Here is a 57,671-nt window from a genome sequence, read left to right on the forward strand (position 1 = left end):
CGGTACCGACCCGCGGGTTCCACCAGGTGAAGGCGGAGTCGAACTGGCGGACCTCACCCAGCCCGCCGGCTGCGACGACCTCGCGGAGCGTGAGGAAATCGCCGTCCCAGCGCCGGTTCTGGAAGACGGTCAGCACCCGTCCGGCCGCCTTCGCCGCGGCCGCGACGGCGCGTGCCTCGGCGGACGTGACGGCGACGGGTTTGTCGACCACGACATGCGCCCCGGCCTCGATCGCGGCACGGGCGAGCGGCGCGTGGCTCTCGTTCGGGCTGCCGATGACCACGAGGTCGAACTGGTCCGCCCTGGCGAAGAGGGTGTCCGTGTAGGCGAGTACGTCGGTCTCCGGGTACGTGTCACGGGCGGCCCGCGCCCGCTCGGGTGATCCGGTGACGATCGCGTCCAGGGAGTAGCGCGGGTCCGCGGCGATCAGCGGCGCGTGGAAAACGCGCCCCGCGGTGCCGAAGCCGATGACGGCGGTGCGAATGACGCTCATGGAGTGGTCCTTCCTTCGTGTCCGTGGGTGGTCATCGGGGTCCGACCCCGGCCGGAATCCCGGCGGTGATCTCGTCCACCGCGTCGAAAAGCCCTGCGGGGATGTCGAGTTCGACCGCCGCGACGCTCTCCGCGATCCGTGACGGGCGCGAGACCCCCACGACGGTCGACGCGATCCGCGGGTCACGGGCCGAGAACTGGACGGCCGCGGCGGAGAGCGGCACGCCGGCCCCCCGGCAGAGATCCTCGATCCGGCGGATCGCGTCGAGCAGTTCCCCGGGCGCCTCCCGGTATCCGTACCGGCTCGACGCCCCGGTGCCGGACGCCAGGATTCCGCCGCCGAACACCGCGGCGTTGACCACCCCCATGCCGCGCTCGACCGCGGAGTCGATGAGCCGGTCGGCCGTACGGTTCACGAGGGTCCACCGGTTGTGCGTCAGCAGTACGTCGAAGTGGCCGGTCTCCACATAGGCGCCGATCGTCGCCGTATCACCGCCGGCCACCCCGATCGCCCGTGCCACCCCCCGGTCCTTCAGTTCCCGCAGGACCTCGACGGGGCCGCCGGGCGCGGTCGCGGCGGCGAACGTCGTGTTCTCGGGGTCGTGCAGATACAGCAGGGGCACCGAGTCGACGCCGAGACGGCGCAGACTGCCCGCGATGGCCCTGCGCATCTGCTCGCCGGAGAAGTCACCGGTGTCCAGATCACGGGTGATCTTCGTGGCGAGCAGATAGCCGTCGGGCAGACCGCCGACCTCGGCGATGGCCGTTCCGATACGCCGCTCCGATTCCCCGCCGCTGTAGGCGCAGGAGGTGTCGATTCCGCGGATCGGTCCGGTCAGCGCGGCGACGGCGGTCGCCACTCCGTCCTCGGCGCTCACGTCGTAGCCGAAGTTCGAGGGCATCGAGCCCAGCGGCGCGCCGCCGACCATGAGAGGGGTCACGGGGAGCCCGGTGGCCCCCAGCGTCCGGGGGGTCCAGTGCATGTCAGTCCTCCGTGACGGTCCAGTCGAAGAACCCGGCGTCCGCCGGGTCCAGGTGGGCACGGGCGGCCGTACAGTCGAACTCGAAGCCCAGCCCCGGGCGGTCGCCGACGGTGACATAGCCGTCCCGCACGATCGGCTCGGTGAATCCGTCGACGATGTCGTACCACCACGGGTCCGTGGCCAGGGGGTACTCGAAGGCGATCAGGTTGTCGGGCAGGGTCGCCGACACCTGGATCAGGGCCGCCAGTCCGAGCAGGCCGCTGCTGACGCCGTGCGGTGCGATGCCGATCCCGTACAGATCCGCGAACTCGGCGATCCATTTCAGCTCGGCGAGGCCGCCGACATCGCCCGGGTCGGGGCCGATGACCCGTACGGCGCGTGTCTCGATCAACTCACGGAAATTCTGCCGCAGATAGAGCTGCTCGCCGGTGTGGGTGGGGACCGTCGTCGCCGTGGTGATCTCGCGGTAGCCCGCGACGTCGTTCCAGGGCACGAAATCGCCCGTCAGGATGTCCTCGGCCCACGCGATGTCGAACCGCTCCAGTTCCCGCAGGACCCGCAGGGCGTCGGGCACCGTCCACCCCGGACCCATGTCGAGCGCCAGCCGCCGTTCGGGTCCCAGCACGTCCTTCATCGCGGCGACCGCGTCGACGATACGGCTGACACCGCTCGGCGTCAGAAACCCGCGATTGGGGTGCAGGGGACCCTCGCGCAGATCGTTGTAGAGGAAGTCCGGCGTATGGGGCGCCATGAACCCGTGCAGGCCCACGCCTTCCTTGATGATGGAGAACTTCTCGGGAGCCGCGGCCATGTGCGCCATCGACGCCGCGTAGTCCTCGGGCGTGTGCGCGCCGAGCGAGGTGCGTACGCCTCCGTTGTAGACCCGGATACGATCGCGCACCTTGCCGCCAAGAAGCCGGTGTACGGGTACGCCGAGAGCCTTGCCCGCCACGTCCCACAGGGCGATCTCGATGGCCGAGACGACGGCGCCCCACGGCTTGGACGCGCCCATGCGCCGGATGCGGAGCATGCAGCGTTCGACTTCCGTCGGATCGGCCCCGAGCAGCAGCGGGCGGTACACCCCGAGCGTCGCGGCCACATAGGGCTTGGAGAACTCGATCTCGGCGAAGCCGTCGATGCCCTCGTCCGTCAGGATCCGGAGCACGGGGGACCGGCCGATACGGGCACAGCGGATGTCGGTGATCCTCATCCTTTGACCGCCCCTCCGGTCAGACCGGCCGTGAAATACCGCTGCATGACGACGAAGAGGACGACGATGGGAACGGTGAGGACGACGGACGCGGCCATGGTCGCGCCCCAGTCGACATCGAACTCGCCGGCGAACTGCGTCAGCGCCACCGGGGCGGTACGCGAGGCCGTGGACGTGGCCATCACCGAGGCGAACAGGAACTCGTGCCACGACTGGAGGAAGGCGAACATCCCGGCCGCCGCCAAGCCCGGAGCACAGACGGGCAGCGTGACGTAGCTGACCGCGTCGAACCGTGAACCACCGTCGATCTGGACGGCTTCCTCCAACTCGTACGGGATCGCCGCGATCTGGTTGCGCACCATCCAGGTCACGAGCGGAACGGTGATCGCGAGATGGGCGAACGCCACCCCGCTCGCCGTGTCGAGCAACTTCAGCGACGAGACGATCTGGTAGACCGGCAGCAGCACCACGGTGAGCGGGACCATCTGCCCGAGCAGGATGAACAGGGCCAGCGGCCGGGCCGACCTGAACCGGAACCGCGCCAGCGCGTATCCGGCACTGAAACAGAACAGCAGGGTCGCGAGGGCGACGAGGCCGCCGATGACGACGGAATTCAGCAGCGCACGGGGCATCGACGACGAGGTGAACACCGCGCCGTAGTTCTCGAACGTCCATGAGGCGGGCAGCAGACGGGCCGGTACGGCGAAGATGTCACCCCGCTTCTTGAACGACGTGAGCACCATGACCGCGATCGGGGCGAGGCTCCACACCAGCAGGACCACCAGGGTTCCCCAGACCGCGGCGCGGGCGGACGCGCGGCCGATCAGAAGTCTCATGTCTGCTCCTGGAGGTCGGTGCGCAGGGTCCGCGCGAAGAAGACGGCGAGGACGGCCCCGATGAGCACCTGCACCAGTGCGACCGCGGACACGAGAGCCTGATCCCCGTTCTGGAACGCCTGGTAGAGAAGGATGGGCAGGATCGTCGACGCGCCGGCCGGCCCGCCGCTCGTGGCGACCCAGATGATCGTGAAGGAGTTCAGGGCCCAGATCGCGAGTGTCAGCACGCAGATGCCCGTCGTCGGGCGGATGGCGGGCAGGATGATGTGCCGCAGGATCGCGGGACCGCCGGCCCCGTCGAGACGGGCCGCCTCGTAACGCTCGGCGGGGATGGTGGCCAGCGCCGCCGAGACCATCAGCATCACGAACGGCGCGGTGACCCAGATCTGGATGAGCGCGACCGCCCACAGCACGATGCCGGGATCGGAGAGCCAGCGGACGGGCTCACCGATGAGCCCGAGATCCAGCAGCGTCCGGTTGAGGATCCCGTAGTCCGTGGAGAGCGTCCACCGCCATACGGTGGCCCCGACCACCCCGGGAATGATCCAGGGAATCATCAGCAGCGAGCGCCACACCCCGGCGAGCCGGAGCCTTCTCGACTGGAGCACGAGGGCCCCGGCGTAACCGATGACGATCGCCCCGGCCACCGAACCGACCGTCCAGTACAGCGTGTTGAGAAAGACCTGGCCGACATTCGGGAGACCGAGGAAGCGGCTGAGCCCGGTACCGCCGTCGGAGACGACCCGCGCGATCGTCGTGACGACGGGTATCACCATGAGGACGGCGGTGACGAGCGCGGCCGGGAGTATCAGGGCGACCGGGCGGGTCCGGTGCCGCCCGCGCACCGGCTCCGTCGCCGTGGTGCCGGTCATCGCGTCACCAGCCGCTGGATCCGGGCGGCGCCCTCGGCCGGCGTGGTACGTCCCAGCGCGACCTCCTGGATCGTGTCGTGCGCCGTTCGGACGGCCGCGGTCCAGCGGGGGTCGTTGGGGGCCGGAACGGAGTGGCGGGCGAGCTGCTCCGCGTACGGCCGCCGCTCGGGAGTGGTGAACTTCGCGTCCGCGGACGCGCTGGTCCGCGCGGGGAAGGTCACGGTCAGCTCCGCCATGTTCTCCGGTCGCGCGAGAAAACCGACGAGTTGCCGCGCCGCGTCCTGGTGCCGCGCGGCCTTGGGGATGAGATATCCCCAGCCGACCCCTTGCGCCGTCCCCGGCCCGTCCGGTCCGGGCAGCAGCGCCGTCGCGACGGGCGCGCCCTGGTCGACCGCGGTGTCCACGTCGAACACACCGGCGGGATACATCGCGACGCGCCCCTGGAGGAACAGCTCGCGGATACCCGTGTTGTCGAGCTCGAACGAACTCTTGCCGGCCCATCCCTCGCGGATCGAACCGCCGACCAGCTCCAGTGCCGCCTCGGCCGACGCTTCGGTGAAGCGGGGAGCGCCGTCGGTGATCTCCGTACCGCCGGAGACGGCGAAGTCGAGGAAGCGCAGCGTCAGGTCGTTGGGATCGCCCTGCATCGGCCACGCGGTTCCCACCACGTCGCCCCGGGTGAGCCGCTTGGCGTCCCGCTCGAACTCCGCCCAGGTGCGCGGCGGGGAGTCGATACCGGCCGCCGCGAACAGGCGGGGGTTGTAGATCAGGGCGTTGGTCGCCCACCGGTACGGCACGGCGTACGTACCGCCGTCGAAGGTGAGCGAGTCGACGAGCCCCGGTGCGAAGTCGTCGGCCGGCATGCCCGCGCCGTACAGATCGCCGACATCGGCGAGCTGCCCCTTGCCGGCGTAGCCGCGCACGCGGGACAGCGACTCGGTGATGACATCGGGCGCGTTGCCCGAGTCGAGCGCGACGGCGGTACGGTTCGCCACCGTGTCGCCGGTGGTCTGCACCAGCTCGACCGTGAGGCCGGGATGCTGCTGTTCGAACTCCTTGACGAGCCCTGTCGCCTTCTCGTAGTCCCAGTCGGGCACCCACCAGGCAACGGTGTTGTCGCGCGCCCCGCTCTCCGCGACGTTGTAGGCGGTCGTGCCCGCGAGGGTGAGAACCGCTGCGGCGACCACGCCCATGAAGATCCGGGTCCGAGGCATCATTGCCATCTTCGCTCCGTTGATCGAGTACTCCCTGCTCGGGGCACATCGTGTATCCTGTCATTACAGGATGTCAAGCACTTGTCCCGGAGGAGATCGGCTCCCGAGCCGGGCTAGGATCTGGTCCCAGCGGGCAGCGGGTGCTCTCAACAGGCAAGGGGATGCGGAGAGATGAGCGGGGAGATCGAGACTGCCCGAAGCCTTCGCCTGGCCCGGCTCACCACAACCAGGGAACCCATGACCATTTCATCGTCGATCGACCGGCGCTCGGACGTACCGTTCTACTCGCAGCTGAAGCGACTGCTGCGGGAGGACATCGCGGCACGAGGCCTGGAACCCGGTGACCGCCTGCCCGGGGACCACGAACTCTGCGACAGGTATCAGGTGTCCCGCACCGTGGTGCGCCAGGCGCTCCTGGAGCTCGAACATGAGGGCGTGGTCCGCAGGGAGAAGGGCCGCGGCACATTCGTCGGCGACCCGCGGACGTCGCACGGGTTCGGCGGCGCGCTGATCGGCACGTTCGAGGACATCCAGAGCAACGCGGGTGAGCAGCACTCCCGTACGCTGTTCCGCGGCATCGTCGCCGCCACACCGCAGGTCGCGCGTGATCTCGCCGTGGCCGAAGGGGCGGATGTCGTCGAGATACAGCGCGTCCGTGAGGTGGACGGCGTTCCGTGGGCCTTCACCCGCACCTTCCTCCCCGTCGACGTCGGGCAGCCGCTGCTCGACATCGAGCTGGAGGACGTCTCGCTCTTCGGTGTCCTGGAACGGCGGTTCGGAATCCGGTTCGAGCGCGCCCGGCGGTCGGTGGAGGCGGACGTGGCGAACGAGACGGTCGCGTCGGCCCTCGACTGCGCGCCGGGAGCGGCGGTCCTGGTGATGCGGAGCGTCTCCTTCGACCAGGCCGGCCGGCCGATAGAACGGTTCACCGGTTTCCATCGCGGCGACCGCAGCCGCCTGAACGTCGAGGTGTTCCACTCGGCGGATCGCTGACCCGGAGGCCGGGCGGACCGTGCCGTCGTCCGCCGCCCGGTCGTCGTCCGCCGCTCGCGACGGGAACAGAGGCGACGGGCCTCGTTCCCGTGGGGCGAGGCCAAGGGGGCGCGTTGACATTCCGAACGATCGCGCGGAGACTCCCTCACATGTATGAGGTCCCGCTGCTCACCCGCGAGCGCTGTGTCGACCTCGTCCGCGTGTCCAGCGCGCGGTGTTGACCCTCCGGTCCACCTCGCGCCACGCCACCTCACCCTCCGACGTCCGGGGCCGGCACGGCCGTGGAGCGGTGACCGGTTCGCGTTGCTGAGCGCCGCGCGCCGCGTACACCCCGGCCGACGAGGCCGCCACCGCCCCGCCCCTCCTCCGGCGTCCCGAGTCCCTCACCGGGCCGTGCCCGCAGCTCCGCGGTGCCGGCCGAGCAGAGATCGGAGTCATCATGAGCCCGGAATTCCTCTGGTACATCCCCAACACCGTCGAACCGGGCCACCGCGGCGACGACAGGGCGACCGGCTGGGGTTCCGTCGAGTACTCCTCCGACCTGGCCAGGACGGCGGAGGCGCACGGATGGGGCGGCGCGCTCCTGGGCACCGGGTGGGGGCGGCCGGACACCTTCACCCTGGCCACCGCGCTCGCCGCCAGGACCGAGACCTTCAAACCCCTGATCGCGGTCCGCCCCGGATACTGGCAGCCGGCCCACTTCGCCGCCGCGGCGGCCACACTCGACCAGCTCAGCCGCGGCCGGGTGCTGGTCAACATCGTCAGCGGGGTCGACCAGCCCGCCGCCTACGGTGACCCGCACAGTGACCCCGCGGGGCGGTACGCCCGCACCCGGGAGTTCCTCCATCTCGTACGGCGCCTGTGGACCGAGGAGGACGTGACGTTCGACGGTGCGTACTTCCGGGTCGGCCGGTCCACGGTCGCGCCCCGTCCGTACGCCACCGGCACCCGGGCCCATCCCACGCTCTACTTCGGCGGCGCCTCCGAGGCCGCCGAACGGGTGTCGGCGGCGGAGGCGGACGTGCAGCTCTTCTGGGGCGAACCACTCGACGGCGTCGCCGAACGCATCGCGAGGCTGAAGGCGTTGAGCGAGGAGGTGGGCCGCAGGCACCGGCCTCTCCAGTTCGGCCTGCGGATCACCACGGTGGTGCGCGACACCACGGAGGAGGCCTGGCGGGCCGCCGAGGAGAAGGTCGCGCGGACGGCCCGGAGCGCGGGGGAGACCGCCTGGACGGAGAACGGCAGGACCGCCGCGGGACAGCAGAGGCTTCTCGACCTCGCGGCACGGGGCGAGGTCCTCGACACCTGCCTGTACACCGCCCCCGGCACCGTCGGCGGCAAAGGAGCGGCGACCACCTGGCTGGTCGGCTCCGCCGCAGACGTGGCCACGGCGCTGGACAACTACCGCGCCCTGGGCGTCACCCACTTCGTCCTCTCCGACACCCCGTACCAGCAGGAGACCGCCCGGGTCGGCGACCAACTGCTGCCCAGGCTGCGCTGACCGCCGTGGACGGCACGACGGCCGGCGCGGCGCCGCGCCCGCCCTCACGCCGCGTCGGACACCGCCCCGGTCCTGTCCCGGAAGGCGGGATGAGCGCCGAGGCGGCGTACGTACGCCCCGAGCCGGGGGTACGAGCAGAGGGTGCCGGCCGGGCCGAGGTGGACGAGCGCCACCCACAGGTCCACGTCCGCGGCCGTGAGCGTGTCGCCCAACGCGTGGGTGCCCGAGGCGAGCCGACGGTCCAGCAGGCCGAGTGCCGCCGACCGTTCCGAGGGCGGTCCGGCCGGGGTGACGTCCCGGTCCAGCAGGTCGCGCAGCGCGTCGATCTCCGGGACGAGGGCCGGCGGGTTGAGAGCGCGGTGACGGGCTCCGTCGTCGCCGGGGAGCAGGCCCCCGAGGTCGCGGAGAATGGCCGGGGTCTCGTTGCTGACGATGCGTCCGCTCCAGCGGTCGCGCAGCGCGGGCACGGTCAGCGGCCCGTCGTAGTGGTGCACCGTGGCCTCGTACGCGCCGCGCAACGAGGCGAAGGCCTCGGGCGTCCCGGCGGGACGGGTCAGGAGCGTGGTGGCGACCGACCCGCCGAGGCCGAGCAGGTCGAGGGTGATCGAGACACGCAGCGAGCGGGGACACCCCGCGGAGAGGTAGAGATCGTAGCGGTGCGGTGCCGGGTAGAAGCCCCCGGCCAGGCCGACGCCGATCCGGCTGTGGAAACGGTACGGCCGGGGGGAGGCCGCGGCCACCCCGGGGCGAAGGGCCGGCGCGGGAAGTGCCGACGCGGAAGGAGCCGGGGGACGACCGCCGGACACGGCCGTGCCGGGGCTGCGCAAAGTTGTCTCGGGCATGACTCTCCCTTTGGGGAACGAGGAGGCCACCGCCGCCTGGTGGGCACCGGCGGCCGGATGCGGAGCGACTGCGCTTCTCGCACCGGTCCGGATCGCACGGACCGGCGGCGGATCAGTAAGCGCTGGAGACACGCAACAGGTCGATGTGCAGGCGCCTCGTCAAGCCGTTCCTCGGCATTGCCACCCGTCTCACCTCCGGGGCCCGCGAGACGCGGGACCGCGCTTGCCCCGCCGCGTCGGCGGAACCCGGTCGTCACCCGGAGCACCCCGTCGCGGTGGAAGGGTTGCCTGTCGGCGGGCCGGGGCCGATGACCACACGAGCGGGCGGAACCCGCGCCGTGGGCGCTGACAATCGTGACCGTCCACATCAGTCTCGGTGCCCTCGGTGACGGCGTCAAGGAAGCCGGGTGCGCGGTCTCACCTGATGGTCACCCGCGTTGACATTCTTTTCGGGAGGTGCCTACCGTGCGGCGCACAACGGGAGCCCCCAGGGCCGGAGAAGCGGTGGTGACAGCGATGTACGGAGCTGACAGGACGGCCGCACACCGGCACCCGCGCCGTGTCCCGCTCCGCGCGGACCGCTCCGTCGGCCTGTCGGGCGTCAACAGCGCGCTGTGTCCGGCCCGTTGTCCCGCCCTCCGCCACTGTCCCGCCCTCTGCCACGACTGACGGTTCTCCCCGTCCCCGACGACCACCGCTGCCGCGGACCGGGACGGAGAAGAAGCCGGACAGCGGAATGAAAGCCACAGCCGCGTTGTTGCGCCTGCTGACCGGTGAGCGGCGCACCGAGGAGTGAGCGGCGCGCCCCAGGACAGCCGCGAGCGTGAGGCCGGCCGGGCCTCCGGGGCCGCCGGGCCGGAAAGGTGGAGGTGAGGCACATGCGTCCCGTGTCCCGTCACCGCGCCGTGGACCCGGCCCCGCCCCGCCGTCTGCACCTGTACTCCCGGACGCACATCGACCTGCTCCGCGTGGCCGGCGCGCTCTGTCGCCCCTGACCTGTTGCCCTCGCAGCCGCACCCCTCGTACGGGGACCGGCTCCCCGTACGGCTGATCAGGAAGGCGTCTCCCGATGTCCTCGTCACCCTCGCCGCTGCACCTCGCCGTCGCCCTCGACGGCGCCGGCTGGCACCCGGCCGCCTGGCGCGAGCCGGTCTCCCGCCCCCGCGAACTGCTGGACCCCGCCTACTGGACCGACCTCGTCACCGAGGCCGAGCACGGCCTGCTCGACTTCGTGACCATCGAGGACGCCCTCGGCCTCCAGTCCTCGTCCCTCACCGAACCCGACGGCCGCACCGACCAGGTACGCGGCCGTCTGGACGCTGTCCTCATCGCCGCGCGGGTCGCCCCGCTGACCCGCCACATCGGTGTGGTGCCGACGGTCGTGGCCACCCACACCGAGCCGTTCCACATCTCCAAGGCGATCGCCACCCTCGACTACGTGAGCACCGGCCGCGCCGGCCTGCGCGTACAGATCTCGGCACGCCGGAACGAGGCCGCGCACTTCGGACGCCGTACGGTCCCGCCGCTCCACGGCGAGGAGTACGCCACGCCTGCCGGGCACGAAGCCCTGTCCGACGCCTTCGACGAGGCCGCCGACCACGTCGAGGTCGTGCGCCGGCTCTGGGACAGCTGGGAGGACGACGCGGAGATCCGGGACGCCGCCACCGGCCGCTTCATCGACCGCGACAAACTCCACTACATCGACTTCGAGGGCAGGCACTTCGCCGTCAAGGGCCCCTCGATCACCCCCCGCCCGCCCCAGGGTCAGCCGATCGTCAGCGCCCTCGCCCACGCCACCATCCCCTACCGGCTGGTGGCCCGGGCCACCGACATCGGCTACGTCACCCCGTACGACGCCGCTCAGGCCCGCGCCGTCGTCGAGGAGATCCGCGCCGAGCAGTCGGCGGCGGGCCGCGCCGGCGAACCCCTGCACGTCTTCGGCGACCTGCTGGTCTTCCTCGACGACGATCCCGCCGAGGCCGTGGCCCGCCGGGAGCGCCTGGACGCCCTCGCGGGACAGCCGTACACCGGCGACGCCCCGGTCTTCACCGGAACCCCCGCCGGGCTCGCCGATCTGCTCCAGGAACTGCAGTCGTCGGGGCTGTCCGGCTTCCGGCTGCGTCCCGCCGTCGCCGGGCACGACCTCCCGGCGATCACCCGGGGCCTGGTCCCCGAACTCCAGCGCCGGGGCGCCTTCCGCCGCGCGTACGAGGCCGGCACCCTGCGCGGGCTGCTCGGCCTCTCCCGCCCCGCCAACCGCTACGCCGCCGCCCCGGCCGTCTGAGCCCGAAGGAGCCTCCTACCGTGAGCCAACCGCTCAAGCAGATCCACCTCGCGGCCCACTTCCCCGGCGTCAACAACACCACCGTGTGGAGCGCCCCCGAGGCCGACAGCCATATCGAGTTCAGCTCCTTCGCGCACTTCGCGCGGACCGCCGAACGCGCCAAGTTCGACTTCCTGTTCCTCGCCGAGGGGCTTCGGCTGCGTGAACAGGGCGGAAAAATATACGACTTGGACGTCGTCGGCCGACCCGACACCTTCACCGTCCTCGCCGCGCTGGCCGCCGTCACCGAACACCTCGGCCTGACCGGCACCATCAACTCCACCTTCAACGAGCCCTACGAGGTGGCCCGCCAGTTCGCCAGCCTCGACCACCTCTCGGGCGGCCGGGCCGCCTGGAACGTGGTCACCTCCTGGGACGCGTTCACCGGAGAGAACTTCCGGCGCGGCGGCTTCCTCCCGCAGGAGGAGCGCTACGCGCGCGCCAAGGAGTTCCTGGCCACCGCGAACGAACTCTTCGACTCCTGGCACGGGGACGAGATCGTCGCCGACCGGGAGACCGGCACGTTCCTGCGGGACGCACGCGCCGGAGCCTTCGTGCACCGGGGCCGGCACTTCGACATCCAGGGGCAGTTCAACGTCCCGCGCAGCCCGCAGGGCCGCCCGGTCATCTTCCAGGCCGGGGACTCCGACGAGGGACGCGAGTTCGCCGCGTCGAGCGCCGACGCCATCTTCAGCCGGTACGCCGCCCTCGCGGAAGGCCAGGCGTTCTACTCCGACGTCAAGGGCCGCCTGCCCCGGTACGGCCGGGGCGCCGACCAGCTGCTGATCCTGCCCGCCGCGAGCTTCGTACTCGGCGACACCGACGCGGAGGCGGAGGAACAGGCCCGTGAGGTACGCCGTTTGCAGGTGAGCGGGGCCACGGCCATCAAGCACCTGGAGTTCGTCTGGAACCGGGACCTGTCCGCGTACGACCCGGACGGCCCGCTCCCCGACATCGACCCCGACCTCGGCGAGCACACCGTCGCCCGCGGCCGCGCCCAGGTACGGATGTACCGCGACCCGCTGGCCACGGCCCGCGACTGGCGCGAGCGCGCCGCCGCCAACAAGTGGTCGATCCGGGATCTCGTCATCGAGACCGGCAACCGGCAGAACTTCGTCGGCTCCCCGGCCACCGTCGCCCGGACCATCAACGACTTCGTGCAGGCCGACGCCGCCGACGGCTTCATCCTCGTCCCGCACATCACCCCGGGCGGCCTCGATTCCTTCGCCGACCGGGTCGTCCCGCTGCTCCAGGAACGCGGCGTGTACCGCACGGAGTACGAGGGCACCACGCTCCGCGACCACCTGGGCCTGGCGCACCCCGACGGCTCCGGGCGACCGGTTGCCGCCGCCGGATCTCCGCCCCGGGTCACCGGGGGCGTGTCCGGGTGAGGACGGCGCGCAGCTCGGGCACCGGGACCTTCGGCCGCCGGTCCGCCGTGAACAGGCCGTTCACCTCCTGTTCCGTGTCGGTGAACTGGGTGTAGCAGTACCCGGCGAGGCCCGAGTCGACGGCGGCGCCCACCAGGGCGGCCAGCCGGTCGGTGAATTCCCGCTCCGTGGCCACGGTGTCGTAGCCGAACCACTGGGCGCCCTCGGCCGGCTCGAAGGTCGCCCCGCCGAACTCGCTCAGCACGACCGGCTGGCCCTGGTGGTGCACGCCGTCGAGGAGGAGACGCCTGGCGCCCGGCCACGGCTCGGGGAACTCGCCGCGCCGCAGCGAGGCGTGGCCGTACCGCTCGCGCAGCACCCGCGCCTGCTGGGTGTAGTCGTGCACGCCCCAGATGTCGGCGGCGGAGATCTCCCAGCCGTCGTTGGAGACGGCGGGGCGCGCCGGGTCGAGGGCCTTGGTCAGGTGGTACAGGCCGTCCATGAAGTGGCGCTGCTCCGGGACGAGCGCCGGGTTCGGGACCGACCAGGACTCGTTGACCGGCACCCAGGCGACGATCGAGGGATGGCTGAGGTCGCGGGAGATCGCCTCGGTCCATTCGCCGACGACCCGCTCGACGGTCCGCGTTCCGAAGGCGTACGCGGACGGCATCTCCTCCCACAGCATCAGCCCGAGCCGGTCGGCCCAGTACAGGAAGCGGGGATCCTCGATCTTCTGGTGGACGCGCAGTCCGTTCAGCCCGATCTCCTTGGCCAGTTCGGCGTCGCGGCGCAGCTCATCGGCCGAGGCGGCGAGGTGCGACGCCGGCCAGTAGCCCTGCTGGAGCGCGAAACGCAGGAAGTACGGCTTGTGGTTGAGGAGGAAGGCCCCCTCGCCCCAGCCGATGTCACGCAGGCCGAGGTAGGAGGAGACGCGGTCGACGGGGGTGTCGTCCGCCGTCTCGCTCAGCACGACCGTGGCGTCGACCAGGTTCGGGTGCTCGGGGCTCCAGAGCAGACCGTCGAGGTCCTGCGCGTGGCGCAGCGCGGGTACCGAGACGTCGAACGCCGCCTCCTCGCCGTCGACCAGGACGCTCTGTTCGGCGAGCAGGCGCCCGCCCAGCGCCAGGCGCACCGTCGCCCGCAGAGGGCGCAGCGGCCACCGGGCCAGACGCATGCGGCACCGTACGCGGGCGTGCGCGACGTCGGGGGTCCAGTGCAGGACCGTCAGACGGTCCTCCGGGACCTCCTCCAGCCAGACCGGCTGCCAGATCCCGGAAGTGCGGTGGTACCAGATGACATGCGGGTCGCGCCGCCAGTCCTGCTTGCCCCGGGGCTGCGCGGCGTCCAGCGGCTGGTCCTCGGCCCGGACCACGACCACCTGCTCTCCGTCGCCGTCGACGGCCTCGGTGAGATCGCAGGTGAAGCCGGTGTGTCCGCCCTCGTGGCGGCCCACCTGACGGCCGTTCAGCCAGACCTCGGCCCGGTGGTCGACCGCCCCGAAGTGCAGCAGGAGCCGCCGGCCCGCGGCGGGCCGGGGCACGTCGATGGTGCGCCGGTACCAGAGCACCGGGTGGAAGCCGGTGTCCTGGACGCCCGACGCCTTGGACTCGGGCGGGTAGGGCACGGTGATGGTGCGGGTGAAGGGCTCGGTGACGGCCGGGTCCATCCAGCGCTCCGACCGGCCGGTGCCCGCGTCGTCGTGGGCGAACTGCCAGGGACCGCTCAGGTCACGCCAGTCCGGGTCGCGGACGAGCTGCGGCCTCGGGTGTCCGGCCGCGTCCAGGTGGGTGTGGGGCATGGGAACTCCGGTGGTGTGGCGGGGGAGAGGGGAGGCTCAGCCGTGCGGGGAGCGCAGCTCCACGGCGGTCGCGGCGAACGCGAGCGGTCCGGGCAGCAGCGGGACCAGCAGCGGAATGGACCACGCGAGGAGCGCCGTCAGCAGTACGGCCCCGGCCAGCAGCAGGCTGCCCCGCGGATCGGCGACCGAGCGGACCAGCCCCTCGCGGACGGAGAGCCGGTGCGGGGCGTCCAGCGCCGTGGCGCGCAGTCCCACGACCGCGGCCCCCAGCGCGAGCAGGGCCAGCGCGGGCGCCACGACCCCCGCCCCGGGCAGCGCGCTGCGCGCCACGGCGGCATCGGCCAGCAGGACCACGACCAGCAGCGGCAGCGCCAGCCCGGCGGAGAGACTGCCGACCGACAGGCGGGCCCGCAACGCGCGGGCGTACGTACCCGATGTGACCGTGGCTCCGCCGCCCGCGGCCTGCCGGAGGCACGCCGACGCCGCGGCGAACGCCGCCGGAGCGGTGACGACCGGCAGACAGGCGATGCCGGTGAGCAGGCCCACCAGCAGCATGTCGGCGAAGAGGGAGAAGCCGGAACCGAAAATCTCGCCGGGCTCCTTGCGCTCGCGGTGGACCGCGACGGGTGTGTGGGGCATGGCGGCTCAGCCCTTCAGTCCGGAGGTGGCCATGCCCTGCACCAGATAGCGCTGGAAGACGAAGAAGAACAGCACGATCGGCAGCACGGAGATCACCGACATGGCGAACATGGGCCCGTACGCGGAGGTGCTGGACTGGTCGACGAAGCTGCGCAGCGCCAGGGTGATGGTGAAGTTCTCCGGGGCGAAGAGATAGATCATCTGCGTGAAGAAGTCGTTCCACGTCCAGATGAAGGTGAAGATGGCCGTGGTGATCAGGGCGGGCCGGCTCAGCGGCAGCGTGATCGACCAGTAGGTGCGGAAGGGCCCGCACCCGTCGATGCGGGCGGACTCCTCCAGCTCACGCGGCAGCCCGCGCATGAACTGCACGATGAGGAAGACGAAGAACGCCTCCGTGGCCAGGAACTTCGGCAGGACCAGCGGCCAGTACGTGTCCACCAGACCGAGCTGGTTGAACATGATGTACTGCGGGATCAGCACGACATGGTGCGGCAGCATCAGCGTCGCCACCATGAAGGCGAACATCCCGGTGCGCATGCGGAACCGCAGCCGGGCGAAGGCGTAGGCGGCCAGCGAGCAGGACAGCACATTGCCGAGGACGGCGCCCCCGGCGATCAGCAGGGTGTTGCCGAGCAGCCGGCCGACGGAGATGCCGGAGACGCCTTCGAAGGCGGTGGTGTAGTTCGACCACTCCAGACGGCCGGGCCACAGGTCGAGGCTGGTCACCACCTCGTCGGCCGGCTTCAGCGAGGTGGCCAGCAGCCAGGCCAGCGGGTACAGCAGCAGAAGCAGGCAGGCGGCGGCGACCGCGTGCGGCAGCCACCGCTTCGTGGCGATGCCCGCCGTGCGAGCCGGGTCGACCGTGTTCACCGAAGTCACCGAAGTCACCGAAGTCACCGTCCCTCCTCGTCCGCGTAGAAGACCCAGGACCGGGAGGTCCGGAACAGGATCAGGGTGATCGCGCCGATGGCGATCAGCAGCAGCCAGGCCATCGCCGCCGCGTACCCCATGTGCGAGGCGGTGAAGCCGCGTTCGTACAGGTAGAGCGTGTAGAACATCGTGGAGTCGGCGGGGCCGCCGTTGCCGCCGCTGATGGCGAAGGCCGGGGTGAAGACCTGGAAGGAGTTGATGATCTCCAGCACCAGGTTGAAGAAGACCACGGGGGAGAGCATCGGCACCGTCACCGAGACGAACTGCCGCCAGCGGCCCGCGCCGTCGAGCGCCGCAGCCTCGTACAGGTCGGACGGGATCTGCTGGAGCCCCGCCAGGAAGATCACCATCGGCGCCCCGAACTGCCAGACCGTCAGCAGCACCACCGCGTACACCGCGAGATAGGGGTCGCCGACCCAGCCGCCGGTGTCGATGCCGACCCAGCCCAGGACCTCGGCGACCGTGCCGCCGTCGTTGAAGAGCGCCTTCCACACCAGGGCGATCGACATGCTCGCGCCGAGCAGGGAGGGCGCGTAGAAGGCGGAGCGGTAGAAACCGCGGCCCGAGCCGAGACTCCTCAGCAGCATCGCCACACCCAGCGCGAGCCCCAGCTTCAGCGGGACGGCCACCACGACGAACAGCATGGTGGTGCCGACCGACCGCCAGTAGCGGGGATCCTCGGTGAGCATCTCCGTGTAGTTGCGCAGACCCACCCACTGCGGCGGATCGAAGAGGTTGTAGTCCGTGAACGACAGGTACAGGGACGCGACCATCGGCACCAGCGTCAGTACGCCCGCGCCGAGCAGCCACGGTGACAGGAACACGTACGCCGGCCACTGCTTCTCGCGGACCCCGGCCCGCCGCCGGGCCGGCCGTGGCCCGTCCGCCTTCCGCTCGGCGGGCGCGGGCGCCCTGGTCGACACCGTGCTCATGGCCTCAGCTCCCGGTCGGCCTCGTCGAGGAGTTCGCGCGCCGCCTGCCGGGGGGTGGCCAGGTCGTAGAGCACGCGCTGGTAGGTGCGGGTGAAGGCGGTCTGGATCGGGACGTCGCCGCGCGGGGGCGCCGTCGGCGGGGCGGCCAGGCCGTACTTCTCCATCATCCGCGCGTACTGGTAGATCTCCTTCTCCGGTCCCGTCAGGGTCTTGGCGACCCGGGCGGCGATCACCCGGTTGGGCGGGGTGGAGCGGCTGAAGCCGAGGATGTCGCCCGCCCGCACGTCGTTGAGGAGGAAGTCGACCAGCCTGGCCGCCTCCTCGGGGTGCTCGGTGCCCGCTCCGATGCCCAGGAGCATCGTGGCCTTGAAGTACGAGCCCGCGCGGCCGCCGGTCGTGGGGACGGGTGCGAAGCGGATGTCCCCGCCGAGGAGGCCGACGTACCCGGGGAACGGCGCGTCCCAGGTGAAGTCCGCCGCGGCCAGACCCCGGCCCATGGGGCTGGTCTCGATGCTGTGGGCCTGGACGGTGTCCTTGGACCCGGCGACCGTGCCCGCCCTGCGGAGGTCGTCGCAGAACGTCCAGAACTCGGTGAGGTCGTCCTCGGTGAAGCCGAGTTCGGTCTGGCTCGCGTAGAGCCGTCCGCCGCGGCTGCGCAGCCATGTCTCGAAGATGTCCTCGTTGGGGCCGTTGTCGTTGGCGCCGGTGAAGGGGCGCCCGTCGGGACTCTTGAGTTTCAGTGCGGTGATCCGCCGGTTGGCGTCCGCCCACTCCTGCCAGGTCCAGCTCGGCCGGGGGGTGCGGATCCCGGCCTTGCGGTAGAGGGCGGCGTCGTAGGCGTAACCGGTGATGCCGCGGCCCATGGGCAGCGCGAACTGGCGCTCCTCGTAGGTTCCCGTGCGCAGGAACTCCCGGTCCATCTCCGCGGTGCGGATCGCGCCGCCGCTCAGGATCTCGTCCAGGCGCAGCAGCGCGCCGCCGCCCGCGTACTGGGAGATCTGCCGGTAGTCGAGCTGGGCCACGTCGGGGATGCCGCCGCCGGCCGCCTGGGTCGCCAGCTTCTGCATGTACGCGCCGAAGTCCCCGTTCGAGGTGCGGACGGTGATGCCGGGGTTCTCCTTCTCGAAGAGCCGTACGGCCTTCTCGGTGCGGGCGGCGCGGTCGTCGTTGCCCCACCAGGAGAACGTGAGGGTGACCCCGCGCGACGAGCCGCCGGCGGCGGAACACGCGGAGAGCGTGGAGGCCAGGGCGGCACTGGCACCGGCGGCCGCCACGGTCAGTACCGCGCGGCGGCTCGGCGACCGGGGGCGGCCGTGCGGGGGGCCGGGCACGGGCGGGTCGGGCAACGGGGCTTCGCGCACCGGTGGTTCGGGCATGAGGGGGCGACCTTCCGGGAGAGCGGGGCGGTGGAGGAGAAGGGCGGGGACCGAGGGGATGCCGGGGTGGGGTGGCGGCACCCCCGCGGACCGGGGGCGGGCTCAGATGCCGGGGTAGACGTCCAGGCGGCCGCACATGCCGAAGCGGCCGCGGGCGGCGGGCCCGGTCGCGGCGACGCGGGCCTCGGCCAGATGCCGGCCGTCCCGCTCGCGCAGGGCGCCCAACTGGCGCTGTGTGGCTGCCGCGGCGGCGCCCGCGCCGTCGCGCCAGCGCTCCTCCCACCCGTCCAGCCGGGGCCGTACCAGCGCGGCGGCCGCCCGCTGGAAGGCCGCCAGCGGCTCCGGATCACCGGCCGCGGTGGCCTCGCGCAGTTCGAGGAAGCGCCGGGTGGCCAGGTCGCGCCGGGCGCGGGCCGCCTCCGCCTGCTCGGCCTCGGGTACGTCCGAAGGGATACGGACCGCCTCGGCGTACACCGCGGGGTCGGTGAGACGGTCCTGCGGCAGGGTGAGGACCGCGTCGCCCGCCTCCGGCAGACCGCTGTTCTGCATCACGACGGTGATCTCCAGGCCGGCCTCAGTGTCCTCTGCGTTCTCGGCGACCAGTCGGTGGATCGTGCCGGGGGTGAACCAGGCAACGACCCCCGGCTCCAGGGGCGTCTCCCGGTAGCCCGAGGTGGTCAGCGTCTGCACGGCGCCGCGGCCCGCCGTGACCACGTACCCCTCGCTGCAGGTGAGGTGCAGATGCGGAGTGCCGCCGCCCGGCCGGCCGTCGACGGTGGGCCAGTCGTACACGCGCAGCCGGGACACGCCGACCGCCGCCGGGAACCCGTCGTACGTCGCGCTCACCACCCGAGCCCCGCCACGTGTGCGGCGACCCGCTCCCGGTCCCAGGCGCCGTCGGCGACGTGCACGCGGTAGCCGCGGGTGAGGGTGTCGCCGGGGTCGAGGACCAACTCCTCGTGGAACGCCCAGGACGGCGCGACCGCGGCGAACGGGTCGCTGCGTACGAACCAGTGCGCCGGGTGCGTGCCCTTCTCGCCCGCGTGGTCGTTGCCCGGGGCGTGCTCGAAGACCACCGTGGCGTGGCCGTCGCGCCCGTCGTGCTCGCCCACGTACGCCAGCCAGGGGGCCTGGGCACCCATCAGGTCGCCGCCGTCCGCCCCGGCGGTGAAGACACGGCCGTCACGGAAGGCGCGCGGGCCGCGCCAGAACAGCCCGGTGTATCCGGCGGCGGGGCGGCCATGGGTGGTGGGGCTGCCGAAGCGCAGCGGCTCGGTGCGCCGGTTGGTCACGGCGGAGGTCCAGGTCAGGGACCAGCTTCCGGCCTCCGGGTCCACGCCGCCGACCTCGATGCGGCGTTCCTCCTCGGCCCACAGTTCGCCGTCGTGGGGGTGCCAGCTCAGCCGCTCGGCGAGGACGGCGCGGTCGCCGGTGGCGGAGACCTCCTCGAAGGCGGTGTGCGCCATGGAGCCGATCCGCTCGGGCAGCGCGACATACCCCTCGCCGTGCACATAGGTGTTGCCGCCCCACAGGTTCTGCCCGGAGAGGTGGGAGGCCGTGAGCTGGAGCCCCTTGTGCCACCGGTGGTCGTTGGGGCGGTAGTCGGTGACCACGGCGCCGGCGAGGGTGCGGACGGGGTGCAGATAGGGCTTGGGAGCCTCCCACGCCGCTTCGGGACGGTAGACGTACGCGAACAGCTCGGTGCCGGTGGCCTCGTGGGCGACGGTGACACGGTCGCCGTGGGCGTGGGTCAGGGTGAGGGTCATGCGCGGTCCTCCTCCTCGCGGGGGCCGGCCGGTGCCCAGCCCGGGGCGCCGCCGTGCAGTGCGGTGTAGTAGGGGTCGCCGGGGCCGATCTCGCCCGCGCGGACGGGGGCGTCGGTGAACGCGGACTTGTAGAGGGCGGTGATGAACTCCAGCGTCCGCCGGCCGCCCGGGCCGCTGGTGGAGTGGCGCCGCCCGGCCCGGATGTCGGCGATCAGCACCCGGAGCTGGGCCAGGTGTGAACTCGGCACGTCGGCGCCGAAGTCGCGCCAGGCGGCCGCGGTCTCCTCGGGGACGCCGGGCGCGGGGGTGATGCGCCAGTCCGCGTTGCGGTAGCCGTACAGATGGGTCAGCTCGATCGTGGCGCGCTCGCAGTCGATCCGGATCCGGCTCGTCTCGTCGGGGCTGAGGACGCTGTTGACGACGGTGGCGAGGGCGCCGCCGCCGAAGCGGACCTGCGCGGTGGAGACATCCTCGGTCTCCACGTCGTGCACCAGCCGGGCCGCCATGCCGCGCACCTCGGTCCACGGCCCCATGAGGTCCAGCAGCAGGTCCGTCTGGTGGATGCCGTGGCCCATGGCGGGCCCGCCGCCCTCGGTGGCCCAACGGCCGCGCCACGGTACGGAGTAGTAGGCGCTGTCCCGGTACCAGGTGGTCTGGCAGTGGGCCACCAGCGGCCGGCCGAACGCGCCCTCGCGCAGCAGCCGGCGGATGTGGCGGGCCCCCGAGCCGAAGCGGTGCTGGAAGACGATCGAGGCGTACGGGTCCGCGTCACCGCCCGGCTCCGCCGCCCCGACGGCGTCGTGGTCGGCCAGCGACGGGCACGGCGGCTTCTCGCACCACACCCACGCGCCCGCCCGCAGCGCGGCCACCGACTGCTCCCGGTGCACGGCGGGCGGCGTGCAGAGTACGACCAGGTCCGGGCGCACCTCGGCGAGCATCGCGTCGAGATCCGCGGAGGCGTACGGGATGCCGGACGCGGCGGCGAACGCCCGCACCGCGGCCGTGTCGACGTCGACCGCGGCGACGAGCTCCACCTCGCCCTCGGCGGCGAGCTTCTCCAGCGCGGGCAGATGACTGCCGCGGGCGATACCCCCGGTGCCGACCACGGCCGTGCGCAGCGGGGTGGTGGAGCGAGACATGCGGACCCTTTCGTGGGGCGGCCGACCGTGGCTCATGGACCCTCGTGAGCGGCTCGTACACGGGGTCGGACGGCGTCGGCGAAAGCTCCGTAAGCGCTTTCTGTTCCAACGTTGTACCTGCCGTGCAAGTTCTGGGTCAACCCCTCGTCAGCAGGCGATCCGGCCCGTCGGATACGCTGAGATCCGCCGTGAAGACACCGGCGATCTGCGAGAACAACGGCGAAGGGGGCCGGTCGGTGGCAGCAGCGACGCTCAAGGACGTGGCGGCTCGCGCGGGGGTGTCGATCAAAACGGTGTCCAACGTTGTACGCGGCGCCCCACGGGTCTCCGAGGCCACCCGGGAGCGGGTGCTGCGCGCCGTGGGCGAGCTCGGCTACCGGCCGAACCCGTCGGCGCGGCGGCTGCGCACCGGCCGCAGCGGACTGATCGGCCTCTCCGTGCCCGACCTGGCGATCCCGTACTTCGCGGAGCTGGCCCAGCATGTCCGGGCGGAGGCCGCGGGGCTGGGGCTGACCGTCCTCATCGAGGAGACGCTGGGCGACGCGGCGGAGGAACTGCGCCTGACGACCGGCGTCGGCGCGGCGCTGCTGGACGGTGTGATCCTCTCGCCCCTGCACGTCCCGCTCGACGACCTCGCCTCCGTCGCCGACGCGTTCCCCCTGGTCCTGCTCGGTGAACGGAGCTACGAACGCGACCAGGTCACCGCAGACCACGTCCTGATCGACAACGTCGCCGCGGCCCGCGAGGTCACCGCGCACCTGGCCGGGTTGGGCCGCACCCGGATCGCCGCCGTCGGGGTGAAGACCCAGTCGGCCGCGACCAGCAGACAGCGTCTGGAGGGCTTCCAGCGCGCGCTCCACGAGGCCGGGCTGACCTTCGACCCGCGGCTGGCGCCGCCGGTGAAGGAGTTCGACCGCCGGAGCGGCCTGCTGGCCATGCGCGCGCTGCTCGCGCTCCCGGCGGACGCCCGCCCGGACGCGGTCTTCTGCTTCAGCGATCTGCTGGCGGTGGGGGCCGTGCGGGCGTTGCACGAGGCGGGGGTGGGCATTCCCTCGGAGGTCGCCGTGGCGAGCATCGACGGCTCCGAGGAGGCGCTCTACAGCACGCCGTCCCTCACCTCCGTCATACCGGACAAGGCGGCGATCGCCGCGCTGGCGGTGAAGTCGCTGGCCGCGCGGATCGGCTCGGCGCAGCCGCTGCCCTTCGAGGTCCACCTGGCCCCGCACCGGCTCGTGGTGCGGGAGTCCACCGACGGGGTACGGCGGCCGCTGGAGGTATGACACCGCCTGGTCCGGGAGGCCGTACCGGCTCCCGGACCAGGCGGTGTCGTCGTCGGCCGGCTCCGGCGGCGGCCCCCGGAACGGTCAGCCCTTCAGCGGACCGCCGTTGATCGCGACCCGGCGGCCGTAACGGGTGCGCGGGTAGTAGTCGTACGTCGCGTGGTGCTGCACGCAGCGGTTGTCCCAGAACACCAGGGTGCCCGGCGTCCAGCGGACCCGGCAGGTGAGCATCGGGCGCTGGGGCACGAGGGCGAAGAGCATGCCGAGCAGCGCCTGGCTCTCGTCGGCGGAGAGCTGCGGGATGCGCGAGGTGTAGGCCTGGTTGACGTAGAGGATGGGACGGTCGGTCTCGGGGTGCCGCACCACCACCGGGTGCTCGTTCACCGGGATCTCGTAGTCGGGGGGCACGGTGTAGCCGCGGAAGCTCTGCGCACCGTCGTGGACGGCGGTCAGGCCGTCCAGCAGGCCGCGCATGGTGGGGGAGAGCATCTCGTAGGCCAGGTGCATGTTGGCGAACAGCGTGTCGCCTCCGCTGCCGCCCTCCGGGGTCTCGGTGATGTACAGCATCGAGCCCAGGGACGGTTCGAGGTCGGCCGTTCCGTCGGCGTGCCAGGCGTTGCCCGCGACGTTCGCGGCGGCCGGGCTGGTCCTGATCTCCAGCACGTGGGGATCGCCCTCGGGCGGCGGCGGATTGACCGGCCGCAGGTCACCGAAGCGGCCGGCGAAGCGCTTGTGTTCCTCGACGGTGATCTCCTGGTCGCGGAAGACCAGCACATGGTGGTCGAGGAACGCGGTTCTGATCTCGGCCAGTTCGTCCTCGGTGAGCCGGGAGAGGTCCACACCGCTGACCTCGGCGCCGATGACCGGGGTCAAGGAGGCCACGGAGATGTGCTCGTAGGGCCTCGGCGGCCTGGTGGTGACGGCTTCGAGAGCGGTGAGTTCGTAGGGCTCCATCGCGTTCTCCTCGGTGGTGGGGGCCTGCCGGTCGGGGGTGCGGATGCGGGGAAGGACGGACGGGCGGTCGTCCCGGTCTGTGCGACGGCCGTGCCGCCGGTTCCCGCCACGGGCGCGGGGCGCGGCGGGAGGAAAGGACCGAGCCGGTCGCAGGGTTCAGCGGACGTACGGCGCGGGGGTCACCGGGTGTCCCGGGCGCGGCTGTCGAGCCGGTCGAGTTCGCCGGTGACGAGCTCGGCGATGCGGGGGACCCGCTCCCCTTCCAGCACGTCCCAGTGGCCGCCCGCCACCCGCTCGACCCGGAAGCCGCCCAGGGCCCGGTCCTCCCAGAAGCGGCGTAACTCCTTCTCGGACGCGGCCCGTTCCGCGGCGTCCCGGCCTTCCGCGTCCGCCTGGACGAGCAGCAGCGGGGCGGTCGTCGGCGGTGGCGTGTAGGCGGCGGCCGCGGCGCGGTTGCGGTTGTAGGTCCGGAAGTACCGGTCGATCTGGGCGTCGTCGATGCCGGGGTACATGCCGTTGAAGCGGACGAGTTTCTCCCGGAACTCGGTCGCGTCCACCGGCGCGAACGCGGCTCGCTTCGCCTCGTCGTCCGTGCCGTGGGTGTCGAGCAGGACCACGGCGGTCCGGTGGTGACCGGCTCGTACGAGCCGGCGCCCCATCTCGTGCGCGACCAGACCACCGTAGGAGAGCCCGCACAGGACGAGGGCCTCGTCCGGCGCGGGCCGTACGCGTGCCAGGTAGTGTTCCGCCATGGCCTCCACCGACGCCAGCGGTTCCTCACCGGGCTCGATCCCCCGGGCCTGGACGCCCTGGACGCCGATCCCGTCCGGCAGCGCCGTGGCCAGCTCCAGGTAGCAGAAGGCGGTTCCGCCGGCCGGATGGACGCACACCACCCGCCGGCCGCCGCCGCCGGCCCGGAACTCGATCAAGGAATCGTCGCCGCGCGCCGGTGCTCCCCGGCGGAGGTGCGCCGCCAGCCGTTCGATCGTGGGGTGTTCGAGTACGTCGCGGATCGGCAGGTCCCGGCCGAACCGCTCACGGATCAGGTGTGCGACCTTGATGGCGGAGAGGGAGGTGCCGCCGACCGCGAAGAAGTCGTCGGTGACGCCGATGCCGGGATGCAGCAGCACCTGCCGCCAGATCCGGTACAGCGACATCTCCACCCCGTCACGCGGCGCCCGTACGTTGACCTGGGAGGGCGGCGCCGTACGGGCCCGTTCCAGCACGGCCCGGCGGTCCAGCTTGCCGCTGCGGTTGAGCGGCAGCCGGGGGAACTCGGCGAACAGCGACGGGATCATGTAGTCCGGCAGCCGCTCCGCGAGGGCGGCGCGCCACTCGTGCGGCGGCAGCGGCGGCCCCTCGGACCGGCCCACCCCGGCCACCAGCACACTCTCACCGGCCCCGGTACGGTCGGCGAGCACCGCCGCCTCCGTCACACCGGGCAACTCCCGCAGCGCCGCGGCCACTTCCCCGGGCTCGATCCGGAATCCCCGGAGCTTGACCTGGTCGTCGGCGCGGCCGACGAACTCGAAGTTGCCGTCGGGCAGCAGCCGCGCCAGATCACCGGTCCGGTAGATCCGTTCGCCCGGGACCAGGGGGTCCGGCAGGAAACGCTCGTCGGTCAGGTCGGGCCGGTTGAGGTAGCCGTCGGCGACCCCGGCCCCGCCGATGTACACCTCGCCGGTGACCCCGCGCGGAACCGGCAGGCGCCGCTGATCGAGCAGCTCTATACGGGTGTTGTCCACGGGCCGGCCGATCGGGCACCGGCGCTCCCGCCCGTGCGGCTCGTTGTACGTGATGCTGTACACGGTGGTTTCCGTCGGACCGTAGACGTAGCAGATCCGCAGCCCCGGCAGCACCTGCCGCATCCGGTGCAGCGCCGCCTCCGGAAGGGGCTCCGCCCCGGTCGCCACCTGGCGCAGCGCCAGACCCCGCAGCCGGTCCTCCGGGTTCTCGTCGATCCAGACGATGTACGACGCCGGCAGCCAGGCATGCACGATCCTGTGCGCGCGCATCCAGTCCATGAGCCGTTCCGGGTCGCCCCGCAGGTCCTCCGGCACCAGATGGAGGACCGCACCCGTGGTGACCGGGAGGAACAGCTCGTGCACGGACGCGTCGAAGCCGATGCTGGCCCACACCGAGGACGCCTCCCCGGGGATCGCGCCGTAGTGGTGCAGCCAGTTGTCCAGCAGGTTGACCACACTGCCGTGCCGGACCGCCACCCCCTTGGGACGTCCCGTCGAGCCCGAGGTGTAGATCACGTAGGCGAGATGGGACGGCAGGACCGCCGTACCGGGGGAGTCCTCGCGCGCCCCCTCCTGCTCGACCCGCCGCAGCGGCAGCCAGGAGGCGGACGGGCCGGCGCCGTCGCTCAGGACCAGAGCGGGCGCCGCCTCCTCGACGATCACCGCCAGCCGGCCGCCCGGTTGCCCGGGATCCAGCGGAAGGTAGGCCGCACCCGCCTTGAGGATGCCCCATATGCCCACCAGCAGTTCCACCGTGCGGCCGCAGTGCAGCCCGACCACGTCCCCGGTGCGGACGCCCCGGGCGAGGAGGGCGTGGGCCAGCCGGTTGGCACGCCGGTCGAGGGTGGCGTAGTCGAGCCGTGTCTCCCCGTCGGCCACGGCGGGAGCGGTCGGCCGCTCCCGGACCTGCTGCTCGAAGCGCTCGACCAGACCGGTGGCCGGCGGGCCGGTGGTCCGCCCCCGGCCCAGGGCCAGCACCTCCTCGTGTTCCCGCTCGTCGAGCAGGACGAAGTCCGCGACGCACCGCCCGGGGTCGGCCGCCAACTGCTCCAGTACGCGCGTCAGGTAGCGGGCGTGCCGCCGGACCGTCTCGTCGTCGAACAGGTCGCGCGCGTAGTCCAGATGCCCGGTGACGCCGCCGTCCTCCTCGTGGAGCGACAGGGTGTAGTCGAACTTCGCGGGCCCGAAGGGGATGGTCAGCGGTTCGACCCGGGTACCGGCGAGACGCAGCAGACCCTTCTGGGAGGTGCCCCACGCCAGCATGGTCTGGAAGAGCGGCCCGTGCGCGAGGCTGCGCGGCGGGTTCACCGCCTCCACGATCTGCTCGAAGGGCAGGTCCTGGTGGTCGAGCGCACCCCGGAGCGAGGCCCGGACACGGCCCAGCGCCTCGGCGCCGGTCGGCTCCCCCGACAGATCCAGCCGGTGGGGAAGCGAGTTGACGAAGAACCCGATCAGCTCGGACGCCTCCCGGCCACGCCGGCCCGCCACCGGGAAGCCCACGACGGTGTCGCTCTCCCCGGAGAGCCGGGACAGCACGATGTGCCAGCCGGTGAGAACAGCCGTGAACAGGGTGCACCTCTCCCGGCGGGCCACCGCGCGCAGGGCGGTCGTCAGCCCTGGGCCGAGGCGCACCGGGACACGGCCGCCCTCGTCGCCCCGCCGCCCGGGGCGGGGCCTGTCCGCGGGGAGATCGAGCGAGGCCGGCGCGCCGTCCAGATACGTCCGCCAGAACGCGGCCTGCGCGGTGGCCCCGGGCCCGCCCAGCCACTCGCGCTGCCTGCGGCACAGGGTGGTGAACCGTGTCCTCGGCGGCGGCAGCGGGTCGGACCCGCCCTGCGTGAGCGCCCCGTAGTGGGCGCTCAGCTCCCGCAGCAGGACCTCCATGGACCGGCCGTCGAAGACCGCGTGGTGCAGGGTCAGCAGCAGCGTGTACCGGGATTCCCCCAGGATGATCAGCCGCCCCCGGGCCAGTGGACCGCGCGCCAGGTCGAACGGGGTGTCGCACTCCTCGCGTTGCCGGTCGGTGACCCGGGCCTCCGGGTCCGGGACGCCGCTGAGGTCCTCCACGGTCAGCGGGAAACCCGTCTCCGCGGGGCCCACCTCCTGACGGGCGTCACCGTTCACGGAGACGAACCGGGTACGCAGGGTCTCGTGCCGGGTGACAACGATGTCCAGCGCGTGCGCGAGAAGGGTCCTGTCCAACGGCCCCTCGACGGAGAACGCCAGCGTCTCGTTGTACGCGGTGCCGGTGCCGTCCGTCTGGGCCAGGGTCCACAGGCGCTGCTGCCCGGGGGAGAGCGGAGGGAGGAGTGCGTGATCGCGGGTGTCGGGCGGGAGGAGGCGGGGGCTGGATGCGCGCGTTGCCGACAAGGGCGGCCCTTCTGCCGAACTGTGAACGGTGGTTGGGGGAGAGGCAACCGAGGTGCGGGAGACGTGGATCAGTTCGTGAGGCTGGCGGGAGTCATCATTGGACTCCGGTTCTGATCATGTCAATGGACGAATTTCGCGTTCCATGACCGTCGCGTATGTGCAAGAGGAAAATTGATCGAAGTCGACGGATGCGCGCCCGGATCGATTCATGGTGGTTTGCCGGGCCGGATCCCGCGGTGGGACCGGCCCTGGGAGACTGGGCCCATGACGCCCATGAGCAGGGAGCAGCGCGCGATCCTCGTCATCGGCATCGGAGCGGGCGACCCCGACCACCTGACCCTCCAGGCCGTGAAGGCCATGGGCCGTGCCGATGTCTTCTTCGTCGTCGGCAAGGGGCGGGAGAAGGAATCGCTGACCGATCTCCGCCACACCATGATCGAGGAGCACGCGCGGGGCCCGTACCGCGTCGTGCGGGTGACGGACCCGGGCCGGGACCGCCGCCCGATGGACCACGGCGCCTACCGGTCCGCCGTCCAGGACTGGCGCGACCGCCGGGCGGACCTCTTCGAACGCCTCCTGCGCGAGGAGATGGGGCCGGGGGAGACCGCCGCCTTTCTCGTCTGGGGCGATCCGTCGCTCTACGACAGCACCCTCGGGATCCTCTCCGCCGTCGAGGCCCGCGGCTCCGTCTCCACGGCGATCGAGGTGATCCCGGGCATCACCAGCGTCTCCACGCTCGCCGCCCGGCACCGTATCCCCCTCAACCGGGTGGGCAGGCCGGTGCACATCACCCCGGCCCGTCACCTCCCCGACCTCGGCCGGGGCGACGACGGCGACCACGGCGACATCGTCGTCATGCTCGACGCGCACGCGTCGTTCACCGAGGTCGAGGGCGACGACGTCTGGATCTACTGGGGCGCCTACCTCGGCACACCGGACGAATTGCTGATCGCCGGGCCGCTGCGCGAGGTGTCGGACCGTATCCGCGCCGTACGGGCCGACGCGCGGGCCCGGCACGGCTGGATCATGGACACGTACCTGCTGCGGAGCATGGGGACGGCGGACGGTCCCCGTACCCCGGCGGCGCAGGGAGAGAGCGACGGGCCCGAAGGGACCACCGCCTGAGACCGGACCGGGCCGCTTCCGGGACCGGGCCGCTTCCAGGACCGGGCCGCGTCAGTTCCCCACGCCGAGGCCCGACATGAACGCGGACGGGTACCGGTCGCCGCGCGCCGCGCCCGGCGGCACCGCCTTCTCGATCTCGGCGAGGTCGTCCGCGGCGAGGCTCAGCCGCATCGCGGGCAACGCCTCGGCCAGCCGCTCGCGGGTACGGGCGCCGACCAGCGGCACGATGCCCTCGCCCCGCGCGGCCACCCAGGCGATGGCCAGTTGCGCGACCGTGCACCCCTTCGCCGCGGCGACCGTGCGCAGCGCCTCGACGAGGCCGAGGTTGTGTTCCACGTTCCCGCTCGTGAACCTGGGGCTGAAACCGCGGCTGTCGCCGGGGCCGGCGGCGCGGCCGGCGGACCAGTGCCCGGAGATGAGGCCGCGGCCGAGGACGCCGTACGCGGTCAGTCCGATGCCCAGCTCCCGCAGCGTCGGCAGGACCTCCGCCTCGACCGCCCGCGAGATCAGCGAGTACTCGATCTGCAGGTCGGCCACCGGGTGCACGGCGTGCGCCCGGCGGACCGTCGCCGCGTCGACCTCCGAGAGGCCGAGGTGGCGCACGTACCCGGCGTCGATCAACTCCTTGACCGCGCCCACGGTCTCCTCGATCGGCACCGCGGGGTCGAGCCGGGCGGGACGGTAGATGTCGACGTGGTCGGTGCCCAGCCGGGTCAGCGAGTAGGCCAGGAAGTTCTTCACCGCCGCAGGACGGCCGTCATGCCCGCCGAAATCGGGCCCCGGCCCCCGCAGCATGCCGAACTTGACGCTCAGCCGGTAGCTGTCCCGGTCCCGGCCGCGCAGCGCCTCCGCGAGCAACAGCTCGTTGTGGCCCATCGCGTAGAAGTCGGCGGTGTCGATCAGTGTGACGCCGGCCTCCAGCGCGGCGTGCACCGTGGCGATACTCTCCGCGCGGTCGGCCGCGCCGTAGGCGCCCGACATGCTCATCGCGCCCAGGCCCAGCGCGGAAACGGCCGGACCGGTGCTGCCCAGGGTTCGCATCTGCATCGTGTTCTCCTTCGTGGTCGATCTGCCACCACCCTGCGCCCGCCCCGCCGCCGACGGGAGCGGAGCGTTCATCATGGGAGAGCCGCTCCCTGGATCGGCCGGTCCCTCGCGAGGGACCATGGGGCCATGGAACGTGACCAGCTCGCCGACTTCCTGCGCCGCCGCCGCGAGGCGATCCGCCCGGCGGAGGCCGGCCTCGCCGACGGCCCCCGGCGCCGCACCACCGGCCTGCGCCGGGAAGAGGTGGCCATGCTCGCCGGCATGTCGGTGGACTACGTCGTACGCATCGAGCAGGGCCGCAGCAGCCAGCCCTCGCCCCAACTGCTCGGCGCGCTGGCCCGGGCGCTGCGGCTCTCCGACGACGAGCGCGACCATCTGTTCCACCTGGCCGGCCACCAGCCGCCGCCCGCCGACGGGGTGGCAGGACTGGCCCGCGCCGGCCTGATCCGCATGCTCGACCTCCTCGGCGACACCCCGGCCCTCGTCCTGTCCGATCTGGGCGAGATCCTCGCCCAGAACCGGACGGCCGTCCTGCTCACGGGCGACCACACCGCGTTCTCCGGCGACCGGCGCTATGTCGTGCACCGCTGGTTCACCGATCCCGCCGCCCGTGCCATCTGCCCGGCCGAGGAGCGGGAGCACCACGCCCGCAAGCTCGTGGCCGACCTGCGCGCGGCCGCCGGCCGCCGGGCCGGTGACCCCGCGGTGGCCGGACTCGTCGACCGGCTGCGGGCCGCGAGCGCCGACTTCCGCCGGCTGTGGTCCGAGCACGAGGTGGCGGTCCGGCGCGCCGACCGCAAGACCTTCCTGCACCCGAGGGTGGGCCGCCTGCTGATGGACTGCGAGACCCTGGTCACGCCCGACCAGCGCCAGCAACTGCTGGTGCTCACCCCGGCGGACGCCGGGACCCGCGAGCGGCTGGATCTGCTGCGGGTACTCGGCACCCAGGAGTTCCCCACCGGGCGGACCGGCCCGCCCGTACGGTGAAACGCGTGCGGAACCCTCCCCGGGCGGTCACCCGGGTACGGGAGCGGCGCCGGGGACCACGCGCATGCCCAGCCCGCGCACCCGGTAGATGCACGTGTCGTCACCCCACAGCGACGCGTCCGCCACCGCGTACGGGCCCCGCGCGTCCGTACCGGACTCGACGATGTCCAGGTCCACCCGGATCAGCCGGTTGGCCGGGGTGATCTGGCCGCGGTACGTCCAGACCGTCTCGCGGCCGGGCAGCACCGGCTCGAACCGGGGGTGCGGGACGCCGTCGGCGGCGCCGCGTTCGAGCAGGTGGTACTGGAGCAGCTGGCACATGGCCTCCAGGCCCAACGACCCCGGTTGCACCGGGTCCTGGAAGAAGTGCGCCCGGAAGAACCACTCGTCCGGGACCACGTCCTTCTCCGACCGCAGCCGGCCGAGCCCCGCACGGCCCCCGTCCGGCCAGCAGCCGGTGATCCGGTCGAGCATCAGCAGCATCGGCCCCGGCAGCCGTGGTTCCCCGGCGAAGTACCGGGCGGGCCGTCCGGCCAGATCGACCGGGCGCCCGCCGGGCTCGTCGATCCTGGCCCGGTCCTCGGCCGGCACCGCGAGGCCCGGCTGGTCGTCGAAGGCCGACGGCGGGAAGTAGCCGAAGACCGTGGAGAGTTCGAACAGCGGCGCGCCGTCGGCCGTGCACCGCACCCGGAAGGACTCGACGATCATGTCCCCGTCGCGGGAGACACGGGTCAGTACGGCATGGGTACGGACCGTGCCCGTCGTCGGGGTGACCTCACCGCTGACCGTCCCCGTCCCGTCGAGGTTGCGGAACAGCAGATCCGTGCCGGTGGTCAGCGCGCTGCCCACGTACGAGGCCAGCCAGCCGCAGGGTTGCAGCGCGATCTCCATGAGGACGGCGAACGGCATCGTACGGCCGCCGCTCTGCTCGAAGTACCAGGCCCGCGCGGGTACGTCGTACTCCGCGACGACGGCGCTGTCCTCCCGCATCCCGCCCTGCGGCCCGTCCACCGAGACGATCCGGCTCATGAAGTGATACGGCGGCCCCGGCAGCCGCGCGACCCTGCGGGCGCCGTCGAAGGGCGCGTACGCCGCGCCGAACGCCTCGCTCGGTCTGCCCCAGGCGCACGCCAGCAGCGAGGCGTAGCCGAAGGGCAGCCCGTCGGCCGCCGCGGCCACGGGCTTCTCCTCGCGGTGCCCGGCCAGCCCGCCGAGCCGGGGCAGCGGCACCGGCGTGGCGCCGTCCTGCACGGCGGGCGGGCCCGAGCGCCGCCAGTGCGACAGCGGCCAGTCGGGCACCAGCCGCAGCGCCACGTCGCGGCCCAGGAACGCCTTCGCCCCGTCCACCGAGCCCAGCACATCGGCGTGGAGCGTGGGCACCGGTCCGGCCGAGACACCGCGTACGAACACCTCGTAGACGACCCGCCGGCCGGACGGGGTTGCCTGGCCCCGGCACATCGTCCGGCACGGGTGGCCGTCGACCGGCTCGAAGCGCCAGCCGTCCCGGTCCATGGTGAAGCCCATCGCCGCCAGGTAGAACGCCATCGCCTGGAGACCGCCCTGGAGCATCAGGGTGCCCGGCATGCAGGGGTCGTTCTTGAAGTGCCCCGCGAAGAACCAGTCGTCCGGCGACAGCGGGGTCTCGGCCCGCAGATAGCCGCGGCCCCACGGTCCTCCCGCCGGGTCGAACGCGGTCACCTCGTCGATCAGCCGCAGCCGGCCGTCATCGAGCCGCGGCGGACGGACCTGGGCCGCCGTCGCCTCCCAGCCGGGCCCGAAGCAGTCCGCCGGCCGGCCCTGGGCCAGGGCCGCGACCCGTTCCGTACCGAAGCGGGTCAGCCCGCACCGTACGGCGGGCGGGTCGAGCGGCAGACCGTCACCGGGCGGATGCTCGGCGGGGTCCCACCGCACACCGCCACCGCCGGCCAGCTCCTCCGGGGTGAAGAACCCGGCCTGGCCCTCGCGGACGCTCAGCCGCAACTCGCCGTCGACGAAGCACTCGTAGTGGAAGAAGGCCAGCCGGACGCCGCCGTGCTCCGCGTGGCCGTCGACGTGGATCTCGTAGCACAGGGTGTCTCCCGCCTCCGGCGGGCTGCCGTGGTACGTCACCTCGCAGCCGAGCAGCCGGTAGGCGCGCTCGCCCCGGTGGAGGAGATCGACGCCCAGCCAGCTGAGCAGGAGCAGGTCCGCCTGGCCCGCCTCGATCAGCAGTCCGGCCGGCATGCGCCCGGTGGAGTCCAGGTACCAGCTGCCGGGCAGGACGTCGGTCTCGGTCCAGATCGTTCCGTCGGTGCGTACCGGGCCGGGCGCGGCGAGCGCCGCCGGGACCGCGTCGATGCCGGTGACCCGGTCCGCGAACAGCATGGGCGGCTCGGGCATCCGGGTCTGCACCGGGTACGCGTCCTGCTCGGCGAAGCGGGGGCCGAACAGCGTGGAGATCTCCCGGGAGGCGAGGTGCTCCAGCTGGGCCCGGTCGAACTTCGGCCCCGGCCGCACCAGTTGGGTGGGCACGGGTGGGGTCTCCGGCAGCCGCTCGGGACGTACGGGGGTGAGCGCGCCGGCGGCCGGGCGTGGCGCCGAAGGGCCGGACGCCGGTGCGGGGACGGGCCCGGCGGCGGTCAGCGCGGTGACGGCGAGGGCCGACACCCGCAGAAACCGCTGGTGGGCCTCGGTGTGTACGGCCATGATCTCCCGGTGCAGCGCGGCGACCCGCAGGCTCTGCCGGACGACCGCGGCACGGACCCCGGTGGCCCCTGTGATCCCGGCGGCTCCTGCGGCCTCTGCGGCCTCTGCGGCCTCTGCGGCCTCTGCGGTTCCTGTGACTCCGGCCGCTTCCATGCCTTCGGAGGCTCCAGCGACTCCAGCGGCTCCTGCGATTCCAGCGGCTCCTGCGCTCCGGGCTGCCTCCGCGCTCCCGGCCGCTTCTGCGGGCTCCGCCGCTCCCGCCGACCGGGGCCCGGGGCCCGGCGCGCCCCGCAAGCCGGGCTCCCCGTCCGGCACCGGCACGAGTTCGGGGGCCCGGGGCAGCGTCACCACGGCCGGCTCCGGGGACGGCGGCGGCAGACACGGAGTCGCGGGTACGGGAACGGTGACGGTGGGCCCCGGGCGCGGAACCTCGGTGGCGGCCTCCGCGAGCCGGGCGAACAACGCGTCGGCGCGGACCGGCACCCCGGCGACGACGAGTTCGGCGACCGCGAGGCAGAGCTGCCGCAGCCCGGTGTCGCCCGGGGTGTCCAGGGCGACGGCCACGTGGTCGCGGTCGCCCAGCACCCGCTTGACCCAGCCGGTGCACAGTTTGCGCGGCCCGTGCTCCACGAAGATCCGGACGCCGTCGGCCCAGGCCCGCTCGACCGTGGCCGCGAAGTCGATCGTGTTCATCCCCTGTGCGGTGAGCGCCTCGGCGGCCCGCTCGGCCGTCGGCCGGTACGGCTCGCCACCGGCCCCGCTGTAGAAGCGCACCCCGGGGACATCGACGGTGGGACGGTGGTGTGCCGCGCGCCACGCCCCGCGCACCTCGGCCAACTCCGGTGCGTGGGCCGCCAGATCGTAGTCCAGCTCGATCGCGCGGTCCGCGCCGATCCGGGCCACGACCGCCCCGCACGCACGGGACTCGCCGCCGATGACGCAGACCTCGGGCGCGTTCACCGCCATCAGATGGACCGCGACCGCACCGGCCAGCTCCCGGCGTACCGCCTCCAGGGGCGCGTTGACCAGATAGGTGGCCCAGCGGGTGCCCTGGACGCCCAGCCGCTCCCAGTGGCGCCGCACCGCCCGGAGTTCACCGGTCAGCTCCGTCGTGAAGAGCCCGCTGTCCAGGGTGGCGTCGTACAGTCCCGCCGCGTCCGGCCAGGCACCCAGCGCGACCAGCGCGGCCGACTCGCCCGAGGAGTACCCGACGGCGGCGTCCGGCCGCAGCCCCAGCACGTCCCGGGTGAGCACGGTGTGGAAGACGGCGAGTTCGGCGGCGTCCCAGATCTGGTCGAACACCCCCCGCTCCGTCCGGGACCGCAGCCGCGCGCCGATCGCCCCGTGCCCGGCCCGGACGGCCTCCCCGAGGCACGGCAGCGCGAGCATCAGCTCATGGCCCATGCCCGGGTACGCGGCCGAGCCGTTGGTGTAGACGAACGCCGTCCGTCCCGCGACCGGCCCGTCCCGGTACACCACGTCGGCGGGACGGATTCCGCCCTCGGTCAGCCAGCGGCGGGCGGCCTCCTCGCGGCCCGGCAGCGCGGCGTCGTCGTCGACCACCAGCGCCAGCCGGGCCGGGCCGGCGGCGGACCGCGTACCGGACTCCAGCGCCGCCAGCACCTCCCGGCGGTCGGCTCCCGAGAAGACGTGCAGGCGCGGTGCCGGGCCCCGCAGCCACGGCCGGGCGTCCCCCGCGCGCAGCCGGACGCCCGCGGTAGGCCCCTCCAGCGGTGTCACCGCGACCTGCGCGGTGCGCGCGACGGCCGCGGTGTCCGCGGGCCGGCCGGGACACGGCACCGCGCGGTGCTGGAGCGCGAGCGCGGCGACCGCGACGGAGACCAGCCCGTACGCGGCGTGCGCGCGGCCGAAGGCCGACGCCGGGTCGAACACCGCGTCGGGGCCGTCCCCGATGACCATGTCCGGCACGTCGACGGGGTCGGTGGAGGCAGCGGAGCTGACGGGCTTCTCGTCGAGCAGGGCGATGACGGTGTCACCGTCCCCGCGGGCGGTGTCCAGGGACTTGAGGACCAGGACGACGGCGGCGTCCCCCGGTTCGCTCTCGTGCCCCAGCTCCCGCAGCGCGGCCCGGTGGGCCACCCCGTGGCACAGATCGGTGGCGCCGACGAGCGCGGCGTCCGCCTCGCCCGCCCGGACGGCCCGGGCCGCGACGTCCAGCGCCACCAGCCCGGACGCCTCCTCCGCCGACACCGCGAAGCTCGCTCCGGCCAGGTCGAGTTGGGTGCTGATGCGGTTCGCCACCAGGTTCGGCATGCTGCCCACCACTCCCTCCGCGGTCATCGGCCCCACGAAGGCGTCCTGGGCGAGGGCCGCGGACGGGAGCGCGCCGCCCGCTCCCGCCTGTTCCAGCCAGTACGGAATCCGCCAGCGGGCACCGGCCCGCGCGACTTCCGGGTCGGCTCCCATACCGATGACCACCATGGTCCGCTCGCGGGGCAGGGACACCGCCCCCGCGGCCTCCCGGGCGGCCTCCAGCACCAGGAGCTGATGGCGTACGGTCCGCTCCAGGGCGAGCGGCGGGAAACACAGGTCCGTCAGCTCCACCGCGATCTCCGTGGCGGGGCCGCGCCGTTCGCCGCCCAGCACCGCCCGGCGGAAGTCCTCGGCGCAGGTCCCGTCCCCGACCCGGGCGCCGAGGGCGACGATCGCCACCGGGCCCCGGCCGCCCGGCGTGTCCCGTGCCGGGGCGGGGGCGGGCGCGGCGGACACCGGGCGGGCGAGGGCGGATACCGGGCGGGCCGGGGAGGAGCGTCCGGCGGACACCGGGCCGCCGTCGTCCGGGTGATCCACGATCAGATGGGCGTTGGTCCCGCCGAACCCGAAGGCGCTCACCGCCGCCCTGCGCGGCCCCGGCCACGGTTCCGGCGCGGTCAGCACCCGTAACGGCGTGCCCGCCAGCGCGTCCAGCGGCCGTTCGGCGCCGAGCGTCGCCGGGCGGATCCCCGTACGCAGCGCGCCGAGCACCTTCAGCAGCCCCGTCACCCCCGCCGAGGCCAGCAGGTGCCCGACGTTCGACTTCGCCGAACCGACGGGCACATCGTCCCGGGCCCCGAAGACCCGGGCCATGGCGCGCGCCTCCACCGCGTCCCCGACCGGTGTCCCCGTCGCGTGGCACTCGACGAGCGATACCGTCCCCGGCGCGAGGCCCGCCGCGTCGTACGCCAGGCGCATGGCCCGTACCTGGCCCTCCTCCGCCGGGCTGATCAGCCCGGCGCCGCGCCCGTCGTTGGAGAGCCCGACACCGCGGATCACACCGAGCACGGGCAGTCCGCCGGCGCGCGCCTCGGACAGCCTCGTCAGGGCGACGAACCCGGCGCCCTCGCCGTGCACCAGCCCGTCCGCGTCCCGGTGGAAGGGCCGGCTGCGCCCCGTACGGCTGGTCGCGGACAGCCCGCAGAACCCCACGTGCAGATAGAGGGGGTCGGCCCGGCTGACCGCCCCGGCCACCATCAGGTCCGCCGTGCCGTCGTGCAGCCGGTCGCACGCCAGCTTGATCGCGTACAGCGAGGAGGCGCAGGCGGCGTCCAGGGACCACGCGCCCGCGCCGAGCCCGAGCGCCCTGGCGGCGAGCCGGGCGGGCAGTCCGGACGAGAAACGGTTACGGGCGTCGGGCCGCACCCGGCGCTCTCCCGTCAGCAGGGCGTCATGGAGCGGCGGGCGCTGGGCGGACAGCCAGACATGCTCGGCGAAGGCCGTCCCCAGGGGCGTGGGGTAGGAGAGGTTTCCCAGCACCAGTCCCGCGCGCGGCAGCGGACCCTCGCGGCCCGCCTCCGTGAGGGCCTGGCGGGCGCCGTACATGACCCAGTGGAAGAGCGGGTCCAGCGACAGGATCCGCTCCGGGGCGATCAGGAAGCCGCTCGGGTCGAAGACGGACTCGAACCCCCTTACGTACCCGCCGACATCGCCGTAGGTGCGGTCGAGGTGGTCGTCCACCGGGCCCATGGCCCAGCGGTGCGGCAGCCGCCACCGGCCCTCGGGCACGGCGGACAGGCTGCCGCGGCCCGCCGCGACGTTCTCCCAGAACGTGTCCGGATCGAGCGCGTCGGGCAGCACGCACCCCCGGCCGACGACGGCGATCGGTTCGCATTCCATACGGGGCTCACTCCGGGTCGGGGACGGGGCGCTCGGGTCGAACACAGAGGAAGCGGGAGGGACTTCGGAGTGCCTCGCCTAGGCGGGACGGCGGACGAGTTCCACGCCGAGGAGTTCCAGACGGACGGTTCCGTCCGCGTCGATCAGCGCCGCGTCGCAGCGCGCTCCCGTGCTGTGCGCCTTCCGGCCCCGGACCACACACCGCACGGTGCCGTCCACCGGGCCGCGCCGGTGCACCCTGCACTCCGCGACGGCCATCGGCAGCGTCGCGGCACCGGCGGCGTGCCGCGCCCAGACCAGGGCGAGTTGGAGCGCGCCGTCCACGGCGGCCGGGTCGAGCGGCCAGTGGTCCCCCGGCCAGCCCAGGGCGCGCAGGCCCGCGACGGTGGCCTCGGCGCCGTGCTCCGAGACACCGTGCGGGGTACGGACGGCCTGGAACCGGGGGCCGTGGAAGAGAAGTTGTCCGTCGTAGAACTCGCCGTGGTGCAGCGGCTCCAGGCCCTCCGGGCCGCCCCAGCCGGCCGGATCCGGCTCCAGGGCCCCCGAGTCCAGCACGGCCCGGAAGTGCGCCACGCCGTCCGTGCCCCGCAGCTCCACCTCCAGCCCCGCCACCGAACCGGCCGCGCCCCGGCTCCCGTGCACGGTGAGCCGGTGGCCCTCGCCGGTCAGTTCCGGCAGGGCGAATCTCTTGTACACCCGCAGATCGCGCAGGACGAGCGGACCGGCATCCGGCCGCCAGGCGGTGGCCGCCCCGGCGAACCAGTTCAGGACCATCGCCACGGGCAGCACGGGAACCCCGCTGATCGCGTGGTCGGCCAGGTGCGGCAGGGTGTCCGCCCGGACCAGCAGCTGGGCCGGCGGCGGATCGCCGACGGGGGACAGGGCCGCGGGATCGTCCCCGGCCGCCAGCGTGACGCGCGCCTCGCCGGCCGTGCCGTCCAGCTCGGCGGTGAAGGCGGCGGCCCCCTGCTCCAGAGGGATGAGCGGAACCCCCGACCGGCCGAAGTGCGCGGCCAGGGCGGGCGTGACCATGCCGCCCTGCCACGGTCCCCAGGCGACGCACCGCACCAGGCAGTCCGGGCGGCGGGCCTGCTCGGCCGAGGCCACCTGGCCCAGGACCTCGTTGGCCATGGCGTAGTCGCTCTGCCCCGCGTTGCCGTACCCGGCGGCCACCGAGGAGAACAGGCAGATCACGTCCAGCGGATCGTCGGCCGTCGCGGCCAGCAGCGCGCGCAGACCGTCCACCTTGGTGGACATCACCTGCTCGACCTGCTCGTCGCTCTTGTCGGCGATCCGCTTGTCGGCCAGGACCCCCGCACCGTGCACGATGCCGGTGACCGGGCCCCACGCGTCGCGTACGTCGCGCAGCGCGGCGGCGAGGGCCTCGCCGTCGCGGATGTCGGCCCGGACATACCGGACGGGCGACCCCGCCGCCTCCAGCGCGGCCAGCGTCGCCCGTACCTCACGCGCGGCCAGGATCTCCCGGGCCCGTGCCGTGATCCGGGCGGGCGAGGAGTCCGCACTGTCTCCGGTGGAGTGCTCCGCGGCGTGGTCGGCGGCGTGTTCCGCGGTGTGTTCCGCGAGCAGCCGGACGAGCGCCGGTTCGTCGTCGGCCGAGGCGGCCCCGTCGGGCTCGGGGACCGGTTCCGTCCTGCCGAGCAGCACGATCCGCGGACGGTGCGTCCTGGCCAGGTCCAGCAGCGCGGCGGCGGTCACCCCGCGAGCCCCGCCCGTGGCCACGATCACCGACGCGGAGGTGATCCTCGGCGCGGCGGCGGGCGTCACCGGTGCGGGCACGGACCGGAGGGTGGTGCGGGTACCGTCCGCGCGGAGACCGGCCTCCGTGGCGGGGCCGCCTTCGAGCAACTCCCGTACGATTGCCTCGGCGACCGCCTCGTCGCTCCGGCCGCCCCGTTCGCAGTCGACGGCCTTGACCGAGGCGTCCGGCCACTCCTTCGCCGCCGTCCTGACCAGACCGGCGACACCGCCCAGCCATGCGCGGCCGGGCGCGTGACCGCCGAGCCCGAAGTCGCCCCCGGTGTCCTGCACGGTCACGAACAGCCCGCCCCGCCCGGCCGTCCGGGCCGCCACCGAACGGGCCGCGCGGAACACCGACCGGTGGACCTCCCGCGCCTCTTCCGGCGCGCCGCTCCCGGTCAGCGCGCCGAGGTGTACGACACCGCGCGCGTCCTCGGGCACCTCCGCGACGGCGGTGGCGTCCACGCCGCGCTCCGCCAGCTTCCGTGCGACGAGGCCGGTGAGCCCGCCGCCGGGCCCCTCGCCCGTCACCACGAGCGGCCCGTCGAGGAGTCCCGCCATCGCCAGCCCCGCCGCCGGTGACTCCACCGCGCGCGGCACCAGCCTGGTCAGCGCTGCCTTCTGCCTGGTCCCGGCCCCGGTACCGGCCCCGTAGTCGGCGGGCAGGGTGGCGGCCTCGGGGGCCTCGGCAACCTCCGTGCCGGTGGCCGTGGTGAGCGCCTCGACGATCTCGCGCAGGGTGCGGAGCTTGCCGAGCCGACCGACATCCCCCGCCACGACGTCGCCGATCTGCCGACGCACGGCGGACAGGATTTCGACGCGCTTGATGGAGTCGACCCCCAGATCCGCCTCCAGCTCCATGTCCATGCCCAGCATGTCCACGGGATAGCCGGTGAGCCGGGCCACCACCGAGAGCAGCAGCTCCTCCAGCTCCGATGCCGACAGGGGCGCGGTGGAGACAGCCGGCGCCCGGTCCTCGGCGGCGGACGGCGCGGGTGCCGGCGGGGTTACGGGCGCCGGCTCCCCGCGCGGCGCCGGAGGGCGGGGGAGTGGCCGCGGCGCCGGGGGAGCCGGGGCCTCGACCATCCCCCCGACGCCCTGGTCCAGGGAGCCTTGATCCGCGCCGCCGGGGATTCCTCGTACCCCTCCTTCTCCTCCTGGCCCGCCGTTCGCCCCGAGCATCGCGCTCAGGGTGGTCTCGGTCATCCGCAGGAACGCGATATGGCTGTCCGTCAGCATGCGTTGACAGGCGGCATGGGCCTCCGCCGTCTGCCGCTGGACGCTCTCGACCGCGGCGTACCAGTCGGCTCCGACGGTGGCCCCGGGCCCGGTGTCGTCGGCGGGCGCCGTGTCGCACGCCGGTGGCTCCGTGGCGCGGAGGGTGGTGGAGACGTGAGCGGGCATGGGAACCGCCAGAGTGTCGGGAGCGGGGGCTGTGACTGGAGCAGGAGCAGGAGCAGGAGCAGGAGCAGGAAGGGACGCGGGCGGGGGCGGTGCCGGGGCTCCGGCCCGGGGTGGGTAGAGCTGACCGTGGTTGGCGCCGCTGATCTTCACGGTCATCCGGGGCCCGCGCTCCTTCGCCGCCGTTCCGGGTGCGGCGTACGGCGCCCAGAGGGGGGCGAGGTCCAGGGGCACACCGCGTACGGCGAGTTCGGCGAGCGCGGTGTGCAGGGTGCTGACCCCGGACCTGCCCGGCCGGTCCAGGGGGACGGCCGCGTGCTCGCGGTCGCCGAGGATCTGCCCGACCAGTCCGGTCAGCGCGGAGCCCGCGCCCACTTCGACGAAGGTCCGCACCCCCGCCGCGTACATCGCCTCGATCTGGTCCTGGAAGAGCACCGGCGAGGCGAGTTGGCCGGCGATCCGGCGGCGTATCCCGTCGGAGGAGGCCGGGTACGGGGCCGCGTCCGCGTTGCCGTACACCTCGATCCGGGGTTCCGTGAGCGGGACCGTGCGCAGGAACGCGGCGAGCGGTTCACCGGCCGGGGCGACCAGCGGGCTGTGGAAGGCGGTCGAGGTGGTCAGCCGGCGGGTGCCGACCCGCTCGGCCGCGAACACCTTCTCGGCCCGCGCGATCGCCTCCTTTGTCCCGGAAAGTACCGTCTGGTGAGGGGAATTGTGGTTGGCCGGCCAGAGGCCACCCAGTCCGCCCAGTCCACCCAGTCCGCCGGGGCCACCAGGTCCGCCGGGTCCGCCACCGGCCAGTAGCGCCGCCACGCGCACCCGGTCCGCCGCCACGGCGAGCATCGCCCCCGGCACGGCGGACGCGTCCCGCATCAGCTCACCGCGCCTGCGGGCCAAGGTGACCAGCGACCCGGCGTCCAGGACACCCGCACAGTGCAGCGCCACCAGCTCACCGAAGCTGTGGCCCGCCGCGCAGTCGGGCCGCAGGCCCAGGGACCGCACCACTGCCAGCAGCGCGAGCGAGTGCACCGCGAGCGCCGGCTGCGCCCACTCGGTGGCGGCCAGCGATGCCTGTTGGGCCGCGCGCTCCTCGTCGGTGAAGGCGGGCGGCGGGAACACCACCCGGTGCAGCGGCACTCCGTCGAACCCGGTGCCGCCCAACTCGTCCCACACGCTCTGGGCCGCCGGTGCCAGCATCGCGAGACCGGCGCCCATGCCGACGTACTGGGACCCCTGCCCCGGGAAGAGGAAGCCGATCCGGCCGGGCGCCGGTGTCCCCGCGGCGTACCGGATCCCCGTCGGTGTCGAGAACGGTGTGCCGGGCCGCCGCCGGATCAGCGCGAGCGCCTGCGCGTACCGTTCCCGCAACTCCTCCACGCCGGTGGCGACGACGGCCAGCCGTACCGGATCGGTGGGCGAGAACGCGCTGTGGCTCTCCCGCGCGAGCGCGGCCAGCGGGCGGTCGTCGCCGGTGTCCGGCGCCACCAGGGCGTCCGGGGACGCGCCGCTGAACAGGACGAGTTCGCCGGGCGCGCAGCGGTGGCGCGGCGCCGACCGGCCCGGGGTGCCCGAGGGCACGTACTCCTCCAGTGTGACGTGGAAGTTGCTGCCCCCGAAGCCGAAGCTCGACACCGACGCCCGGCGCGGGTGACCGGCGGGCCGTACCCACGGCCGGGCCTCGGTGTTGACGTAGAACGGACCGTCCGGGGTGGCCGCCGCCGGATTCGGCCGGTCGACCTTGATGGTCGGCGGCAGCACCTTGTGGTGCAGTGCCATGACCGCCTTGAGCAGCCCCGCCGCGCCCGCCGCGCACTTGGTGTGGCCGATCTGCGATTTGACCGAGCCGATCGCGCACCACTGCCCGTCCGTACGCCCCGAAGCCCCGAACACCTCGTTCAGCGCGTCGAGTTCCGCCGTGTCCCCGGCCTTCGTACCGGTCCCGTGCGCCTCGACCAGCTCCACGGTGCCCGGACCGTAGCCCGCCTCCTCGTAGGCGCGTCGCAGGGCCCGGGCCTGACCGCCGGGCAGCGGTGCGTAGATCGCCGAACTCCTGCCGTCGGACGAGGTGCCGATGCCCCGGACCACCGCGTGGACGCGGTCGCCGTCCCGCTCCGCGTCGGACAGCCGCTTCAGCGCGTACATGACCACCGCCTCGCCGAGCATCGTGCCGTCCGCCGCGTCCGACAACGGCCGGCAGTCACCACTGGGGGAGAGCGCGGGGGTCTTGGAGAAGGACAGGAACATGCCGATCCCGTTGCCGGTGTCCACACCACCGCTGATCACCAGATCCGCCCGGCCGAGGGCCAGTTCGCCGACCGCGGTGGACAGCGCCGCCAGGGAGCTGGCGCAGGCGGCGTCGGTGGTGTGGTTGGTGCCGTGCAGATCGAACCGGTTGGCGATCCGGCCCGCGACGACATTGCTGAGCAGCCCGGGGAAGGTCGATTCCCGCCACGGTGTGTAGTGTGCCGAGATCCGGTCGCACACCGCCCGCGCGTCGGCCTCGGTGAGTCCGCTCTCGCGCAACGCCTTGAGCCACACGGGGCGTTCGGTGCGACCGTACATGTGCGGGAGCAGTTCCAGCGCGGAGACCCCGAGGACGACGCCCACCCGGTCCCGGTCCATGTCCGGCAGGCCACCGGCGTCGGTGAGCACCTGGTCGGCCACCATCAGGGCGAGCAGCTGCGCGGTGTCCGTCGAGGACAGGCTGGTGGGCGGCACACCGTACGCCATCGGGTCGAAGTCGACGTCCGGCAGGAACGCGCCCCGGCGGGCGTACGTCCTGTCGGGGGCGGCCGGATCCGGGTCGTAGTGGTCCGCCACCAGCCAGCGGGAGGGCGGCACCTCGGTCATCAGGTCCTGGCCGCCGGTCACGATCCGCCAGTAGCCGGCCGCGTCGGTCGCGCCGGGCACCAGGGCGCCGGCACCGACCACGGCGACGGGCACCTGGCGAGGGGTGGAGGCGGTCACGGTCTCTCCTCGGGTTCGGACGGCGGCAGTTGACGGATCGGGCGCACCGGGGCCGCTCATGCCAGCGCGCACGGTGTGTAGGTGAACGCGTCGGACGGCAACGGGACCCCGTAGGTACGCAGTTGATGGGCGCGGGTGAGTACCGCGGCGCCTTCGAGCAGGTTGAGCGCGATCTGCACCACGGACCGGTTCGCCGGCTCGGCCAGGAAGGTGCCCGCGGCCCATCGGTTGAACGCGCCCATCGCGGGACCGCACCAGATCTGGTAGTCGGCACGCCGGGCCGTCTCGCCGGTGATCGCCCACCGGCTCGAACTGCCCAGGTACCAGCGGAAGACCAGCGCCATCCGGTGCTTGGGGTCGGACTCGGCCCGGGTGATCTCGGTGGGATCGCGCCGCTCCCAGAACGCGACGGTGCGCTGCCAGACCTCGTCGAACGGGGCGCGCAGCACATCCCGTTCGATCGGGGCGCGCACCGAGGGCGGGATCTCCTCCAGCGAACCGTGGGCCCGGTACGCAGCGTGGAGCCGGCCGGCCCGCTGGGCGAACATCGTTCCCCGGGAGAGCACTTGCAGCTGGACGCCCAGCTCGAACATGTCCGCCGCGGGTGCCATCGTCACATCGGCGACGTCCGCCGCGCAGAGCATCGCCTTGGCCTCGTCGGACAGCCCCGCCTCGGTGGCCGTCTGGTTCACCGACCCGACGACCACGTAGGACGCGCCGAGGGCGAAGGCGGCGGCCACCGCGTCCGGTGTGCCCAGCCCGCCGGCCGCGCCGACCCCGACCGCCCGGTGGTAGCCGAACCGCCGGCACAGTGTGTCGCGCAGCGAGGCGATCCTCGGCAGCAGGACCGACAGCGGCCGGTTGTCGGTGTGTCCTCCGCTGTCCGCCTCCACGGTGATGTCCTCGGCCACCGGTACGAGGGCCGCGAGGCCCGCCTCCTCGGGCGTCAACTCCCCCTCTCCGACGAGCCGGTCCAGCAGCGCGGCCGGGGCGGGCGAGAGGAACCTTTCGGCGACCTCGGGGCGGGAGACCTTGGCGAGCATCCGCGTACGCCGGACGATCCGGCCGTCCGCGCCCCGGCGCAGCCCCCGGGCCGAGCACAGCACGACGGCGGGGGTCAGCTCCATGAACGCCGACGCCGAGATCCGGGGCACCCCGTACCGCAGCAGCAGCTTGGCGACGCGGAACTCCAGCTCGGGTTCGGCCGGTGAGTGGATGAGGTTCACGCCCCAGTTCGGACGGGAACGCAACTCGTCGGCGAGCGTGTGCACGGCCCGCTCCACGTCGCCGTAGGCCAGGCCGCCGGCGCCGAAGAACCCGAGCATCTCCGCACGGGCCATCGCGGACACCATCCGGGTGGTCGCGATGCCGTTCGCCATCTCCCCGGCGACATAGGGGAAACGGACGCCGTGCGCCTCGCAGAAGGTGCGCCCGCCGAGCCACTCGGGGTACAGCGGTGGCAGCGTACCGAGTACCGGCGCACCGGACCCCGACCCGGGACCGGGACCGGTCGCGAGCCCCAGCTCACGGCCGCCGGGGCCGTTGACGACGTGGACGGGTTCCCGGATGCGCCGGGCCAGCGCGGCGATCTCCTCGGGGGAGAAGACCGGCGGGGACCCGGCGGGGGAGCCGGGAGCGGCGAGGACGGACACGGGGGCTCCAGCGGGAGTTGGCGGGGGCTGACGGGCAGGCTCGGTGGCGCGGACGGCCGTTCGGGAGTACCGGGCGGGTGCTCAGGAGTACCGGGCGGAGGAGAGACCGGGCCCGGCCGCCGGCCCGGCGCGGACGTGGTCCCTCGCGGCCAGGCCGGAACAGAGGTAGTCGAGGTCCACCCGGTCGGAGGCCGCCGAAGGACCGAGCAGGGCCCTGACCCGGGTGTCGTCGAAGCGCCGCCGGTGGGTGAGATAGACCGCCAGCCCCGGGTAGAAGTCCAGCAGGGACTCCAGCGCCGACGGGTCGTCCGGCTCCGTGCCGACCAGCTCGACCGAGACCGGCACCAGCCGTTCCAGCAGGGCCACGAGCAACGGCACGGGCACGTCACGGTCATGGACGACGTGGTACGTGTCGACCCCGCCCGAGGGCGCCCGGTCGGCGAGGCGCACCATGAGTTCGGCCGCGTGGTCCACCTGCAGCAGGTTGAGCCGGCCGTGCGGATGCCCCCTCAGCCGGACATGGGGGCGGCCGTCGCGCTCCGGGCCCCCGCCTCCGGCGGTGCGCCGCGCGTCGCGCATGATCCGCTCGACGACCTGGAGCGGATGCGAGGGCAGCTCCGGGTGCGGCGGCAGATCCGTGACCAGGATGCTCGGCCGGAGCACCACGACCGGACGGGCATGCTCCCGCGACCAGGCGTGGATCAGCTTCTCCGCCTCGTACTTGGAGCGTTCGTAGGCGTTCTCGAAGCCGTACGCGCCGTCCAGTTCGTCCTCGTACGCCACTCCCTCGCGCCGCCCGCCGGCCACGAACGCGGTACTGACGTGGTGGACCACGGGCCGCCCGCGTCCGGCGGCGGCCAACTCCAGTACGTGCCGGGTGCCTTCGACATTGGTCCGGCGCAACTCGGGAAGGTCTCCCTCCAGGTTGATGCTGCCCGCGCTGTGCCAGATCGCGCCGAGACCGTCGGCCAGCTCCCGGAAGGCGCGCACCGGCAGACCCAGCCGGGGCCGCTCCAGTTCGGTCTCCACCACCCGCAGCCGGTCGGCGAGTTCGGCGGTGAACGCCTCGGGCGCGCCGGTCACCTCGAAGAACCGGGCGATGCGGTGCAGCGCGTCGCCCGAGCCGGCGTGGGACAGGACCGTCACCGATCGGTGTCTGGTGAGCAGACGACGCAACAGGCGCAGTCCGAGGAATCCGGTGGCGCCGGTGAGGGCGACATGCACGACCACGACTCCAAGGGGTTCGGAAGAGGACCGGACCGCGACCGCGTACGGTGGCGGGTTGTCGTCGGTGCGGAGCTACCAGGGCATTTCGACGACGCGGAGAGGGCCTTTCCCCGGGGCCGGCGACCGCTGACGCACCGCACACAGTGTCAGAAGGCGGGCGGTGGAAGGCCCCCGATTTCTCCTCCTCACCCGAACGGATTACCCGCACCACGGCCAGGGTGCGCTCCGGACGGTCCCCCGAGGAGCCTTCCGTCCCAGGCCAGGGCCCGGCCGTACGGACCTGACGGAAGCGGCCCCGGCGGTACGGGCCGCGGCCATGTCCTCCTTTCGGGTGATTCCCTGGGTGCCGGCCGGGGCGTGGACCCGAGGCGCGCGACGCTGGTCGGCGGGCGGGGCGTGCCGTCCGTAGGCACGAACTGGAGTCCTCCGATGCATGAGTCCGTTCCGTCAGTCCCGTCCGTCCCCTCGCCCCGCCACCCCGCCCACGCGCTCGACCGCGCGTTCCTCGGTATGGAACGCCGCCACCCCGGCGCCCGCTGGGACGCCGGTGGCGTCGCGTATCTGAGCGGTCCGCCCCCGAGCCTGGCGGAGCTCCGCGCGTACGTGGGCTTCCGCCTGCCCCAACTGCCCCTGCTGACCTGCCGGGTCGAGGGCGGGCCGCGACGCCCCCGGTGGCGGACGGACACGGACTTCGCCGTCGACCGGCACGTCCACGAGGTGGTCGCCGACGGCCCCGGGGAGTGGGACCAGGCCCTGCACACCGCGATCAACGCGCCGTTCGCGCCCGGCACGTACTGGGGGGTCTGGCTGGTCCACGGCCACGCGCCCGACCGGTACGCGGTGTGTTACCGGTTCCACCACGCCTGTCAGGACGGTGCGGCCGCCGCGATGACGTTCCGGACCATGCTGGGCGAGGGGGAACCCTCGGCTCGCCCGGTGCCGGGGAAGGGCCGCCGGACCGACCTGCCCCGACGGGTGGCCACGGCTGTCGGGCTGGCCGCGAAGTTCGCGTCCGCCTCCCTCGTCGGCCGCGGCCCCCGGCCGGCAGCCGCCCCCTTCGTCCCCACGGGCGAGAGGCGGCTGTGGCGCGGCCGGGTACCGGCAGGTGAACTCCGCCGGATCGGCGCGGCGCGCGGCGGCTCGGCCCACGACGTCCATCTGGCCGCGCTCGCCGGGGCGTTGGCGGCCTGGTCGGCGCGGTCCGGCGTACCGCTCCCACGGGTCACGGCACTGGTGCCCGTCGACGCGCGCCGCCCCGACGAGGATCAGACCTGGGGCAATCGCTGTTTCGCCGTGCCGCTGGAGCTGCCCGTACGGACGGGCCCGCAAGACGCGGACGCCTCCCGGAGCGAGCGGGGCGCGCAAGGCGAGCAGGGCGGCCGGGCCGGCGATTCGCCCCTGTGGCGGGTGGACCGCGTCATGGCGAGGACCCGGAAGCTGCGGGGCGAGGCCTGGCGGCAGGCCATTCAGGACCTGGTCCGGTTCATGCCGGACCGTCCGACCGAGTGGTACCTGCGACGGGTGATCTCCCCGCGTGTCACCGACGTCATGGCCACGTCCATGCCTCTCGCCGACCAGGGCAGCCTGGGGGAGACCCCGGTGACCGGAACCGCACTGCTCCCCCTGCTCGTGCCCGGACACCTCTTCGGGGTGGGCCTCTCCTTCTTCGACACCTGGGCCGAGGTGTCCTTCCTGGCAGACCGTTCCCTTCCCCTCGGGGAGTCGCTGCCCGACCTGTGGGAGCGGGCGGTGGCAGAACTGGCGGGTGCCCCGGCGCCCAAGTGAGCGGCGCACGGCGCCGTTTCCGCCGCGCCGCACGCTCGTTGTGCACGGACGGAGCGGTCTCGCCGCCCTCAGGACGGAGACCTGGCATGGACGGAGCGGCCCGATGGACGTCAGAGATGTGCACCATGCCTACCGCAAGCACGTCGTCCTGCGCGGTGTCGACCTCCATCTGCGGTCCGGGGTCCTCGCCGGGATCGTCGGGGAGAACGGCGCGGGCAAGACGACGCTGCTCAAGATCCTCTCCGGCGAACTCAGGCCCGACCGGGGCTCGGTCCACCACAGCGGGAGGTTCGGCTACTGCCCGCAGTCCGTGGTCCTGGACGACTCCTTCACCGTCCGCCAGCACCTGGACCTCTTCCGCCACGCCTTCGGGCTCGCGGACCTGCGGCGGGCCGGGGAAGTGATGGAGGCCCTGGCGCTGACCGAGTACCTCGACCAGCGCGCGGGCGTGCTCAGCGGGGGCTCGCGGCAGAAGCTGAACCTGGCCCTGGCGCTCATGCACGACCCGGACGTGCTGCTGCTGGACGAGCCGTACCAGGGCTTCGACTGGGAGACGTATCTGCGCTTCTGGGAGCTGGCGACCGAACTCCGCGACGCCGGACGCTCGGTGCTGGTCGTCTCCCACCTGGCGTACGACGTCGACCGGCTGGACGAGCTGTACCGCCTGGAGGGCGGACGCCTCACCCGCCAGGACCGGCGGCCGGAGGCGGCGGCATGAGGAGGCACTGGACCCTGTTCCTCACGGCTTCCCGGTACGCGCTGATCGGGCACGCCCGCAACCGGTTCGCGATGCTGCTGGTGGTCGTGTACATCCCCCTCTGGATCGCCCTGGCCTACGTGAGCATTCCCGACCGGCCGGCGCCCTTCCGGCTGCGGGCCACGGGCGAGATCCTGTCCCCGCCCGGCAACCAACTCACCCAGATCACCGGGGCGCTGAACGCGGTCACCCTGATCGCCGGGTTCATGATGTTCGCCGCCACCTTCACGGGCGGCGCCTTCGACCGGCGGCTGGCGATGGCGGGGTACCCGCGCATCCATCTGGTGCTCGCCAAGCTCTCCGCGCTCACCCTGGTCTGTGCCGCCATCGCCGCGTACGCCACGGCCGCCGCCGGCTTCGCCTGGTCCCCCCGACAGCCCTTCCTGCTCGCCACCGCGCTGTTCTGCGCCGCCCTGACCTACGGCGCGCTCGGAGTGGTCCTGGGGTCGGTGCTCCGCCGCGAGGTGGAGGGAATGTTCGCCATCCTGATGATCAGCATCCTCGATGTCGCACTCCAGAACCCGCTCTCCAGCTCCGGATCGGACAGCGCCGTCGTACGCTTCCTGCCCTCGTACGGGGCCGTACAGGCCAGCATGGCCGCGGCCTTCTCCACCGCGCCGGTGGCCCAGGGCCTCGCGATCCAGCTCCTCTGGCTCACCGGCGCGGCGTTCGCCGCGTTCCTGGTCTTCCGCCGGCGCACCCGCGACGCGCTCCCGCTCCGCTCGCGCCGGGAGCGCGAGGTTTGACGCATGTCCCAGTGAGTGGTGAACGATGAGGCCGGGGCCGCGTCGCGGACCGCCCCCGCTCAGGCCGGCGAGTCCATCAGAGCGGTGACATAGGCATCCAGCCGCTCCTCCACGGCTCGCGTCGTCAGCTCTGTCCTCCCCGCCTCCCGCCACGGCCGCGCCACCGCCCGTACCTCTTCCGAGCACGCAAGCCCGTCCCGCACCCGCCAGTACAGCCGCTCGCTCGTGGTCGCGGCCAGCACTCCGCCGGCCTCCTCGTACGCCTCGGCGAACCGCGGACCCCACGCCGGGCCGTGCAGCAGCGCGAGGTTGGTGGAGCAGTGCGCCACATCGAGATCCGCCGGGCCCCAGGAGGCCGCCGCCCAGTCGACGACGCCGGAGATCCGGGCGTCTGCCGGCTTTGCGAGCGGCATGTCGAACAGTACGTTGCCCGGCTGGAAGTCCCGGTGCAGGAACCGCCCTTCACAGGGTGGCGGGGGCTTGCGGATGACGTCGACAGCGGCGGCCCATGCCGCCGCGTCGGCGCCCTTCGGAACCACGACGGTGTCGGCGGTCGTCAACGTCACGTATTTCCGGGGCCGCTCGGCGGGTCGCACCGTGTGGATCCCCACGAGTTGACGGGCCAGCAGAGGGAGGCGCGTCTCCAGTCCCTCGTCGTCGAGGACCGTCCGGCCCGCCAGGTGCGTCATGAGGAGCGACGGATACTCGCACCGCGTGGCGGTCGGATCCACCGCGACCAGTCCGGGAGCCGGCACGCCGGTCCCCGCGAGCAGGGCCAGGGCGCCGGCCTCCCTGTTCAGCCCGTCCTCGGCGTGCGCCACGCGGAACGGGTCGACGAAGCTCCGCAGTACCAGGTCACGGGTGCCGCCGTCCCGCGTGGCGATGGTCAGCCTCCGCATCTCCGCGGTGATGCCGCCGTACAGCGCCTCGGTTGCGACGATCCGTTCACCGGTCTCCAGGTGCCGGCCCACCCAGGCCAGCGTCAGCGGTCGGACGGCCGCCGCCTCATCGTGGTTGGTCACCGGGCCACTCCGAGTGGTCCGAGCCGGTGGTCGAGCGCGGCACCGACGTCGGGGCAGTTCTTGCGGATGACGTCGAGGAAGGCGTTCAGTGCCGGGGAACGGTCCCGGGCGCTGAAGGACAGGACCAGATCGGGCAGCGGCGTGCGCGGCATCACCTCGCAGAACCACGTGCCCCGTCGTGGGGCCGCCAGCATGCGAGAGGGTCCCAGACCGACGCCCACCCCGCAGGCGGCGAGGCCGATGATGGTGTGGATGTCCCTCGCGACGGTCGCGCCGGAGAGCGCCGGGGAGTCCTTGCCCAGCAGGGTCCGCAGCCCGGTGGCGACGGCGGGCTCGTCCTCCCCCGGCGCAACGATCAGCGGCTGTCGCCGCAGCTGCTCCACGTCCACCGACGACCGACCCGCGTACGGGTGCGCGCTGCTCACGACCGCGACCAGATGGTCGTGTCCGATCGGGACCGATACCAACTGCTCGGCCCCGACGCCCCCTGGCCGGCCGAGGCCGATCGCCACGTCCAGTTCGCCGGCGACGAGCGCGGCCGTGCTGCGCCTGGTCGCCATCTCGTGCAGCTCCAGCCGCACGTCGGGCCGTTCGCGGCCGAACCGGCCGAGGACGTCCGGCAGGGGTTCGAGCAGTGCCGAGGCGATGAACCCCAGGCGCAGCCGTCCCGTCTCGCCGCGCGCTGCCCTGGCCGCGTCGACCGAGGCCGCCGCGATCTCGTCGAGCGCCCTGCGCGCCCGGGAGAGGAAGGCCGCGCCCGCAGCCGTCGGAAACACCCCCTGGCGGGTGCGATCGAACAAGCGGGCGCCCACTTCCCGTTCGAGATCGGCGATCTGCTTGGACAGCGGAGGCTGTGCGATGCCCAGCGCACCGGCCGCCCGGCCGAAGTGTGCGTGCTCGGCGAGGGCCAGTGCGTACCGCAGGTGCCGCGCCTCCATGCCAGCCTCCCGGTCATATCTTGAATATATCGTCGGCCAGCTTGTCAGATCTTTCACTGGATGATCGGGGCCGGTTCGCGTGGAATGCGGTCATGACTGATCCTTCCTCCCCAGGCACCGTCTTCGTCTTCGTGCACGGGGCCTGGCACGGCTCCGGGCAGTGGGCGGCGACGCAGCGCGCACTCGCCGGACTCGGAGCCGCGAGCATGGCCGTCGATCTGCCGGGGCACGGCTTCGACGCGCCACTGCCCAGCGGATACCTCCAGCCGGGCCAGCCGGGCCTGTCGACCGAGAAGTCCGCGCTCGCCACCGTGACGATGGACGACAGCGCCGCGGCCGTGCTGGACACGCTGCGCCAGGCCCGCCACCACCGTCGTGTCGTGCTCGTCGCGCACAGCGCGGGCGGCGGCCCCGCGTCACTGGCCGCCGAGCGGGCACCCGAACTCGTCGACGAGATCGTCTACCTCTCGGCCTTCGTGCCCGCGGGACGGCCCCGGTTCTTCGACTATCTCGGCTCGCCCGAGAACGCCACGGCACGGGGCCAGGGTCTCAACCTCGGCGACCCCGGGGAACTGGGCGCCGTGCGGATCAACCCGCTCTCGCAGGATCCCGCCTACGTCGAGGAACTGCGGCAGACTCACTACCACGACACCGCTCCGGACCGCTTCGACCGCTGGCGCTCGGCGCTGAGCCCCGATCTGCCGCTGGCGATCCCCACCACCCCGGTCACCGTGACTCCGGGGCGGTGGGGACGCGTCCCGCGGACCTTCCTGCGCTGCGCGGACGATCGGGCGCTGCCCACGGCCGTGCAGGATCTGATGATCGCGGAAGCCGACCGGGTCATGCCCCGCAACCCGTTCACCGTGCGCACCCTCCCGGGCGGCCACAGCCCGTTCGCCGCCCGGCCCCGTGAGCTCGCCGCGGCTCTGCTGCCGTGAGCGGCGGACGCCTTGTGCTGCCGGTCGAGGTCCATGGAGCTCACGGCGGACCGTCCGGAGGCGAGGACTTCGGTCCTGGGCTCACTCGTTGCCCCAGTCCCAGGTGTCGAAGTACGCCGCCACACCGGTGCGGCGGGCCTCCGCGACGGCGCTCAGGCGCGCGAAGTCCCGAGGCGGCATCAGCGCCTCCCATTCGGGCAAGGGCAGGACCCGGACTTCGTCGTGCTCGCGCGGATCCAGGGCGATGCCGCGGATCCGGGCCTCGGAGAGCCGGCCGCCGTCGAAGACGAGGCCGATCGTGCTGTAGGGCCACTCGGTGCCGGGCAGGCCGTACACCGTCGCCAGAAGCCGAGGCGGTCCGGACGGCGTGATACCGGTCTCCTCCTGGCATTCGCGAACGGCTGTCTGCCAGGGGCGCTCACCGGGATCCATGGTGCCGCCCACCATCTGCCACGGGTGGGACGGCGAGTAGACGGAGTGCAGTTGGAGCGGCCGGTCGTGCTCGTCGGTGACGTAGACACATGCGAAGGCGGTGGCCTTGAGGACTGTCTCGGCATACTGCTCGGGCGGCAGCCAGTCGGTGCCGCCCACCCGTGGGCTCGGAACGACCGGTTCTTCGAGACGTGTCATCCGCATCAGCGCCGCGCTGCCGGCGAAACCCAGCTCACGGTAGAGCGGTGCCGCCTCCTCACTGGTGTGCAGTTCGAACAGGGTGACGTGCTCGGCGTGGAGACGGTCGAGGAGTGCGGACACCACCGCCCGGGCACAGCCGCGGCGCCGAGCGCCGGGGTGTGTGGCGACGACGTGCACGCGGCCGGCCAGGCCCTTCGGATAGGCCGGTGCCGGCAGTACGGGGTGGATCAGCCCGAGGGCGCAGGAGACGATCGAGCCGTCCGGGGCGTCGACGACGAAGGCACGGGCGTCTCCCGCCGGTGTCAGCCGCGGCGCCAATTCGTTCGCACACCGCCGGATCCACTCCTCGCTCAAGGGTTCGGAGAGGACATAGGCGGAGCGCAGCCGGACGATCCCTTCGGCATCGGCGGGCGTGGCAGCGCGGACCGCGGGCCGCCCGGCGGATGCCGGTGGTCCGGCCGTGGCGACGGGCCCCATGTCGAGGTTCACGTGGATTCTCCCTGTGGTGAGTTGTACGGGTGGCGCCCGGCGCGAGGCAGCGCCGGGGGCCTGCGTCCGAGCTCGATGACGTCCGGATCGCCGTGAAGGGCCTGCCGGCGACGATTCAGCTCACCGGGCCGAGGGGCGCCTCGACCGGGCATGCCTCCCCGGCGCGGCGCCTGTCGGAGGCCTGTGCGCGCCGAGCGCCCTCGCCCGGATGCCGAGGGCGGAACGCCGGGTGGCTCATGGGTGTGTCCCGTGCTGCTCGCCGTCGCCGAGGGCTGTGTCGGAGGTGACCTGGTAGGACAGCAGCTGCTTGAACAGCCCTTCCTGCTCGGCGAGTTCTTGGTAGGTGCCCTCCTGCACGACCTTGCCTTCGTCGAGGACCACGATCCGGTCGGCCACGGCCACGTTGGTGATGCGGTGCGTCACCAGCAGTACCACCCGGTCCCGTGCCAGTCCGCGCAGCCGCTGGAAGATCCGGTACTCCGCGCGGGGATCCAGGTTCGCGGTGGGCTCGTCGAGGACCAGGAGCCCCGCCTCGCGGAAGAACGCTCTGCCGAGGGCGATGCGCTGCCACTGGCCGCCGCTCAGTTCCTCCCCGTTGAGCCACTCCCGGGCCAGGAGGGTGTCCAGGCCGGCGCCGAGGCGGTCGACGACCTCGTCGGCGCCGGCCGCTTCGCAGGCCTCGCGCACCGCCGCGTCGCCGCGCGGCGAGGGCTGTCCGAGGGTGATGTTCTCCCGCACGGTCAGGGGCCAGTGGGCGTAGTCCTGGGGGACCAGGGCGACCTGCTGCCACAGCGCCTGCGGGTCGGCGTCGCCGGTGGGGGTGCCGTCCCACAGAATCTGCCCGTCGGTGGGCAGATACAGGCCGCTGACCAGCTTGGACAGCGTCGATTTTCCCGAGCCGTTGAAGCCGACCAGGGCGGTGACCTCCCCCCGGCGCAGGGTGAGCGAGACGTCGGACAGCGCGTCCCGGTCCTTGCCGGAGTAGCGGTGGGTGACCGACCGGAGCTCGATCGTCTTCGGCGGTTCGGGCCGGTGCGAGCCCCGGCGCATGCGGAAGCCGCCGGCCTTGTCCAGGAATCCGGTCCAGTCGTCCATGTACAGCCCGGTACGCACGGTCCGTGCCCCGACGGCCACGAGTCCGCGGACCGACTGCCCTACCGTCTGCAGGGCGAAGACGGCCGTTCCGGCGTGCCCGACGCTGATACGGCCGGTGGCCAGCAGCCATACCACCGCGCCCCAGACGACCGCCGAGCCGACGCCTCCGCACACCGCGCCGACCAGGGACATGCGCGCCGCCGTGTCGGCCGCGGTCCGGTCCTCGCGGTTGATCCGGGCGACCGTCTGCCGGTACCGGCCGGAGAGGAACGCGGCCATCGTGCCGGCCCGGATCTGGTCGGCGGCCTCCCGGGTGAAGATGTGCCACCGCAGCACCGACAGCATCCGGTTGTCCCCGTTGCTGCGGAGGTTCGCCAGATAGCGCACCCGCGCGGCGCTGATCTGGGCCAGGGCCTGCGGCAGGCTGGCCGCCACCAGGAGCGGGAGGAGCACCCAGCTCACTCCGGCCAGCACGACGGCCCCGGCGAGGAAGGAAGCCGCCGAGGCGATCAGATCCTGTCCTTCGTCGATCAGGTCTCCGGTGACCTGCGCGCCACGGTCGGCGGCCTCGCGGTCGCGGTTGAAGTCGGGCTCGTCGTAGGCGCACAGCTCCACCTCGGCGCAGCCGGTGAGCAGCATCTGCTGGGCCTCGCGCGACATCAGCGGCCCCAGCCGGGAGGAGAGCCAGCTGACGGTGATTCCCAGGATTGCGCGCACGCCGGACGCGCCGGCGAGCAGCGCCACGGACGGCCATGCCTGCAAGAGCCGGTGGTAGATGTCGCCGCTGGTCAGCAGCGCGGTCAGGGTGCCGCTGATCGCGACCAGGCCCACGGCCTGCATCACGCCGGCGACGGCCTGGCACAGCAGGAGGCCGACGGTCGCCCGTCGGTCGACCCGCCAGGCGAGAGCCAGCGACCGGCGCACCAACTGCGGGAGGCGCCTGGCCATGTCGCGCATCCGGATCGAGCGGCCGGCCGCCTCACGGCTGCCGGTCAGATCCACATACCGCATCTGCGGCCCCGGAGCGGCCGACTCCACGGCGGCGCCCGGCCCGGTTTCGAGGGGGAGGTCCGGTGCTTTCGCCGGTCCGGCAGGCTCTGTCCCGGGAGCGGGCGGAAGCGGGGCGGTGCGCGGCCCCGGGACACCGCCGGCTGACGCATCGGTGGGCTCGTCGCTCACGCCGCCCACCCCGTATCCGGGGTTACTGAGCGGATGATGCTGCCGAGGCCGTGGGGGATCGTGCTGAACCGCCGTTCGGTTCCAGGGGGCTGGTACGCACGGGCAGGATGCATGACGTCCTCCAACTGGGGCACCGGCGGGGTGGCGATGGTGGCGGTGGTGGTGAGTTCGGCGGGGAGGCAGCGGGTGCGGCGGGGGCGGGCATCCGGAGTCCGGCCGGTACGGGCGATCCGGCCCTTCGACTCCGGCCGGCGCGGGTCGGCCGCCACCTCACCGGCGAAGCCCGCGATGCTGAACTCAGGCCGCACGGGCTGTACTTCGCGGCCGGCAGGGGCAATGCGGTCGACGTTGTACGCGGTCTCTTCCAAGGGAACCTTCACAGGCATGGGCAAACCCTAGGGGCGCCCGCGGGGCGGCGCTGGCGTTCTCGCCGAGGGTCATCCGGCAGGGTGACGCGAGGCCGAAGGCCTGGCGCGGAACAGCCGGCGGGCATGGCGGGAACGGCCGCGGGATCAAGCCGTCGCCCGTGCAGTTGTGGCGTCCGGGAGGGCACGGTTACGCGCGGTGTGGCTGAACGCGATTCCGGCACAGCCCCGTTGGGCCGCGTCCGCCGAGTCGGCGGAGGCCGGAAGAAGGCGACCGAACGGGACCCGGGGCTGAGGCACGCCCTGCCGGCGCTGGTCGAGTCCGGCGAGCGCGGTCACCTTGAGAGGTCGCGCGGACTCGGACCGCAGCGCGCCGCCCATCGCCGGTGACAACGCCACGGCCAAGAGGGCTCCGGTCACAGCGTGCCGACGAGAGTGGGAACTGGACCGCCCGGTTCCGGTGGCGACGGACAGGCGTCGTCCGAGCGCGATGGTGTGCGGACCTTCCCCAAGGAGAAATCGAAATGAGTACAACACGGCAAGTCTGTCGTAGTGGCGGGCGGTTCCTCACGAGCGGTGCGCTCGGGGTCTTCCTTGCTGTGGCAGCCCCCCCGGCGGGCGCGGCCGCGGCGTTGCACCCCGCCGGGATCGGCAGTCCGCAGGAACCTGGCTTCGCCCGCCGACGCCGGGTCGGTACCACCTGCGGTCACCTCATCACCTCACCGCTCTCTCCCGGGCTGTTGGATCCGGGACCGGTCTTCGGAGACGGGGCGTGGTCGCGGACATAGACGGTGACTCGCGCGCCGTTGACATGAGTGGTTCCGTACTCGCGGAAGTGCCGTCGCAGGGTGCTTGTTTTCGCCTCCTCCTGAGGGTTGGTGGGTGAGTGTGTACCCGTCGGGGCGCGGACCACGACGATCCGGTCGAATTCCAGCATGCGTGCCGCTATGTCCTGGGCGGGAAGCTCGATACCTGCGAGTGTGTTCGATGAAGCGGGGTCCTGTGCCAGGGCCAGATCCGTCAGGAGACGGGTGTCCTCGGCGTTGGCCGCGGTCCAGATCCGGTGGAGGCCGGAGAGGTAGAGCAGCCCGTCGCCGGGTCGGCCTTCCTTGCGTACGGTGGCGCCGATGGCGATGACGTCAGTGCTCCGGCTCTGGGGCGTCCTCAGCGAAAGGCTCGTCGGGACGAGCGCGGCCA

The 57,671-nt window shown here is 73.1% G+C and carries 41 protein-coding genes, 1 pseudogene and 1 riboswitch (2 of these 43 cut by a window edge); of the genes and pseudogenes, 13 read left to right on the top strand and 29 right to left on the bottom strand.

Going from position 1 to position 57,671, the window contains the following annotated elements; genetic code table 11:
• The 6 genes in view from ACFTZC_RS29415 to ACFTZC_RS29440 are tightly spaced (at most 31 nt apart) and all read right to left on the bottom strand, a layout consistent with a single transcriptional unit that may run on beyond the window.
• Positions 1-493 carry the 5' portion of a Gfo/Idh/MocA family oxidoreductase gene (locus ACFTZC_RS29415; protein ID WP_382894779.1) on the bottom strand. It extends 536 nt beyond the left edge of the window, so only the first 493 of its 1,029 coding nucleotides appear in the window; the start codon lies at positions 491-493; its stop codon lies off the left edge, out of view.
• Positions 494-524: 31 nt separating this feature from the next.
• Positions 525-1,475, bottom strand: coding sequence for an aldo/keto reductase (locus ACFTZC_RS29420; protein WP_382894781.1), 951 nt, complete (start codon positions 1,473-1,475; stop codon positions 525-527).
• Between the two features lies 1 nt (position 1,476).
• A complete protein-coding gene (locus ACFTZC_RS29425; protein ID WP_382894783.1) occupies positions 1,477-2,685 on the bottom strand; it encodes a mandelate racemase/muconate lactonizing enzyme family protein in 1,209 nt (402 codons plus the stop codon).
• Positions 2,682-3,521 carry a carbohydrate ABC transporter permease gene (locus ACFTZC_RS29430; protein WP_382894785.1) on the bottom strand — a complete coding sequence of 280 codons (840 nt, stop codon included), beginning with the start codon at positions 3,519-3,521 and terminating at the stop codon, positions 2,682-2,684. Before ACFTZC_RS29430 ends, ACFTZC_RS29425 begins: the two co-directional genes overlap by 4 nt.
• Positions 3,518-4,393, bottom strand: a complete 876-nt coding sequence (locus tag ACFTZC_RS29435) for a carbohydrate ABC transporter permease (protein ID WP_382894787.1) — start codon at positions 4,391-4,393, stop codon at positions 3,518-3,520. The genes ACFTZC_RS29430 and ACFTZC_RS29435 overlap by 4 nt, the downstream gene beginning before the upstream one ends.
• Complete coding sequence (locus ACFTZC_RS29440) at positions 4,390-5,616, bottom strand: ABC transporter substrate-binding protein (protein WP_382894789.1); 1,227 nt, start codon at positions 5,614-5,616, stop codon at positions 4,390-4,392. The genes ACFTZC_RS29435 and ACFTZC_RS29440 overlap by 4 nt, the downstream gene beginning before the upstream one ends.
• A 228-nt stretch (positions 5,617-5,844) precedes the next feature.
• On the opposite strand from ACFTZC_RS29440, the gene ACFTZC_RS29445 reads away from it, so the two are divergent.
• The gene (locus ACFTZC_RS29445) at positions 5,845-6,600 is read left to right on the top strand and encodes a GntR family transcriptional regulator (protein WP_382894791.1); all 756 of its coding nucleotides are present in this window, start codon (positions 5,845-5,847) and stop codon (positions 6,598-6,600) included.
• A gap of 439 nt (positions 6,601-7,039) precedes the next feature.
• Positions 7,040-8,101 carry an LLM class flavin-dependent oxidoreductase gene (locus tag ACFTZC_RS29450; RefSeq protein ID WP_382894792.1) on the top strand — a complete coding sequence of 354 codons (1,062 nt, stop codon included), beginning with the start codon at positions 7,040-7,042 and terminating at the stop codon, positions 8,099-8,101.
• 44 nt (positions 8,102-8,145) lie between these two features.
• Here ACFTZC_RS29450 and ACFTZC_RS29455 read toward each other — a convergent pair whose 3' ends face one another.
• Both ACFTZC_RS29455 and ACFTZC_RS29460 read right to left on the bottom strand, forming a co-directional pair.
• On the bottom strand, positions 8,146-8,943 hold the full coding sequence (locus ACFTZC_RS29455; RefSeq protein ID WP_382894794.1) for a glutathione S-transferase C-terminal domain-containing protein: 798 nt from the start codon (positions 8,941-8,943) through the stop codon (positions 8,146-8,148).
• A gap of 112 nt (positions 8,944-9,055) precedes the next feature.
• The gene (locus tag ACFTZC_RS29460) at positions 9,056-9,121 is read right to left on the bottom strand and encodes a putative leader peptide (RefSeq protein WP_351121255.1); all 66 of its coding nucleotides are present in this window, start codon (positions 9,119-9,121) and stop codon (positions 9,056-9,058) included.
• 36 nt (positions 9,122-9,157) lie between these two features.
• A riboswitch (SAM riboswitch) is annotated at positions 9,158-9,303 on the bottom strand.
• Between the two features lie 518 nt (positions 9,304-9,821).
• Here ACFTZC_RS29460 and ACFTZC_RS29465 point away from each other — a divergent pair.
• The 3 genes from ACFTZC_RS29465 to ACFTZC_RS29475 all read left to right on the top strand — a co-directional run bounded on the left by ACFTZC_RS29465 (position 9,822) and on the right by ACFTZC_RS29475 (position 12,657).
• Positions 9,822-9,938, top strand: coding sequence for a putative leader peptide (locus ACFTZC_RS29465; protein WP_382894796.1), 117 nt, complete (start codon positions 9,822-9,824; stop codon positions 9,936-9,938).
• Positions 9,939-10,012: 74 nt separating this feature from the next.
• The gene (locus ACFTZC_RS29470; RefSeq protein ID WP_382894798.1) at positions 10,013-11,227 is read left to right on the top strand and encodes an LLM class flavin-dependent oxidoreductase; all 1,215 of its coding nucleotides are present in this window, start codon (positions 10,013-10,015) and stop codon (positions 11,225-11,227) included.
• 20 nt (positions 11,228-11,247) lie between these two features.
• Positions 11,248-12,657 carry an NtaA/DmoA family FMN-dependent monooxygenase gene (locus ACFTZC_RS29475; protein WP_382894800.1) on the top strand — a complete coding sequence of 470 codons (1,410 nt, stop codon included), beginning with the start codon at positions 11,248-11,250 and terminating at the stop codon, positions 12,655-12,657.
• Here the strand turns inward: ACFTZC_RS29475 and ACFTZC_RS29480 are convergent.
• The 8 genes from ACFTZC_RS29480 to ACFTZC_RS29515 all read right to left on the bottom strand — a co-directional run bounded on the left by ACFTZC_RS29480 (position 12,635) and on the right by ACFTZC_RS29515 (position 21,216).
• A complete protein-coding gene (locus tag ACFTZC_RS29480; protein ID WP_382894802.1) occupies positions 12,635-14,434 on the bottom strand; it encodes a sugar-binding domain-containing protein in 1,800 nt (599 codons plus the stop codon). The two genes, ACFTZC_RS29475 and ACFTZC_RS29480, sit on opposite strands and share 23 nt — an antisense overlap.
• A 36-nt stretch (positions 14,435-14,470) precedes the next feature.
• The gene (locus ACFTZC_RS29485; RefSeq protein ID WP_382894804.1) at positions 14,471-15,073 is read right to left on the bottom strand and encodes a hypothetical protein; all 603 of its coding nucleotides are present in this window, start codon (positions 15,071-15,073) and stop codon (positions 14,471-14,473) included.
• Positions 15,074-15,079: 6 nt separating this feature from the next.
• The gene (locus tag ACFTZC_RS29490) at positions 15,080-15,910 is read right to left on the bottom strand and encodes a carbohydrate ABC transporter permease (protein ID WP_382894847.1); all 831 of its coding nucleotides are present in this window, start codon (positions 15,908-15,910) and stop codon (positions 15,080-15,082) included.
• Positions 15,911-15,966: 56 nt separating this feature from the next.
• The gene (locus ACFTZC_RS29495) at positions 15,967-16,935 is read right to left on the bottom strand and encodes a carbohydrate ABC transporter permease (RefSeq protein ID WP_382894806.1); all 969 of its coding nucleotides are present in this window, start codon (positions 16,933-16,935) and stop codon (positions 15,967-15,969) included.
• Positions 16,932-18,311 (bottom strand): ABC transporter substrate-binding protein, encoded by a 1,380-nt coding sequence (locus ACFTZC_RS29500; RefSeq protein ID WP_382894807.1) that lies wholly within the window; start codon positions 18,309-18,311, stop codon positions 16,932-16,934. Before ACFTZC_RS29500 ends, ACFTZC_RS29495 begins: the two co-directional genes overlap by 4 nt.
• 102 nt (positions 18,312-18,413) lie before the next feature.
• Positions 18,414-19,157, bottom strand: coding sequence for a cupin domain-containing protein (locus ACFTZC_RS29505; RefSeq protein ID WP_382894809.1), 744 nt, complete (start codon positions 19,155-19,157; stop codon positions 18,414-18,416).
• Positions 19,154-20,077, bottom strand: coding sequence for a PmoA family protein (locus ACFTZC_RS29510; RefSeq protein ID WP_382894811.1), 924 nt, complete (start codon positions 20,075-20,077; stop codon positions 19,154-19,156). The genes ACFTZC_RS29505 and ACFTZC_RS29510 overlap by 4 nt, the downstream gene beginning before the upstream one ends.
• Positions 20,074-21,216, bottom strand: coding sequence for a Gfo/Idh/MocA family protein (locus ACFTZC_RS29515; protein ID WP_382894813.1), 1,143 nt, complete (start codon positions 21,214-21,216; stop codon positions 20,074-20,076). Before ACFTZC_RS29515 ends, ACFTZC_RS29510 begins: the two co-directional genes overlap by 4 nt.
• Before the next feature lie 236 nt (positions 21,217-21,452).
• Here ACFTZC_RS29515 and ACFTZC_RS29520 point away from each other — a divergent pair, with 236 nt between their 5' ends.
• Positions 21,453-22,496 (top strand): LacI family DNA-binding transcriptional regulator, encoded by a 1,044-nt coding sequence (locus ACFTZC_RS29520; RefSeq protein WP_382894849.1) that lies wholly within the window; start codon positions 21,453-21,455, stop codon positions 22,494-22,496.
• Between the two features lie 84 nt (positions 22,497-22,580).
• Here the strand turns inward: ACFTZC_RS29520 and ACFTZC_RS29525 are convergent, their stop codons facing one another.
• Together ACFTZC_RS29525 and ACFTZC_RS29530 are read right to left on the bottom strand one after the other, a co-directional pair.
• Positions 22,581-23,450 carry a TauD/TfdA dioxygenase family protein gene (locus ACFTZC_RS29525; protein WP_382894814.1) on the bottom strand — a complete coding sequence of 290 codons (870 nt, stop codon included), beginning with the start codon at positions 23,448-23,450 and terminating at the stop codon, positions 22,581-22,583.
• Positions 23,451-23,629: 179 nt separating this feature from the next.
• A complete protein-coding gene (locus ACFTZC_RS29530; RefSeq protein WP_382894816.1) occupies positions 23,630-27,565 on the bottom strand; it encodes an amino acid adenylation domain-containing protein in 3,936 nt (1,311 codons plus the stop codon).
• 273 nt (positions 27,566-27,838) lie between these two features.
• On the opposite strand from ACFTZC_RS29530, the gene cobF reads away from it, so the two are divergent.
• Positions 27,839-28,690, top strand: coding sequence for a precorrin-6A synthase (deacetylating) (gene cobF / locus ACFTZC_RS29535; RefSeq protein WP_382894851.1), 852 nt, complete (start codon positions 27,839-27,841; stop codon positions 28,688-28,690).
• 51 nt (positions 28,691-28,741) lie between these two features.
• Here cobF and ACFTZC_RS29540 read toward each other — a convergent pair whose 3' ends face one another.
• A complete protein-coding gene (locus tag ACFTZC_RS29540; RefSeq protein WP_382894818.1) occupies positions 28,742-29,737 on the bottom strand; it encodes an aldo/keto reductase in 996 nt (331 codons plus the stop codon).
• Between the two features lie 126 nt (positions 29,738-29,863).
• Between ACFTZC_RS29540 and ACFTZC_RS29545 the strand changes: the two genes are divergently transcribed.
• On the top strand, positions 29,864-30,724 hold the full coding sequence (locus ACFTZC_RS29545) for a helix-turn-helix transcriptional regulator (RefSeq protein ID WP_382894820.1): 861 nt from the start codon (positions 29,864-29,866) through the stop codon (positions 30,722-30,724).
• A 27-nt stretch (positions 30,725-30,751) separates the two neighbouring features.
• Here the strand turns inward: ACFTZC_RS29545 and ACFTZC_RS29550 are convergent, their stop codons facing one another.
• The 4 genes from ACFTZC_RS29550 to ACFTZC_RS29565 all read right to left on the bottom strand — a co-directional run bounded on the left by ACFTZC_RS29550 (position 30,752) and on the right by ACFTZC_RS29565 (position 46,524).
• Positions 30,752-37,522 carry a beta-ketoacyl synthase N-terminal-like domain-containing protein gene (locus ACFTZC_RS29550; protein WP_382894822.1) on the bottom strand — a complete coding sequence of 2,257 codons (6,771 nt, stop codon included), beginning with the start codon at positions 37,520-37,522 and terminating at the stop codon, positions 30,752-30,754.
• 78 nt (positions 37,523-37,600) lie between these two features.
• Positions 37,601-43,648: an SDR family NAD(P)-dependent oxidoreductase gene (locus ACFTZC_RS29555; protein WP_382894824.1), complete on the bottom strand. Its 6,048-nt coding sequence runs from the start codon at positions 43,646-43,648 to the stop codon at positions 37,601-37,603.
• 56 nt (positions 43,649-43,704) lie between these two features.
• Entirely contained in the window at positions 43,705-45,300 is a 1,596-nt protein-coding gene (locus ACFTZC_RS29560; protein WP_382894826.1) for a PfaD family polyunsaturated fatty acid/polyketide biosynthesis protein, read from the bottom strand.
• Between the two features lie 81 nt (positions 45,301-45,381).
• The gene (locus tag ACFTZC_RS29565; protein ID WP_382894828.1) at positions 45,382-46,524 is read right to left on the bottom strand and encodes an SDR family oxidoreductase; all 1,143 of its coding nucleotides are present in this window, start codon (positions 46,522-46,524) and stop codon (positions 45,382-45,384) included.
• 432 nt (positions 46,525-46,956) lie between these two features.
• Here ACFTZC_RS29565 and ACFTZC_RS29570 point away from each other — a divergent pair, with 432 nt between their 5' ends.
• From ACFTZC_RS29570 to ACFTZC_RS29580, 3 genes are all read left to right on the top strand, one after another.
• On the top strand, positions 46,957-48,312 hold the full coding sequence (locus ACFTZC_RS29570) for a wax ester/triacylglycerol synthase domain-containing protein (protein ID WP_382894829.1): 1,356 nt from the start codon (positions 46,957-46,959) through the stop codon (positions 48,310-48,312).
• Between the two features lie 103 nt (positions 48,313-48,415).
• On the top strand, positions 48,416-49,030 hold the full coding sequence (locus ACFTZC_RS29575; protein WP_382894831.1) for an ABC transporter ATP-binding protein: 615 nt from the start codon (positions 48,416-48,418) through the stop codon (positions 49,028-49,030).
• Positions 49,027-49,815: an ABC transporter permease gene (locus ACFTZC_RS29580; RefSeq protein ID WP_382894833.1), complete on the top strand. Its 789-nt coding sequence runs from the start codon at positions 49,027-49,029 to the stop codon at positions 49,813-49,815. Before ACFTZC_RS29575 ends, ACFTZC_RS29580 begins: the two co-directional genes overlap by 4 nt.
• Positions 49,816-49,874: 59 nt before the next feature.
• Here ACFTZC_RS29580 and ACFTZC_RS29585 read toward each other — a convergent pair whose 3' ends face one another.
• Positions 49,875-50,837, bottom strand: coding sequence for a phosphotransferase family protein (locus ACFTZC_RS29585; protein WP_382894835.1), 963 nt, complete (start codon positions 50,835-50,837; stop codon positions 49,875-49,877).
• Positions 50,834-51,775, bottom strand: coding sequence for a LysR family transcriptional regulator (locus tag ACFTZC_RS29590; RefSeq protein WP_382894837.1), 942 nt, complete (start codon positions 51,773-51,775; stop codon positions 50,834-50,836). The genes ACFTZC_RS29585 and ACFTZC_RS29590 overlap by 4 nt, the downstream gene beginning before the upstream one ends.
• A gap of 92 nt (positions 51,776-51,867) precedes the next feature.
• Here ACFTZC_RS29590 and ACFTZC_RS29595 point away from each other — a divergent pair, with 92 nt between their 5' ends.
• On the top strand, positions 51,868-52,713 hold the full coding sequence (locus ACFTZC_RS29595; RefSeq protein ID WP_382894839.1) for an alpha/beta hydrolase: 846 nt from the start codon (positions 51,868-51,870) through the stop codon (positions 52,711-52,713).
• 81 nt (positions 52,714-52,794) lie between these two features.
• On the opposite strand, the gene ACFTZC_RS29600 is transcribed toward ACFTZC_RS29595, so the two are convergent.
• The 3 genes from ACFTZC_RS29600 to ACFTZC_RS29610 all read right to left on the bottom strand — a co-directional run bounded on the left by ACFTZC_RS29600 (position 52,795) and on the right by ACFTZC_RS29610 (position 56,495).
• Positions 52,795-53,823 carry a GNAT family N-acetyltransferase gene (locus ACFTZC_RS29600; RefSeq protein WP_382894853.1) on the bottom strand — a complete coding sequence of 343 codons (1,029 nt, stop codon included), beginning with the start codon at positions 53,821-53,823 and terminating at the stop codon, positions 52,795-52,797.
• A gap of 246 nt (positions 53,824-54,069) precedes the next feature.
• Positions 54,070-55,941, bottom strand: coding sequence for an ABC transporter ATP-binding protein (locus ACFTZC_RS29605; RefSeq protein ID WP_382894855.1), 1,872 nt, complete (start codon positions 55,939-55,941; stop codon positions 54,070-54,072).
• A 164-nt stretch (positions 55,942-56,105) separates the two neighbouring features.
• Positions 56,106-56,495: a hypothetical protein gene (locus ACFTZC_RS29610; protein ID WP_382894840.1), complete on the bottom strand. Its 390-nt coding sequence runs from the start codon at positions 56,493-56,495 to the stop codon at positions 56,106-56,108.
• A 144-nt stretch (positions 56,496-56,639) separates the two neighbouring features.
• On the opposite strand from ACFTZC_RS29610, the pseudogene ACFTZC_RS29615 reads away from it, so the two are divergent.
• Positions 56,640-56,810 (top strand): annotated as a pseudogene (locus tag ACFTZC_RS29615) (ISAzo13 family transposase); the annotation flags it as partial.
• Between the two features lie 370 nt (positions 56,811-57,180).
• On the opposite strand, the gene ACFTZC_RS29620 reads toward ACFTZC_RS29615, so the two are convergent.
• Positions 57,181-57,671, bottom strand: the 3' end of a protein-coding gene (locus tag ACFTZC_RS29620) for a glycosyltransferase family 39 protein (RefSeq protein WP_382894842.1). It continues 1,045 nt past the right edge of the window; only the last 491 of its 1,536 coding nucleotides appear in the window; its start codon lies off the right edge, out of view; it ends in the stop codon at positions 57,181-57,183.

Source organism: Streptomyces sp. NPDC056987 (assembly GCF_042673865.1).
GTDB lineage: Bacteria > Actinomycetota > Actinomycetes > Streptomycetales > Streptomycetaceae > Streptomyces.

Excerpts from the sequence above, each read along its gene's own strand:
- ACFTZC_RS29595 (WP_382894839.1), top strand. The coding sequence starts at position 51,868 with ATGACTGATCCTTCCTCCCCAGGCACCGTCTTCGTCTTCGTGCACGGG.
- ACFTZC_RS29545 (WP_382894820.1), top strand. The coding sequence starts at position 29,864 with ATGGAACGTGACCAGCTCGCCGACTTCCTGCGCCGCCGCCGCGAGGCG.
- ACFTZC_RS29435 (WP_382894787.1), bottom strand. The coding sequence starts at position 4,393 with ATGACCGGCACCACGGCGACGGAGCCGGTGCGCGGGCGGCACCGGACC.
- ACFTZC_RS29445 (WP_382894791.1), top strand. The coding sequence starts at position 5,845 with ATGACCATTTCATCGTCGATCGACCGGCGCTCGGACGTACCGTTCTAC.
- ACFTZC_RS29480 (WP_382894802.1), bottom strand. The coding sequence starts at position 14,434 with ATGCCCCACACCCACCTGGACGCGGCCGGACACCCGAGGCCGCAGCTC.
- ACFTZC_RS29495 (WP_382894806.1), bottom strand. The coding sequence starts at position 16,935 with ATGAGCACGGTGTCGACCAGGGCGCCCGCGCCCGCCGAGCGGAAGGCG.
- ACFTZC_RS29570 (WP_382894829.1), top strand. The coding sequence starts at position 46,957 with ATGCATGAGTCCGTTCCGTCAGTCCCGTCCGTCCCCTCGCCCCGCCAC.
- ACFTZC_RS29600 (WP_382894853.1), bottom strand. The coding sequence starts at position 53,823 with ATGGGGCCCGTCGCCACGGCCGGACCACCGGCATCCGCCGGGCGGCCC.
- ACFTZC_RS29450 (WP_382894792.1), top strand. The coding sequence starts at position 7,040 with ATGAGCCCGGAATTCCTCTGGTACATCCCCAACACCGTCGAACCGGGC.
- ACFTZC_RS29605 (WP_382894855.1), bottom strand. The coding sequence starts at position 55,941 with ATGCGGTATGTGGATCTGACCGGCAGCCGTGAGGCGGCCGGCCGCTCG.
- ACFTZC_RS29420 (WP_382894781.1), bottom strand. The coding sequence starts at position 1,475 with ATGCACTGGACCCCCCGGACGCTGGGGGCCACCGGGCTCCCCGTGACC.
- ACFTZC_RS29440 (WP_382894789.1), bottom strand. The coding sequence starts at position 5,616 with ATGGCAATGATGCCTCGGACCCGGATCTTCATGGGCGTGGTCGCCGCA.
- ACFTZC_RS29455 (WP_382894794.1), bottom strand. The coding sequence starts at position 8,943 with ATGCCCGAGACAACTTTGCGCAGCCCCGGCACGGCCGTGTCCGGCGGT.
- ACFTZC_RS29470 (WP_382894798.1), top strand. The coding sequence starts at position 10,013 with ATGTCCTCGTCACCCTCGCCGCTGCACCTCGCCGTCGCCCTCGACGGC.
- ACFTZC_RS29465 (WP_382894796.1), top strand. The coding sequence starts at position 9,822 with ATGCGTCCCGTGTCCCGTCACCGCGCCGTGGACCCGGCCCCGCCCCGC.
- ACFTZC_RS29540 (WP_382894818.1), bottom strand. The coding sequence starts at position 29,737 with ATGCAGATGCGAACCCTGGGCAGCACCGGTCCGGCCGTTTCCGCGCTG.
- ACFTZC_RS29610 (WP_382894840.1), bottom strand. The coding sequence starts at position 56,495 with ATGCCTGTGAAGGTTCCCTTGGAAGAGACCGCGTACAACGTCGACCGC.
- cobF (WP_382894851.1), top strand. The coding sequence starts at position 27,839 with ATGAGCAGGGAGCAGCGCGCGATCCTCGTCATCGGCATCGGAGCGGGC.
- ACFTZC_RS29590 (WP_382894837.1), bottom strand. The coding sequence starts at position 51,775 with ATGGAGGCGCGGCACCTGCGGTACGCACTGGCCCTCGCCGAGCACGCA.
- ACFTZC_RS29525 (WP_382894814.1), bottom strand. The coding sequence starts at position 23,450 with ATGGAGCCCTACGAACTCACCGCTCTCGAAGCCGTCACCACCAGGCCG.
- ACFTZC_RS29575 (WP_382894831.1), top strand. The coding sequence starts at position 48,416 with ATGGACGTCAGAGATGTGCACCATGCCTACCGCAAGCACGTCGTCCTG.
- ACFTZC_RS29510 (WP_382894811.1), bottom strand. The coding sequence starts at position 20,077 with ATGACCCTCACCCTGACCCACGCCCACGGCGACCGTGTCACCGTCGCC.
- ACFTZC_RS29485 (WP_382894804.1), bottom strand. The coding sequence starts at position 15,073 with ATGCCCCACACACCCGTCGCGGTCCACCGCGAGCGCAAGGAGCCCGGC.
- ACFTZC_RS29515 (WP_382894813.1), bottom strand. The coding sequence starts at position 21,216 with ATGTCTCGCTCCACCACCCCGCTGCGCACGGCCGTGGTCGGCACCGGG.
- ACFTZC_RS29425 (WP_382894783.1), bottom strand. The coding sequence starts at position 2,685 with ATGAGGATCACCGACATCCGCTGTGCCCGTATCGGCCGGTCCCCCGTG.
- ACFTZC_RS29580 (WP_382894833.1), top strand. The coding sequence starts at position 49,027 with ATGAGGAGGCACTGGACCCTGTTCCTCACGGCTTCCCGGTACGCGCTG.
- ACFTZC_RS29550 (WP_382894822.1), bottom strand. The coding sequence starts at position 37,522 with ATGGAATGCGAACCGATCGCCGTCGTCGGCCGGGGGTGCGTGCTGCCC.
- ACFTZC_RS29430 (WP_382894785.1), bottom strand. The coding sequence starts at position 3,521 with ATGAGACTTCTGATCGGCCGCGCGTCCGCCCGCGCCGCGGTCTGGGGA.
- ACFTZC_RS29500 (WP_382894807.1), bottom strand. The coding sequence starts at position 18,311 with ATGCCCGAACCACCGGTGCGCGAAGCCCCGTTGCCCGACCCGCCCGTG.